Origin of the sequence: Pelagibius sp. Alg239-R121 (assembly GCF_947331435.1) — a bacterium.
Classification (GTDB): Bacteria; Pseudomonadota; Alphaproteobacteria; order Kiloniellales; family Kiloniellaceae; genus Denitrobaculum.
Genome location: NZ_CAMZOF010000002.1, coordinates 230,686 through 285,405, shown reverse-complemented (window position 1 = coordinate 285,405; position 54,720 = coordinate 230,686). Strand labels below are relative to the sequence as shown.

Sequence of the window (54,720 nt, the reverse complement as noted above, 5' to 3'; positions counted from 1 at the left end):
AACGATCAACTGCGGTATTAGAGGCTCACCGGCAACGATAAACTGCGGGAAGGCGGCCATATAACTCAGGATCGCCTTGGGATTGCTCATGGAGATGGTAAAGCCACGCCGGACCAAGCTCGCAGCCGGTTGCACCTCACGTTCCCCCAGGCTTGCCGCCATTACCGGCTTCCGCCACAGCGAAACACCGAGCCAAACCAGATAGGCGATACCCAGCCACTTTAGGACCAGGTATAACTCCGCATAGGCCAGAAGCAGGGTGCCGAAACCCAGGGTCGCGATTGCCATGTGGGTGAGACCGGCTAGGGCGATGCCCAGCACGGTCCAGAGTGCCCGGCGTGTGCCATTGGAGACTGCTGCGGTCATGCAGTTGATGGCATTGGGTCCGAGTGGCAGGGAAAGTACAGTCCATATCGCGACGAAGGTCAGCCATTCCGCCAGGGTCATGACAGCGGTCTCCTCTCTTATGTTGCGAACTCACAGTGCAGCATCTGGTGAGGCTTGTCGATCAACAACACTTCGGCTATCATCGTAGTATGATTGAGGGTCCCTACATTGCAGAAGCGGCGGCGCTGATCGGTGATCCTGCGCGCGCCAACATGCTCTCCGCCTTGATGGACGGCCGAGCGCTGACCGCAACCGAGCTTGCCCATGTAGCGGGGGTGACACCCCAGACCGCCAGCGGTCACCTTGCCAAGCTTAGGGAGGCCAACATGCTGGTGGTCGAACGCCAGGGCCGCCACCGCTACTTCCGTCTCGCCGGACCTGAGATCGCGCAGGCCATCGAAGCGATTTCCGTGGTTGCCCAGCACGGCGCGCCCCGCTATCGCCCGACGGGACCGCGCGACGAGGCAATGCGCTTCGCCCGCACCTGTTACGATCATCTGGCCGGGCAGGTCGCGGTGACCATCGTCGAACGTTTCCTCGACCTGGGGTACTTGACCGAGGCCGAAGAAGACTTCGAAATCAACGATCGGGGCGCTGCCGCGCTCGAGGAATTCGGTATCGAAGTGACGGCCCTGCGCGGCAAGCGCCGCGCTTTTGCCCGCCGCTGTCTGGATTGGAGTGAACGACGTGCTCATCTGGGTGGTGCGCTGGGAGCTGCTTTTCTGTCACGTTGCGAGACGCAGGGTTGGCTGCAGACCAAGAACGGCAGCCGAAGCGTCACGGTGACGACTGCAGGCCGGGCCGGATTGGCCGAAACCTTTGGGATAGACCTGCCGCAGTAAGAACTATTCCGCCACCAGCCTTGGTTTGACGGGGGCCAGTTCGGCGCTGATGTCCGTGGCGTCTTCCAACTGCAGTTCTTCGATCTTTTCGCCGCGCTTGGTAATCTTATCGGCCGATGTCCGGATGTCGCGAATGTCCCGATCGGCCTGCTGGAAATGGCGCTGCAGCTTGTCGACTCTCTCGTCCAGCCGTCCTACGTCCAGCAGCATCTTTTGCACCTCGGTCTGGATTACGCCGGCTTGTTCGCGCATACGCACGTCTTTCAAAACGGCACGTACGGTATTGAGCGTGGCCATGAGCGTGGTCGGAGAAACGATCCAGACACGCGCTTTGTAGGAGTCTTCGACCACGTTTCGGAAATTGGCATGCAGTTCCGCGTAAACCGCTTCGCTGGGCAAGAACATGAGCGCCGACTCGGCGGTTTCGCCGGGAACGATGTAGCGATCTGCAATGTCCTTAATATGCTTGCGCACATCGGCGACGAATGCACGCCTTGCCTGTAACGATGCAGCTTCGTCTTTGGCTTCGCGCAGGGCCTGATAGCTTTCCAGCGGAAATTTCGAATCAATGGCGATGGAACCAGGAGGATTGGGCAGGTGCAGCAGGCAGTCAACCCGCCGGTTTTCGCCGACTGCGGTTTGGAAACTATAGGCCGAAGGGGGCAGAATCGATGTGACGATGTCCGAAAGCTGAACCTCGCCAAAGGCACCGCGTGCCTGCTTGTTGGCCAGGATATCCTGCAATCCGACGACCTGAGACGAAAGCTCGGTTATGTTCTTCTGGGCCTGATCGATAACGGCAAGCCGTTCGCCGAGGGCGCCCAGCGCCGTTTGGCTCCGGGTCGCGTGATCCTGCAGGCGGTCGCCGACCCGTTTTGTCAGATCGCCCAGGCGTTCTTCCAGCAGTTTGCCTATTGCGCGTTCCTGCGCCTGGAAACGGTCGGCGGTTTGGGCCTGTGTGGAGGCGAGGGTCTCGGTTAACTGACTGACCCGCCCGGTAAGCTCGACAGATTCGCGATTGTCCTGTTCAGCCGATTTGCGCATTGAAATCATAGCAAAAATACAGAAGCAAAGGGCCGCGACGGCGAGCGCAGCGATCACCAGAGCAACGATGGTCAGGGTCATGTTTTTCCCAATTTGCGGTGCTAACACCGCCTGTTAGTAGCCAGTTGTGATTCAGTGCCTGGGCCCAGAGCCGGAAGCCAGCGAATCGATCAGGCGTAAGATTAGCATCTCTGCGCTCGGAGTGCAGGCGCCGGTTTGAGCCGGTGATGGGAGCTTTAAAGGGCGAAATCGCCGGTCCAAGGGGGCGTTGTGGCTCTTAAGTGGCTTGACGCCTTTACTTTGCGGCAATACCTAAGGGAATATTCTTTGTACGAACGATTTGATGTGAAGCTGAACCATGGCCCTGTTGCCCATCATTACGGCCCCTGATCCGCGTCTGAAACAGGCCTGCGCCACAGTTGAACAGGTGGACGACGAGATGCGCCAGCTGCTCAATGACATGCTGGAAACCATGTACGAGGCACCTGGGATCGGTCTGGCGGCACCCCAGGTTGGCGCGCTGAAGCGTGCGATCGTCGTCGATGTTTCGAATGAAGACGAGGAAAACGCTCCTCTCAGAATGGTCAATCCGGAACTCACCTGGGTCTCGGATCACGACGCAAGCTATGACGAGGGCTGTCTTTCCCTGCCGGAGCACTATGCCGAAGTCGTACGGCCGGCTGAAATCAAGGTTTCCTACCTCGATGAAATGGGGAAAGCGCAGGAATTGGAGGCCGAAGGCCTGCTGGCGACCTGCATCCAGCATGAGATCGATCATCTCGACGGCATTCTCTTCGTCGATCACATCTCGGCGCTGAAACGCAACATGATCTTGCGCAAGCTGCTCAAGGCCCGGAAAGCCAACCCGCCGTCCGAGCTTGAAAAGGCCGGATAAGCGGCCGAACCGATTTGACCAAATCTGCATGAGCGGCTGCGCTGACCAGCGTTGCCTAATATCGGTACTCCCTGTTAAAGAACCCCCTCCGGCTGTGCTCTTGTACGGCCGGGTGGATGTTTGGTTTGTTCCAGTTTGTTGTACCGGTGCCGGTGGAACAGGCGTTTCGCGTTTCAACGAAGGGTTCAGGGGAAAGCAATGACACGGCTCAGACTCGCCTTTATGGGAACGCCGGACTTTGCAGTCTCCAGCCTGCGCGCTCTGGCCGAGGCGGGGCATGAAATTGCCGCCGTTTATTCACAGCCACCACGCCCTGCCGGGCGAGGCCATAAGGAGCGGCCCTCACCGGTCCATGCCTATGCCGCCGCGCAAGGTTGGGAAGTCCGAACCCCTAAAGACCTGAAAAACGAAACCGAGCAGGCTGCTTTTGCGGCATTGGACCTGGATGTTGCCGTTGTGGCGGCTTATGGCCTGATCCTGCCGAAGGCAATTCTCGAGGCCCCGAGGTTGGGTTGTCTGAACATTCATGCATCTTTGCTGCCGCGCTGGCGCGGGGCTGCGCCGATCCAGCGCGCGATTCTTGCCGGCGACGCCGAGAGCGGTGTGACCATCATGCAGATGGACGAGGGCCTCGATACCGGGGGCATGATTACGTCTGCGAAGCAGCCGATCACCGAGCAGACGACGGCCTCCGATCTGCATGATCAACTTGCTGATCTCGGCGGGCGCCTGATCGTCGAGGGTCTGTGTGGCATCGAAGAAGGCCGCCTCGCGCCAACTCCCCAGCCGACTGAGGGGATCACCTACGCGGCAAAGCTCAGCAAAGCCGAAAGTCTGCTCGACTGGCGGCGTCCCGCGGTTGAGCTGGCGCGGCAGGTGCGGGCCTTTACGCCTTGGCCTGGGGCGGTTTTCCCGCTCGGCAAGGAACGTATCAAGGTGCTGGAGGTTGCCGCAGTCAAAGAGAACGGGCCGCCGGGCAAGGTGCTCGACGATGTTCTTACCGTCGCTTGCGGCGCGGGCGCCCTGCGGCTGCTTCGGCTTCAGCGTCCCGGCAAAGGTCCCATGGCCGCCAAGGATTTTCTAAACGGCTTCGCACTCCCGGCCGGCACGGTACTTCTTGAGGATGCAGGCTCGTGACCCGATACAAACTTGTCGTCGAATATCACGGCGGCGACTTTGTCGGTTGGCAGCGCCAGGACAACGGGCCGAGTGTGCAGGCAGAGATCGAGCGCGCGGTTAAACTCTTTTGTGGCGAGACCGTCACGGCCTCGGCCTCCGGTCGGACCGATGCGGGGGTGCACGCGTTCGGACAGGTGGTCACGCTCGATATCGCCAAAGACACCGACGCAAATACCGTCTGTAAGGCGATCAATGCGCATCTGAAGGAGGTGCGGGTGGCGGTCCTGTCGGCGGAGGCGGTGGACGCGGATTTTCATGCGCGTTTTTCGGCTGTCGGGCGCAGTTACCTTTATCGCATCGTCAATCGCCGCGCTCCGCTTGCGCTGGATCTGGGGCGCGCCTGGTTCGTGCCTGTGCCGCTGGATGCCGATGCCATGAACGAGGCAGCGCAATGTCTGGTCGGGCATCACGACTTTTCTTCCTTCCGCGCGAGCCAGTGCCAGGCCAATTCCCCCATGAAGACTCTGGATGAGATTGCGGTGGCGCGCGATGGCGAGGAGATACATTTAAGAGTGGCGGCCAGGTCGTTCCTGCATCACCAGGTGCGCAACATCGTGGGCACCCTCAAACTGGTGGGCGAGGGCAAGTGGAGTGCCGAAGAATTCAAGGCGGCGTTGGAAGCCTGTGATCGCAGCGCTGCGGGTCCCACGGCTCCGGCCCACGGCCTCTATTTCGTTGGCGTGGCGTTTGAATGAGAAACCCGGAATGATGTGGGACTTCGGTCAATGAACGGTTCGCGGGCGGGTGCGCCCCAATTCGACCGCTTCACGGCGATCATGGTACCGACGGTCCTGATCTCTGCGAGCTTCGCCAGCGTGCTCTCGACGGATATCTATCTGCCGAGTTTGCCTTACCTGCCGGAGTATTTTTCGACCGACGCCAAGAGCGTCCAGTTGACCATGAGCCTCAATCTGGCCGGCTTCGCTCTCGCGCAGCTGATTCATGGGCCTTTGTCCGATCGCTTTGGCCGGCGGCCCATCCTGCTGATCGGCATGATCGGATTTCTGCTGGCCAGCCTTGCCTGTGCAGCCGCGCAGTCGATCGGACAGCTGGTGATTGCGCGGACGCTCCAGGGTGCGGCCGCCAGTGCCGAAGCGGTTTTGATTCTGGCTGTCATCCGTGATCTCTACGACGATACCAAAGCCGCAAAGATGCTCGGGATCTACGGTATGTCGATTTCGGTCGCGCCGGCGATCGGTCCCCTGCTGGGCGGTTATGTCTTTGTCTGGTTTGGCTGGCGGGCGAATTTCCTGCTGGTCTCCGCGGTCGTCGCGGTGATCACGCTTTTGATCTGGCGCTTCTTGTCGGAGACGACAACGCCGGATCGTGAGGCTTTGCGGCCGCGCCGCCTGCTGTTCGGTTATCTGGGGCTGTTGCTGAAACCGGATTACATGATCTACGTCACGATACTTGCGCTTTCGTTGGCGGGCCTCTTTGCTTTCGTTGCCGGCGCGCCGTTCGTGTTGATCGACCGGCTCGGCGTACGGCCGCAGGATTACGGCTACTATCAGGCCATCGTGGTCGGCGCCTACTTCGTCGGCAACCTGATCGCCAGCCGCATCATTGAAAAAGTGCCCAGCGAATGGCTGTTGCGCAGCAGTCTCGTGTTCATGGCCCTGGGCGGTGCGTTACTGCCGCTGTTGCTGGTGATGGACCTGGAAACGCCCCTTGCCCTGGCAGGGGCGATGTCATTTTTCGGGCTTGGCCTGGCACTGATCTTTGTGACGGCGCCGGTACGGGCGCTGGCGGCGGCCGGTACCGGTGGCGGGTTGGCGTCGGCCCTGCTGAGTGCGGTCGAGATGGGGGGCGGCGCGCTGGGAGCCGCATCGATCAATACCTTCTACGACGGCACCGCCTATCCTATGGCCATCACCGTCGCTGCCTGCGGCATTGGCGCATTGGTGATTTACGAAACCTGGAGAGTATTCCGCGCAGCGGCGTGATTACGGTGAATTGACGATCGATTTTAGAAGCAGCGAGATCATGAAATCCACTGCCACCAAACCTGCCGCCGCCAATCCTGAAATCTCGAGGCTACGGCTAAAGACATAACCCTCGTAGACAAGCATAAATAGAAGGGCGCCAAGAAACATGATGGTCCAGAGGCCGGGCGTTCCCTCGAATGACCTGAGAAAGGCAATGGGAAGAATCAAATAGGTTTGCAGGACGTTCGACCAGTTGATGGCGACGATACAGCCAATGAATTTAGCTTGCTGACCAATTGCGTCACAGATGCCATGCACTACCACAGCCAGTACCAGCCACCCGGCCAGATACGCGGAGCAATTGCTGATGATAGCGTGCAGGGAGGCTTCACTGCTACCCGTTGTCAGCATGACAATCGCAATTCCGGGGAGGCAAATTATGGCAGCGTAGAAAGACTTCCAGAAAGCCTCAGCTGTCGAGTCGAAGTAGTTTAGGCCGTTCGGGTCAAACCGCATCAGCCGCCAGGCGCCATAGAGAGCGACGGAAACCTCTCCTAAAGAGGGTCTCATTCCTTAAAGTAGCCTTCCAATATGCCGCCGTAGATTGCTTCCAGTTGTTTGAGGTCGGAAAGCGGTACCCGCTCGTCGATTTTGTGCGCGGTGTCGTTCAACAGCCCCAGTTCCGCCACCGGGCAGAAATCCTTGATGAAACGCGCGTCTGACGTGCCGCCCGTGGTGCCCAGTTCCGGGGATTGACCGGTTACTTCGGTTACAGAGGCCGCGATCAGATCGCTGAAAGGGCCGGGCGTGGAGAGAAAGGATTCCCCCGAGACTTTCAAGTCGAGATCGTAACGCCCACCGACTCTGTCCAGGCGTTCGCGTACCCAGTCGAGAACCCCTTTACTGCTGTAAAGGTCGTTGAAGCGGACGTTGAACATGGCTGTGGCATCGGCCGGAATTACGTTGGTCACCGGATTGCCGACATCGACCGACGTGATCTGCAGACTGGAGGGGGGAAAGTGTTCGCTACCGCTATCGAGCGATTCCGTCGAGAGACCATGCAGCATCCGCACCAGACTGTGGGTCGGGTTGTTCGCCAGTTGCGGATAGGCCGTATGTCCTTGGGTGCCGAAAACCGTCAGGCGGCCGTTCAAACTGCCGCGGCGGCCAATCTTGATCATGTCGCCTAAGCGAGCGTTGCTCGTTGGTTCTCCGACAAGGCAGCAATCCAGAGTCTCTTCCTGCGCTGCGACCCACTGCAACATCTTGCGGGTACCGTTGATACAGATGTCTTCCTCGTCGCCGGTGATCAGCAGGCTGATCGAGCCGCCGAAATCCGAACCATGCTTCTCCAGAAAGCCGGCCAAGGCCGTTACGAAGCAGGCTATCGAGCCCTTCATGTCGACGGCGCCACGGCCGTAAAGCACGTCGTCGATGATCTCACCGCCAAAGGGATCGACCTTCCAGGCGGCCGCGTCGCCGACCGGGACGACGTCAGTATGGCCGGCATAGCAGAAGTTGGGCCCGCTGCTGCCCAGGCGGGCATAGAGGTTCTCGACGTCTGGAATGCCAGCGTCTGAGAAGGTCTCGCGGTGACAGGTGAAACCCAGCCCATTGAGAACCTGCTCGAGAAGGTCGAGCGCGCCGCCTTCGTTCGGTGTGACCGAAGGGCAGCGAATCAATTGCTGGCTGAGTTCAACGACGTTGGGGAGACTGCTCATGTTCTGCGATTTACCCTGCCTCGCCTCTAGTCGCGCAGCAGTTCGTTGATCGACGTCTTGGAACGGGTGCGCTCGTCGACCTGTTTGATGATCACGGCGCAATAGAGACTGGGACCCGGGGTTCCGTCTGGCAGCGGTTTACCGGGAAGCGCCCCGGGCACAACGACGGAATAGGCCGGAACCCGGCCCATGTGAATCTCGCCAGTGATCCGATTGACGATCTTGGTCGAAGCACCGATGTAGACACCCATGGAAAGGACGGAACCTTCTTCGACGACAACGCCTTCGACGACCTCGGAGCGGGCGCCGACAAAGCAGTTGTCTTCGATGATGACCGGCCCGGCCTGCAGCGGCTCAAGAACACCGCCGATACCGGCGCCGCCTGAGAGGTGGACGTTCTTACCGATCTGAGCACAGGAACCTACCGTGGCCCAGGTGTCGACCATGGTGCCGCTGTCGACATAGGCGCCGAGATTGACGAAGCTTGGCATCAGCACTACGCCTGGCGCGATGAAGGCAGAATGGCGCACCGTGCAGTTTGGTACAGCGCGGAAGCCGGCATCCCGAAAACGATTCTCGCCCCAGCCTTCAAATTTCGACGGGACTTTGTCCCACCAACTGGTGGATTGGCCCGGACCGCCGGGAATCGTGGTCATGTCATTCAAACGAAAAGACAGCAGAACCGCTTTCTTCAGCCATTGATTAACCTGCCAACCGGCATCGTTCTTTTCGGCAACTCGATAGGTTCCGGCGTCGAGACCGTTCAGGGCCTCCATCACGGCATCGCGGATCTCACCGCTGGTGGCAGGAGAAACCTGGTCACGGTTTTCCCAGGCGGCGTCGATGGTGCTTTGAAGGGCAGAGGCGTTCATATCAAATCCATAGCGTAAAGATCGTTGGAATTCCTTGGTCCGGACGTCCGTTCGGGCGCCAAGTTTGAGCCGTGGGAAGATGCGCGAGGGGCCGGGCGCTGTCAATGATTCAGAGATTGGTTTCAACGCCGATGTTTTGGGCCGGGCGAGACTGTTTTGGTGGCCAACGGCCGGCCTGGATGATGATGCCGGGGTAAACGCGCTTTACACGTCGCGGCTATCGCGGCGCTGCATCCAGGGAAACGGCTGTGAGCCACGCTGACAGATCGTTGGTTCTGTGATGCACGTAGTCGTTTTCAGCGCCCTGGGCGCTTCCATTGCTGAAGGTTTCAAGCCACACAGTCGTCATGCCCATGGCCGCAGCAGGTTCAAGATTCCGCGCCGTATCCTCAAAGAAGATTGCTCTCGCCGGATCGACGTCCAGTGTCGAGACGAAATCCTCGTAGGTCGCACGCGCCGGTTTGGGCAGGTAATCCGCACGGGCAATATCATAGATATCGCTGAAGTGCGACGCGATGCCGAGGCGTTCCATCACGTTCTGTGCGTGGGGCACCGACGCGTTAGTAAAGATCACCTTGCGTCCTGGAAGTCGCTCTAATGCCCGATCGAGCTCTGCATCGTGTGAAATGCCGGATACGTCGATCTGATGTACGAAATCAAGATAGCTCTGTGGGTCGATCCCGTGCACCGTCATCAAGCCGCGCAGGGTCGTGCCGTGTTCTCGGAACAATTGTTTTTGCAGAGTGCGCGCGCTGACACGGTCCATATCCAGCAACTGCTCGACAAAGAGGCCCATGCGCCGGTCGACCTGATCGAAGAGGCTGCAGGACTCCGGGTAGAGCGTGTTGTCTAGATCGAAGATCCAGGTTTCGATATGTGGCAGCGAAACCGCTTCACCAGAGCTGCGAGCCGGTAAAGGTCCGTTGTTGTTTTCGTTCATCACGCTCGTCACACCGATTAATCAATCGCATCGTGGTCATCCACTGATCATAGATAACGCCCGCGCTCCAGAATCTCCAAGGTATATTCACGGTAGCTCATGCCCAGCTCCTTGGCGCGTTTCATTCGACTGCGCACCACTTCGATAGGTGGGGTCTTCCAGGCTTCTTGTTGAGCCTTTTTCCAGCAGATCTTGGCCCAGCCGTTCGAAATGGTCAGAGGCGGTCCGTTATTGTGCCCGATGGCAGGCAAAGGTGAGCTCGGCGCGCGCAAAGCCTGGAGTTCGGGTTCGCGATAGCCCGACAGGGTGCGCTGCCCATAAGGCCAAAGCTGCGATCTGGAGCCGCGACTCCCTGGCATTGACATATCCTTCTGTACTGGCCGACTCAGCTTTGATTTGCTATATTCCACTATAGAGGAATAATTCTACGAAAGTGAAGCACCTGAATCCATGACGGAATCGCTGGATATCGCCGAGATCGGAGACCGTGTTCGCAATCTACGTCTCAAGCGGGGTTTTTCGCTGCAGGATTTGTCGGAGCGCGCGACCGTCAGCGTCAGTATGCTGTCGGCCGTCGAGCGGGGTGAAAAGGTTGCTTCGATCCAGGTGTTGCATCAGATCGCGACGGCATTGAATAGCTCAATTGCCCGGCTAGTCGAAGACGAATCGTTGCCGCGGGTCGAGGTATTGCGCCGCGATGAGCAGATTGTGATGGACGACAGGTCGGGCTGGCAACGGAGAATTCTCTCGCCGGTTCTGCCGGGAATCGAATTTGAGCTTATGCGGACAACCATTGAGCCAGGCGTGGACGCCGGTGAATTCGGGCCGCATCGGCCGGGTTCTCGGGAGTATCTCGCTGTTGAGCAGGGTGTTTTAACCTTGATTCTCGATGGAATAATTTTCCAGCTTGAGGCTGGGGACAGCATTTACTATGCCGGTGACAGTCGGCATGTATATCGCAACGATGGCGAGAGTCCCTGTAGTTACTATCTCGCCATGGATCTGGGGTCATCATCGATCTAGCGAATTCCACGTATAACTGCCGTCATTCGAACGCAGTGCCGAAGAATTGGTGATTCCGCAGTTTAACTACATGTTTTACCGAATAAAACTGGGTGTGGAACCACAACGGCCCAGCATGGCTTGTTTGATGGGAACGACCGGATTTAAGCGGCTGTTAACGGGATTAAGGCAGTCTTCCCATCGCGGGCTGAAGGTATTGGCCCGGGCACAATCAGTTGCATCATTTGTTCCTCAGGATGAGCGTTCAATTATGGCGAAGACACAGCCGTTACAGGCTTCAGAGCAGCCGAGCCCAGACGCCGTGCCGGAGCAAGCTGTGCCAGGCAGTTTCGCCGACTTGGCTCTTTTTGCACCGGGCGGACCCTTCGAGAGCTATCCTGGCGCAGCCATGGTGGTTGGCCGGAACGGTTTGGTTCTGGGTGCCAATGCTGACGCCGATCCGCTTGCAGACTTGTTGCGCGGAGAGCCGCCAGTTGAATTGCTTGCGGCAATCGATGCGGCGCTGATCGGTAAAGCGGCGCAGGTCAATCCTCTGCTCGTCCGCTCCAAACCTCAGGCCAACGGCCTAGAGGAGCTTGAAGCTGCAGGCGGCGTTACGCCGGATGTCAGCATCAATGCGCAGGCCAGCACAGCAATGGCGGAGAACGCACCCGTCGTTCAGGCTTTCGATGTTGCCGTTCTCCCCTGGGTGGAGGGCGCAGCAGCTTTGTTGCTGGGACGCGACGTCACTCTGGAACGGAGTTTACGCGCGGCATTGGTTGAATCCCGGCAGCGTTACAAGGATTTGGTAGAGATCTCGGCTGATTTTGCCTGGGAAACAGATGCCGACGGTGATTTCACCTTCGTTTCCCCTAGGGGGGCTCTGGGCTATGCGGCTTCCGAGCTCGCTGGAATCTCTGCCAAGTCGTTGCTATCTGATGCAGTTGGAGTGTCTCCTTTTACCGTGACTTCGGCTGTCAGCGAACAGGAATGCTGGGTTCGCGATGCCGAGGGCGAAAGCGTCTGTTTGCTGGTTACCGCCTTGCCTCTTACCACTGCAAACGGCGTTTGGGGCGGTGCTCGCGGCCTCTGTCGTGACGTGACCGACTTGCGAAGTCAGGAAGTTGCCCGCGCTGGCGCACAGAACCGCGAGCGGCTGCTGGGTTACATCCTGCGGATGGTGCGCGATGAAATTGAGCCGGAACGCATGCTTGCCGCCGCCGCCAGTTCGCTTTTACCGGCATTGCCTGCCACTGGGGCTGTCATTCACCGCAAGAGCGAGGATGGCAGCATGGTTGCTGCTGCAGAGGCAGGCGAAGCGATTCCAGAAGCGCTGCTGTCGGCGCAAGTCGACGAGATCCTTAAAGGCGCTGTCGAGGCCGAGACCGGTGACGATGGCGTCGTCGTGCTGTCGCTGGCGACAGAATACGATGGCGAGATTAACGGTATCGCCACAGTCTGGCGGAACGAGGGGATGCGGGCATGGCGCCCCGAAGACCTCTTTGTTTTGCGCGAGGTGGTCATCCAGTTGGGCTTGGCTAATCGACAACTCCTCCGGCAGGAGGAACTGGAACGCCTTTCGGCCACGGATCCCTTAACCGGCTTGCTTAACCGTCGCAGTTTTGGTGAAGCTCTTGAATCTCGCTTCGATTGGGCCAGCAAACGCGGCAGTTCAGCAGCATTATTCTACATCGATCTGGACAACTTCAAGCTGGTCAACGACCGCTTCGGGCATCAGGCTGGTGATGACGTGCTTTTGACGGTCACCGAAATCCTGCGCGGCCAGACGCGGAGTCGCGATGTTGCTGCGCGTCTGGGTGGCGATGAATTTGCTCTCTTCTTCGATGATATGTCTGCCGAGGCGGTCGAGCGAAAGGCCGAGGAGCTGATCCAGGCATCCGCGCAGTTGAGAGCGCAGTCTGGTGCTCCGGACAACCCACTGGGCTTCTCCCTTGGCATCGCCGCCTGGGATCCGGCTTCAAACGAGGATCTGGAGTCGCTTGCGCAACGGGCGGACACTGCGATGTATGCGGCAAAGCGACGTGGAAAAGGTGGGTTCGAAGTTGCCCCACCGGCCGGCGAAGCTGAGGAGTAACGAACAATGGGGGAAACAGCGGCTGTGTCCAATCAGACACCGATATCCTATGAAGAGTCCAAGGAACTTGCCAAGAACTCCGACCTCTCGGTGCGGTTAACTCTGGCCCAGCGGAGTGATCTTCGCCCCGAGATCCTCTATTACATGGCGGACGATCCCTCGGCTGAAGTCCGCCGTCAGATTGCGTCGAACAACCAAACACCGGTTCAGGCTGATTTGATCCTCGCTCGAGACAGCGATGAATCCGTCAGGATCGACCTTGCGTCGAAAATCTCAACCCTGCGTCCGGAGTTGGACAGTGATCAGCGTGAGAAGGCCGAACGTTACATCAACGATGTGCTGGATATTCTCGCGCAGGATCAGACGACGCGAGTCCGTCAGGTGCTTGCCGATACCTTAAAGGACGTAACACACGCACCGCCAGCCGTGATCCGGCGCCTTGCCAAAGACATCGAAGATGTCGTTGCAAACCCAATCCTCCAGTTTTCGCCACTGCTGAGCGACGAGGATCTCCTGGAGATCATCGATGGTGGATGTGCCAGCGGGCGCCTGAGCGCTATTTCCCGGCGCCAGGGCCTGGGTGAGGCGGTAACCGACGCCATTGTGACTACTGAGGATCGCGAGGCGGTGACCGCGTTGCTCGAAAACAAGTCTGCTCAGATACGTGAGGAAATGCTCGATAAACTGGTTGAGCAGGCGCCGCAGGTTGAAGCCTGGCATAAGCCCCTGGTCGAACGGCCTCAGCTTTCGTCGAAGGCCACGCGCCGGCTCGCTACATTTGTTGCCAAGTCTCTGCTCAGAAGCCTGGAACGGCGTGCGGGACTGGATGAAGAGACGGCCCAGATCCTCGAAGCAGAAATGAATCGCCGGCTCGAAGCGGAGGAATCCGGCGAAGCCGAAGACTCTTTCAAACGGGCTGAACAGTTGCACGCATCGGGAAAGTTGGACGACGAGACGTTGTCGGAAGCCCTGATCGCTGGCGATCGCGCATTGGTTCGTTCCGGACTAGCTGTGCGTTCCGAGCTGCCGGCGGACCAGGTTGGCGAAATCCTGACGTCCCGATCCGCCAAGGGCGTCACGGCCCTGGCTTGGAAAGCCAATTGCTCCATGCGCTTCGCGATGCAGATCCAGCAGCAGCTGGGTGGAATTCCGCCGAACCAGCTGCTGCACGCGGTCAATGATGGTGATTACCCGATGGAGGATAAGGAAATGCTCCTGCAACTGAAGCTTTTTCAGACCGCATAAATCAGCCGACACGCGTTTAGCTGCGGCCGATCAAGGTCCCGATGCCCCGGTCGGTAAAGATTTCCAAAAGCATGGAATGCGGCACCCGCCCGTCGATGATCACCGAAGCGTCCACCCCGTTTTCGACAGCGTTTACGCAGGTCTCCAGTTTCGGAATCATGCCGCCGTAGATGGTGCCGTCGTTGCGCAGTTCTCGAACTTTTTCAGTGCTGAGGTCGGTCAGCAGGTTGCCATCTTTGTCGAGCACGCCGGCTACGTCGGTCAGCAAAAGCAGACGGGATGCGCCTACTGCCGCCGCGACTGCACCGGCCACCGTGTCCGCGTTGATGTTGTAGGTCTGGCCATCGACCCCAAGTCCGATGGGGGCGATCACCGGGATCATGCCCGAGCGCTCCAAGGAGGTTAGGATTTGCGGATTTACCCGGTGTGGCTCTCCCACGAATCCAAGATCGAGGATCTTTTCGATGTTCGATTCTTCGTCGCGTTTGGTCCGTCGCAGTTTGGTAGCTTGAATGAGGCCGCCGTCCTTGCCGGAAAGACCGATCGCAGTGCCGCCGGCTGAGTTGATTGAGCTGACGATCTGTTTATTGATCGAGCCTGAAAGCACCATCTCGACGATTTCCACGGTTGCAGCGTCAGTGACGCGCAGTCCGTCGATGAATTCGCTTTGCACCTTAAGGCGCTCCAGCATTTGTCCAATCTGTGGTCCGCCGCCGTGAACCACGATCGGATTGATGCCGATCTGTTTGAGTAGCACGATGTCGCTGGCGAAAATATCGGCCAGCTCCTGGTTGCCCATGGCATGGCCGCCGTATTTGATCACGAAGGTCTTGCCTGTGTAACGGCGCATGAACGGCAAAGCCTCGGTGATCGTCCGGGCGGTTCTAAGCCAGTGCTTGGTGTCGCTGAAACTCTTGCTGGTCATTCGGGAAGTCTAACGTTCCGGCGCGGGCTCTGCCAGGGTCGCGAGCGCAGCGCGCAACTCGGCAATGCCTTTTGTCTTGTGCGACGAGGTGACTGCGACCTCAGGGTGGGCGGCGGGGTGTTTCGCGAGTTCAGTCTCAACGGCTTTAAGAACCGTTGCGAGACCTGTAGGTTTTAGCTTGTCGGTCTTGGTAAGAACCACCTGATAGGACACGGCAGCGACATCGAGTTCCGCCATGATCTCTCGGTCGTTGTCCTTGAGGCCATGGCGCGAATCGATCAAAAGGCAAACTCTGCGGAGCTCCGTCCGGCCCTTGAGATAATTGCGGGTTACGCCGGTCCAGCGCTTGACGTCCGTCTTGGCTGCCCGTGCGTAGCCGTAGCCGGGCAGATCGACCATAACCAGTCTGCCGCCGAGACCGAAGAAGTTGAGCTGCTGCGTGCGACCTGGTGTATGTGAGGTCCGGGCAAGCGTCTTGCGCCCGGTCAGGGCATTCACCAGGCTCGACTTGCCGACATTGGATCGTCCGGCGAAGGCAATTTCCGGCAAACCGAGGTCGGGCAGCTGGCCGTCCTGGGCGGCAGCCGTCAGGAACTGGCATTCCTTGGCAAAAAGGAGACGTCCTGTCTCCAAAGCCTGCTGCCGTGCGGCTTCGTCACCGGTATCTGGACCGGGAGGCGAGCTTGGCTCGAGATTTTTTGCCATGATCGCTGGTTCACGTCTTGGCTGGTTTGTTGCCGATAGGTACACCAGCCCGCTTCATGATCACGGCCTGCTGAATGATCGACAAGGTATTGTTCCAGGCCCAGTAGATCACGAGACCGGCCGGGAAGGTTGCCAGCAGGAAGGTAAACATGATCGGCATGAACAGGAAGATCTTGGCCTGAACTGGGTCGGGCGGTTGAGGATTCAGGCGCTGCTGCAGGAACATGGTGATGCCCATGATCAGCGGCCAGACACCCAGATTGATGACGTTAAGGACGCCGAGTTCCGGCGCGTCCCAGGGGAACAGGCCGAAGCCATTGATAATTGATGTCGGATCGGGGGCCGAGAGATCCTTGATCCAGCCGAAAAACGGCGCCTGCCGCATTTCAATGGTAACGAACATGACCTTGTAGAGGGCAAAGAAGACCGGAATCTGGACAATGATCGGCAGGCAACCTGACATCGGGTTGGCGCCCTCGCGCTTGTACAGCGCCATCATTTCCTGGTTCAAACGCTGTTTGTCGTCGCCGAAGCGCTCGCGCAATTCCAACATCTCCGGCTGCAACTTGCGCATTTTCGCCATGGCCTTGTAGGACTTGTTGGCGAGCGGGAAGAAGATCAGTTTGATGAAAACCGTCAGAACCAGAATGGCTACACCAAAGTTTCCGATTTTTTCGTTGAGCCAATGAAGGGCGTAAAACAACGGCTTGGTGATGTAATAGAACCAGCCGAAGTCGACGATTTTGTCGAAGAATTTGACGCCCAGGCGTTCCTCGTAGCCGTCGATTTGAGAAACAACCTTTGCGCCTGCGAACAGCGAATTGGTGGTTTCGACCGAACTGCCCGGCGCTGCGACCAGCCCGTCCTTGTAGAGATAGTCGGTTTGGTACTTTTCGGTTCCGCCACTCGATTGGCTGTAGAAACGGGTGTTAATGGTGACCGACTGGTCTGGGATTAGCGCTGTGCCCCAATACTTATCGGTGATTCCCAACCAGCCGCCGTTGGAGGTTTCGCTGATGGTACCCTTTTCTGCTTCCAGAACGTCGCTGTAATCGATTTCCTGGAGATTCTCGTTCAGGACGCCCACCAATCCTTCGTGAAGGATATAGAAACCCAGAGTTTCAGGCGTCCCTGTGCGATTGATCAGGCCGTAGGGTGAAGCGCTGAAGGGCTTGTCACTGTTGTTTACGACACGCTGATGGATCGTAAACAGATAGTTTTCGTCGACTTCGAATGTTTTCTCGAACTGCAGACCCTGGCCATTGTCCCAGCGCAAAGTGACGGACTGTTGCGGCGTAAGGCTATTGCGGTCCGCGGTCCAAACGGTCGTCGAGTCAGGCATGGCAACCGTGGTACCGGTGTTTAACCAGCCAAAGTCCGCGAAATAGGGGGTCGGAGTGCCGAACGGGGACAAGAGAACGATGTTGGGACTGCCTTCCTCCAGGGTCTCCCGCAGCTGCGTTAAAACCAAATCGTCCAGTCGTCCGCCCGTGAGCGAGATCGAGCCTTTTAGTTTCGGAGTTTCGATAGCAACCCGTGCGGCAGAAGCCAACACATCGCCACGCGACTGTGCGGCCGTGATGTTGGCTGCGTCGGGAGCGCCGGGTATGGAAGGCGCTGAGGGTGATACGCCGGCGCCTGGTATGGCGCTTGGCGCCGTTCCCGCCTGCCCAGCGGTTTGCTCGCTGGTCTGCGGCACTTCCAACGGTGGTTCTTGCGGCAGGAAGAACTGGAATCCCAGCAAGATAGCAAGCGACAGAACGATCGCGAGAAAGAGGTTTCTTTGGTCCTGTTGTCCCATGGTGCCGTTTGCTCAGTGACGTTCGTGAAAATGATGAGTGTGCAGGCCTTGGCTGCAGCCGGCTGTATGCCGCTCTGGTGCGGGCACCGGGTCGTAACCTTCGCCGCCCCAGGGGTGACACCGCAGCAGCCGGACAAGCGTTAGCCAGCCCCCACGCAGGGGGCCGTGTTCGCGCAATGCCTCACAGGCATAGTGAGAACAGCTTGGATAGAAGCGGCAGTGTGGCGGCATGAGAGGAGAGACGGCGTACTGATAGAGCCTAACAAGACCGATCAGGCCTCCGCTTATCAGTTTCATACTCCGCTCCCTTCGGGCCCCCGGTTGGTCTTTGGACCGCGGGGGGGTCCCTTGCGGCCTTTTGAACCTCGTTTGCTCTCGAAGCCCTTGTTCGTCGATGCGCGTGAGATTGCCACACGCAGATCCGACTTCAGATCTTCGAAATCGCGGGTCAAGGTCGACCCGCGACCAATCACGACATAATCGTGACCAGGACGCCCGAGTTCCGGCATGACCTCGTCCACAGCCGCACGCAACCGACGACGTGCACGATTGCGCTTTACCGCGTTACCAACCTTTCGGCTGACGGTAAAGCCAACGCGCAGATCTTCGCCGCTTGGCGCGGTATGATCGTACGACTCACCGGATGACCCACGCTGCAAAACCTGCAGAATAAGGCCGGGAGCTACCCACTTGCACCGCGCCGCCGCCACCTTGAGGAATTCTGGACGCCTTTTCAAGCGCCCGATGGTCGGCGTCATCGGGTTACGCAGACAGACGTTTACGGCCTTTGGCTCGACGGGATACCAGGACTTTACGTCCGCCGACGGTCGCTTTGCGGGCGCGAAACCCATGGCGGCGCTTGCGGACCAGCACGCTGGGCTGAAATGTGCGCTTCACTGCAATACTCTCCGTAGTACGGATGGTTGGAAAATGACGAGGCTGTATAAGCGCGCCTTCTACGTCTGTCAACGGCACGCTCGAGCATTCTTTCATTAAGTGATGGAAAAGCCCAATCGCCAGCAATTTTTAGGGAAAAACAGGGTAAGCGTTCGTTAACGTATCTTTCGCAAAGCGATGTTAAACCAAATCCCATGCTCAGCTGGGGTGTCCGGGAGTGTTTCTTTTCGGAATTTGGCGGAGTCACGGGCTTTCAAAACTTCGTGGGACCCGGCACCCCGCGCTTGCTATTGAGCGACAGACTCGCAGAGAATGATTTTATGACCGAACCCAAAAAACAAGCCGCTTCAGGCGGTTTTTCCCTCGCACGCATATTGCCCGCAATCATCATCGTAGCCGGTTTGGGCCTTGCCTTGTCTCAAGGATGGCACAAATACTTGAGCTACGAGACCTTGAGAGACAACCGCGAGTGGTTGTTGGGTCAAGTCGAAAGCCAGGCGTTGTTGGCCGCACTCGCCTTTATCGGTGCCTATACCCTGGCAGCTGCCTTTTCCATTCCGGGCGGTCTTTTCCTTACAATAGGCGGCGGATTTCTTTTCGGCACCTTTCTGGGGGGCGGTTATGTCCTGGTCGGAGCGACCTTGGGGGCAACACTCCTGTTTTTGGCTGCCAGGACCGCTCTCGGTGACGTCCTGCGTGCCAAAGCGGGACCGGCAGTGCAAAAGATGGAGGCTGGTTTTCGCGAAAACGAGCTGAATTATCTGCTTGTACTGCGCTTTATCCCTCTGTTCCCCTTTTGGCTGGTCAATCTTGTGCCGGCTTTCCTTGGAGTCTCGCTGCGCAACTATGTGATCGGGACTTTTTTCGGCATCATCCCTGGTACCTTCGTCTATACCAGTGTGGGGAGCGGACTGGGGGCGATCTTCGATGCAGGTGAGACGCCGGACCTTGGTATCATCTTCAAACCCCAGGTGTTGTTGCCGATTGTCGGCTTGATCATCCTGTCGCTGGTGCCGGTCATTTATAAGAAAATGAAAGGCCGTAAGGAGGCTGGTAATTAATCGGCGTTGAGTTGACACGGTGAATCGGGTGATTATTTGTCGAATCCGTTCTGTTCGTGCGGATTGGGCTGCCGATGATCGGGTGTTAAACGCAGATTATGACGGGACACAGACTTAAATTGCCGCCGCTGGTCAGAGGCCTTTCCGCCAGGCTGCTGCTCTTGACGATCGCTTTCGTGATGTTGTCGGAAGTCCTGATCTACGCGCCCTCGATTGGCCGCTTCAGGCTTTCCTTCCTCGAAGGGCGGCTCGCCGCCGGTCACCTGGCGATCCTCGCGCTCGAAGCAACCGACGACAATATGGTGACCGAGGACCTGGAGCAGGAGCTGCTGGCGCACGTCAACGCTTACTCAGTTGCTCTCAGCAAGCCGGACGACGACTTGAAGCTTATGCTGATGGTCGAAAAGCCGGGCGCGATCGATTCGGCATACGATCTTAGAAACGCCACGTTCTTCGGATTGATCGGCGACGCCTTCATGACGCTCTGGCATGGTGAGAACCGGCTTCTGCGTGTTGTCGGCCCGTCTCCAAAGGATCCGGAAATCTTGGTTGATATCGTGCTGGATGAGTCGCCCATGCGGATGGCAATGCTGGATTACTCTCAGCGCATTCTGCAGCTCTCATTCGGGATCGCATTGATCACCGCGGCTCTGGTCTACCTCAGCCTGCATTGGCTGATGGTGCGCCCCATGCGGCGGATTACCAGCAGCATGGTGGCTTTCCGTGCGTCGCCTGAGGACGCAACAACCAGTCTTGCCCACTCGGACCGGGGCGATGAGATCGGGATCGCCCAGCGCGAGCTGACCTCAATGCAGGAAGGCTTGCGGGCTTCCCTGCAACAGAAAACGAGGCTCGCCGCGCTCGGCACGGCGGTCACCAAGATCAATCACGATTTGCGCAATATCCTCGCGACAGCTGTGCTTGTTTCCGACCGCCTTACCGGCAGCGACGACCCGGAGGTTCGCAGAGTGACGCCCACCTTGATGCGGGCGATCGATCGGGCGGTGAATCTCTGTGCTCAAACCTTGAATTTCACTCGTGAAGGGCCGCCTGTATTGGATCTCAGCCACTTCGATCTTTATGACCTCGTGCAGGATGTGGGCGAAGGGCTTCCGCAGCCGGTCACCGGCGAATCTGCCTGGTCGAACCGGCTTGACGTCGGGACTGACGTGGAAGCCGACCGGGATCAGCTTTTCCGTGTGCTGTCCAATCTTGGCCACAATGCGATACAGGCGGGCGCAACGGATGTGTCCATCAGCGCACGCCGGGCCGGGGATCGGTTTGTAATCGTAATATCGGACAACGGTCCGGGCCTACCGCCGCGGGCGCGTGAGAAGCTGTTTCAGCCCTTCGAGGGATCGGCACGTGTTGATGGCACCGGTTTGGGCTTGGCGATTGCACGCGATCTGATGCGCGCCCATGGCGGCGACATAGAACTGGAAGCTTCCGACGCCGAGGGCACCTGCTTCTGCCTGGTATTGCCGATAACCCAGTCCCGACCGAAGCTGACCGCTACGGGACGAGCCGCCGCTTAATCGATTGCCGGTCAATTGAGGGCGAGCAGCATTGCCTTAAGATAAGACGTTTCGGGCAACGCCGGATGGACCGGGTGATCTGGACCTGCGCCGCCGCTGTAGAGGATCCTTCCTTCGCGTCCGGCATCGTTGAGGCCGCGTTTAACCTGTTCGGCGAAACTCACCGGATCGGCATGATGGGAACAGGAGGCGATGAAGAGCGCGCCTTCAGGGGCGACAAGCGATGCCGCCAGCCGTGCCACCTTGCGATAGCCCTTTAGCCCCTGGGCCAGGTTCTTCTTGCTCTTCACGAAGGCCGGCGGATCTGCAATCACGAGGCCGAAGTTTTCTTTCTCTTTCGCCAGATCGGCCATCTGCGTAAGGGCCTCTCTTTTTACGAAGCGGCAGCTATCGGCCACACCGTTGGCTGCGGCCGCCTTGGCGGCGAGATCCAGGGCCGTCTGCGAACGGTCGATGGCGATCACCTCCTGGGCTCCCGCCAACGCTGACTGGACCGTGAATCCGCCCGAAAAAGAGTAGCAGTCGAGCACTCTGTGCCCCTTGGCGAACTTGGCTGCCCAGCTTCGGTTGATCCGCTGGTCATAGAACCACCCGGTCTTCTGTCCACTTTCGAGATCAGCGAAGTAGCGCGCACCGTTCTCCAATACCTCGATCGGGCCTGTTAACTGTCCCACGGGTACTTCGAACAAGGATGCCAGACCTTCCGTTTGACGCGCAGGCGTGTCGTTGCGCAGGACCACGGTTGTGGGGGCTACGGCCTGCGCAAGAGCTTCCAGCAGCTGTGATCCAAATCTGTCGGCGCCTGCGCTGTTGAGTTGGGCCACCAGCACATCCCCGAAACGATCGATGATCACACCGGGCAGGCCATCGGCCTCTGCGTGGATCAGGCGATAGTAGGGAGCGTCAAACAGACGTTCACGGATTTGCAGGGCGCGATTTAGAACTTTCGTCAGGTACGCAACGTCGACACGCACCTTTGGATCCCGTGAAATGATCCTCGCTGCAATGAGGGAGTGACGATTGAACATTGCGACACCCAATGCATGGCCGTCCGCCCCCATAAGCCGGACGATTTCTCCGGGCTCTATCGATCGAGCGGCGCCGTCCATCTCGATTTCGTTCGAATAGATCCAGGGAGAACCGTGGAGAACACGTTTATGTACGTGTGGCTTGAGGCGGAGTTCGGGATAAGCAGGCATAGGGTCATCTTACTTGCGTGATTTGACGGGCATGGCAGATAGGATTTGCATCTCTGATCTCAATGCAAATCCGAGGAAGGACGGCCTTGGCGGGACTAAACTAGTGCAGTTGCACTTACGGGTCTAACCCGCAAACCGGTGCTGGAAAAAGGTGGATTGAGATTTGTTGCATTGCACAAGTCAAGTTGTTGAATTTACTAGAAGTCGCTTCATAACCTCAGTTTTCTTAAGAATATTGTCGGTTCAATTTTATTTGCGATGCAACAAATCTATCAATAAAGTGCTGCGAATGGTGCCGATCCTACACCAAACCCTCCAGGTCGTCTGTTGGAGTGGGTATGAGACATGTGGGCCGAGGAGAACCTGCCATGAGCGCACAGAAGCCTGTGAAAGCCGCGACGATCCAACAGATTCGAGCCAGCAAGAATCAAACTCCCATCGTTGCCTTGACCGCCTATAGCACCCCAATTGCCCGCTTGCTTGATCCCTATGTCGATCTTCTGCTGGTAGGTGATTCCCTTGGAATGGTGATCTATGGGATGGAAACAACCCTCGGTGTGACGCTCGAGATGATGTGCGCGCATGGTAAAGCCGTTAAGCGGGGGGCCAGTTCGGCCTGCGTTGTGGTCGATATGCCATTCGGCAGCTATCAGGAGGCGCCGGAACAGGCTTATCGCAATGCCGCCAAAATCCTCGCCGAAACCGGGTGTGCGGCGGTGAAGCTCGAGGGTGGCCGTGAAATGGCGCCAACCATTGCCTTCCTAGCCCAACGCGGCGTTCCGGTCATGGGACATGTTGGTCTGCTGCCGCAATCGTTCAACAGTCAGGGCGGATTCCGTACGCAGGGCAGAACATCGGAGGAAGCAAAGCGGATCAAGTCTGACGCCCGTGCCGTAGCCGAAGCAGGCGCCTTCTCAATCGTTGTGGAAGGGGTGGTCGAACTCTTGGCGGCGGAGATCACGGAAACCGTAGCCGTGCCGACGATCGGGATCGGTGCGTCCAGCCGCTGCGATGGGCAGATACTGGTCACTGAGGACCTTCTTGGGCTGTTTTCAGAATTCACCCCAAAATTTGTGAAGCGCTATGCCGACTTGGCACCTGATGTGTCGAGTGCGGTCGCGGCCTACGCGCAAGATGTGCGTAGCCGCCGCTTTCCAGGCGCGGAGCATTGTTTTGGGACGCCGCGCGAGCAGCCTTTGAAAAAAGGCTCTGCAGGAGAGAGCGATGTTGCTTGATAAGGAGTCAGGTGCTTCGAACAGGCCTGATGACACGACCCAGCCATTGCCTAAAATCGTCCGAACTGTCGCCGATCTGCGCAAAGATGTTGCGGCATGGCGCGCCGCGGGCGAGACGATTGTCCTGGTGCCGACCATGGGCGCGTTGCACGAAGGCCATCTTTCGCTCATGCGTGAAGGTCAAGGGCTCTGCAACCGGGTTGTGGCAACGATCTTCGTCAACCCCATGCAGTTCAACCGCGCCGAAGACCTTGAAAGTTATCCGCGAGATAACAACCGGGATATCGAGCAGCTTGCGAAGTTAAATGTCGACCTGCTCTATATGCCTGAGGTCGAAGAGATTTATCCGTCCGGTTTTGCAACCACGGTTTCCTTGCCTAGTCTCTCGGATTGTCTCTGCGGCGCGCACCGGCCCGGGCATTTCGATGGTGTCAGCACGGTTGTCAGTAAACTCCTGCTTCAGTGCCTGCCCGACGTTGCCATCTTCGGTGAGAAGGATTTCCAGCAGCTTCAGATCATCAGGCGCATGGTGCGCGACCTGAATATCCCCGTCGCGATCAAGGGAGGGGCGACGGTTCGCGAAACCGATGGTCTCGCGCTTTCATCGCGTAACCGCCTGCTGTCATCTGAAGAGCGCACTCGGGCAGCCTTGCTATATGAGGTTCTTATCTCAGCGGTTGCTGCGATCAAGGCTGGGCGAGATACGTCTGAGGCCCTTCGCGATGGGCGAATGAGACTGGCGGAGAGCGGATTTACCTCGGTCGACTATTTTGAGATCAGGGATGAGCGGGATCTCACCTTGCACACGGGCGAACAGACGAGTGAGGGCTTGCGTATTTTTGCGGCCGTCTGGCTTGGCACAACACGCATCATCGATAACCTACCGGTGGCACTCTCAAAGCGTACCAGGGCGTAACAATCAGGACCGCAACACCCCTTCCGGTAAAGCGCGGTCGTTCCTGAAGGAAACAATCAAGTCGGCGGATCGCCTTCCGACCTCTTGCGGGAATGATTGATTCGCGTCTCACCGATTCAGGAATAACGATCAGACTCTAGTCAGTTGCTTCTCAATCTAAAGTCAGCGGCCCGATTGGACGATCGGCGGAACCGACTGCAGTTCCATGTCCCAGGGAAACAGGATCCATGTGTCCTGGCTGACCTCGGTGATGAAGCTGTCGACCAATGGCCGCCCAGCAGGCTTGGCATAAACTGTTGCAAAGTGGGCCTTGGGCATCATCTCGCGAACCGCCTGGGCTGTCTTGCCGGTATCGACCAGATCGTCGATGATCAGCCAGCCCTCGCCATCACCGGGGACATCCTTGATGACGCGCATCTCACCCTGTGAGCGATCGTCGTAGCTCGCGATGCAGAGCGTATCGATCAGGCGCAGGTCGAGTTCCCGGGCAACGACGGCAGCCGGGACCAAGCCGCCTCGTGTGATTGCGGCGATGCCTTGCCACGGACCTGCGGCAACCAGGCGCCAGGCAAGAGCTTTAGCGTCTCGGTGGAGTTGTTCCCAGGATACGGGAAAGGTTTTCTGGGGTTGCTGCTGGTCGGACGACACGTTGATTTCTCCCTGATCTCTCGGCCTGTCGATCGCAGCCTTTTCGGACTCATGAGCTATCCGTGCTGCGATCGTCTGATTTTGGATCGGCGGATTAAAGCGAAAGCAGTCGCCGACGACAACGCCGTTGCGTCAATTTCGGGAAGAAAAATCTTAATGAGCTGAGTTAAATCGATTGCTCAGGCGCCGGAACCGTGACGACTCCGTCAATCAGCCACTGCCCGCCAGGCGCCTGAACCACGCTGTAAAGGGCGATGACGGGCTTTCCGTCCGGGCCGATGAATCGAATTTCCTGGACGAGGACGGTGCCGTCTCGGTGCAGCTTGCGGAATTCGACTGCGCGTGGCCGGTAGACGGCGGGATAACCGCTGCGCACCATCGACATGAAGCGTTCCGGCGTTCCGAACAACTGCTTGATTGTCGGCGAAGCAAAGGAAAAGGCGGTTTGCCCATCGTCGGCCTTAAAGGCAGCCAGTTGCGACTCGATGACGCTCTTGATTGCTGCCTTTTCACCGGCCGGGATGTCGGCCTCCGCCGCATTTGCACCAGCACCCGGTGCGATCAGGACAAGCGAGAAAATGAGAAACAGTCTTTGCAACATTGATTTAGGCCTCCTCCCCAAGTGTTGAGGATTCCCGCTGAACTGGTCGCGCGGAACCCTCCCTCAAGGTTACCAGATGGTGTCGGCCGATGAACGTGACCAGTCCTGCTGGCCTTTTGCGGGCTATTTTGGTCGTTTCGCTAACCTTCGATGCCGAGCTTCATCCAGTGTGTAACGCCTCCTCAAACCCTCGTCCTAGCATCGACTTCTGGTAAAGGGGCGGTCTCTCCTCAGTCGCCGCTTGTTCCGTCACGCAAATTCCAATAGTCATTCAAAGAGGACAAAAAGCCTTTCATCCTGGAGGAACGCATGACCGGCCTGCTGCCAAACGTCGACCCCGACGGGCTTCTCGAATACTCGGTGGTTTTTACGGACCGCTCGCTCAATCATATGTCCCAGTCTTTCCAGGGTGTGATGAACGACATCTCTGACACTCTGAGGCAGGTTTACAACGCGCATTCGGTCGTCGTCGTCCCCGGCGGAGGGACCTATGGGATGGAGGCTGTCGCCAGGCAGTTCGCGGGCGACAAGAAGTGTCTCGTGATCCGCAACGGCTGGTTCAGTTTCCGCTGGACCCAGATTTTCGAGGCCGGGAACATTCCTTCCGAAGCCATTGTCCTGAAGGCGCGTCAGACCGAAGCTGGGAGTCAGGCTCCCTTTGCGCCGGCGCCAATCGAGGAAGTGGTGGCGAAAATTCAATCTGAAAAACCTGACTTTGTTTTTGCACCTCACGTCGAGACGTCTTCGGGGATGATCCTGCCGGACGATTACCTGCGGTCGGTCGGTGAGGCCGTGCATGCTGTTGGCGGGCTCTTCGTCCTGGACTGCATCGCATCCGGTACCATCTGGGTGGATATGAAGGATGTAGGCGTCGACGTGCTGATCTCCGCTCCCCAGAAGGGTTGGAGTGCGTCACCCTGCAGCGGTTTGGTGATGCTGAGCGAGGAGGCGCGGGAAAGAATCGATTCGACGGCTAGTTCCAGCTTTGCCTGCGACCTGAAGAAGTGGCTGCAGATCATGGAGGCCTATGTGAATGGCGGGCACGCCTATCACGCCACCATGCCCACCGACGCCCTGGCCGCCTTTCGCGATACCATGAAAGAAACGCAGGAATACGGCTTCGACAAGGTGCGCGCGGAACAACAGGAACTCGGTGACCGGGTCCGGGCGCTACTGGCCGGCAAGGGGTTCAAATCTGTAGCCGCGCCGGGATTCGAAGCGCCTGGTGTTGTGGTCAGCTATACCGACGACGCGGACATTCAGAACGGAAAGAAGTTTGCCGCACAGGGTCTGCAGATTGCGGCGGGCGTTCCTCTGCAATGCGACGAGCCGGAAGACTTTCGAACCTTCCGGCTCGGACTTTTCGGATTGGACAAGCTGCACAATGTCGATCGCTCGGTCGCCAGCCTGGATAAGGCTCTGAATCAGGTTCTGGGCGACAGCAATCTGCGTTGACGGTCAAACTCCGATTCTTATCGTGAAGGGGCGGTCAAAAATGTGTTCTGAAAAAAGAGCGTCCGGAGAGACTGTGCACGCCGGACGCCGAGGTGGAGTGTAGGGTTGGGTTAAAGATCTTTGGCGGCTGTGTGTTCGATGTCGGTCCAGTTGCTGACCGCCTTATCGATATTGTCGTCGAGGTCTTCGAGAAAGGTCTCGTATATTTCCTCGTTGAGGTTCACGTAGAGCTTGTCGTTCTCGATCTTCCAGAGTTGGGGGTCGCCGTCGAACTTTTTGCCGACGGAAACACCGTAGGCGCAGAAGCCGCCGAACTGCGGGGTGTAACGAGCTGGATTCTTCTTAAAGCTCTCCAGATGTTCCTGCTTGCTGAAGCGGTAGGCCGCACCCTGATAGACATGCACCAGCTTGTCGGAACCGCGAGCCGGTTTACCTTGCGTGAAGTAGGCGACCGGGTCATAGCCATGCAACGCAAGCGGTGCGCCGGCGATTGAAAGACCCGGCACGACGTTGAGTTCGTCGGCAGCGTGAACCTGAACTGCGCCGCCCAACAGGGCGGTGGAAACCAGGGCGGTCATAATAAATTTCGAGGCGTTCATATCTGTTCTCCTGAGCATTTGATGTCGATCCGGCGGTTTGTCCCGGGCACCAAATTTATCTAGGAGAACGAGCGTTTTTCGCAATGATATGGCGATAAAACAAGAATTATGGTGTTGTTGTTGGGACGATCAGCAAATTGTAGAGTTAAACAGCTTCGCGCCGAATATCGCTCGGGCTGCGGCCGTAACGCCCCGTGAAGGCGCGCGAGAAAGCGGCCGGCGACTGATAACCCACCTTCGTGGCGATGGACTGAACAGGTGCAGAGGTGCTGGACAGCAGATTCATCGCCTTTTGCAGTCGCAGGTCTGACAGATAACTCATGGGCGCACAGCCCATCATCGATTGGAACTGTTCGGCGAAGCGGCTGCGTGACATGCCCACTTCCCGGGCAATGCCATCGAGAGTCCAGCTTTGATCGAAGTCGCGGTGCATGAGATTGAGTGCACGCCCGATCCGCGGATCGCCCATGGCAGAGATAATGCCTGAAAGCGCAGGGTTCTGGTGTGCGCAAGTGCGCACGACCTCGATGAAGAGGGCCTCGGACAGGCGCATGACCGAAGCCGTGACTCCTGGCGACTCTGTGAACATCTGGCGTGTAATCAGCCGCATCAGTTCGTCGAGCCAAGGGGCGCGTGCGCGCAGTTCCGCACTGACCAGAAGGTAAGGAGGGAGCGCCTTCAGGAGGGGGTGCTCCGCATCTTCTGCAAAGTTGAAATGTCCGCAGATCAGCTTGGTATCGGCATCCGGCCTGGAATCGCCGCCATATATCAGGACCCCTTCGCCGGAGTAGCCGGTCTGCTGGACGACGTCTTCCAGTGCCAGGGGTGTCGCTTCAGGGTCGTCGCAGATGACGTGCCCGACACCGTTCGGAATGACGATCAGATCGCCTGGGTTCAAGGTGACGTCCTGATCTTCACCGACGCGGACATGGCAACGCCCCTGTGCTGCAAGATGAAACCGGGCAGCGCCGCCATAGGCGGGAACGGCAACTGACCAGGGTGGCGAAAATGCAGTCCGAAAATACAGCGTGCCACGCAGCTGTAAGACATCGAGAATATCGCTGAGGACGTCCATGTTGCAGATCTTCCTGTTTACCTGGACGATTAGTTAAGTACGATTTCGAGGATTGTCCAGCTTTTCGCCTGGAGCCGGCTGCCCGGAACCAGCGATTTTTAGGGCTGTAATACCACCCGGTGCTGGGGTTCTCGACGTTGAGCTGTCAGGAAACAGGCGGCCCCTTAAGTTCTACCGTGTTGCCGTCCGGATCTCGGATGTAGAATGACGGGCCTTCGCCTTCGGCCCCGTAACGCAAGCCTTCGTCGAGGATTTCAACGCCGTGGGCTGCCAGATGAGCCCGGAGCTGTGGTTCGTCGAAGGGCACGATGCCCAGGCAGATGTGATCGACATTGCGGCCTTCAACTCCGGCTGCTGCGCCGCCGGCCCGACCCAGGACACCATCCAGGGTGATCAGGTCAATGAGTGAGCGGCCGGCCCGTAATTGGGTGAGCCCAATTTCCGCTTGAACCCGTTCCACCACGCATCCGAGGATCTCTTCGTAGAAGGCCTGCGTAACCGCGAGTTGAGGCGTCCGAAGTACGATGTGGTCGATGCCGGTGATCTCAAATCCGCTGCTCATAGTGCAAACACCCTTATTCTACAACGGTTTGCGTTTAGGTTGATTCAAAATTTGCGACCTCTCAATCAGCGTGCTGCTGAATTCGAGCGCAAATTTTGAGATCTCGTGGTTCAAGAAAAACACAAGCCGCTAAAATCGCCAGTCATGGACCCACAAAATGAATTTAGGTATTTTACAGATGGCGTAAAGAGAGCAGGATCTCGATATTGTGCGTTCCGGTCATGCGAAAGATATCACGCGACCTAAAGTTTCTTTGACATGATTTCGAAGGCGGCGCCGCCTTTTTCCAAATCTTCGAAGAATTGCCAGCCCAGTGGCCGGTAATATTCCGGCGTTGTGGTAAAGAGAAAAAGCTCGCTGTCGCCCCGCTGTTGCGCGGCCTGTTCAACCCGGGCGACCAATGCCCGACCTATGCCTTTGTCCCGAAACGCCTGATCGACCAAAAGGCTCGCCAGCCAGGGTTTAAGGTGAGCGTGGGAGTTGAGGTCGCAGTCGATCAGCAGGGCGAAGCCGGCAGGTTTCCCACCGTAGTGTGCGATAAACGCCAGTTCGCCGCTGCCGGGTTCGACGATCTTCTTGAGGCCTGAAACAATCTCTTCGAAGGACCAGCCGGTCGACCCGCCCCATTCGTCGAAGTTCCAGCGGGCGCAGAGCTCAATCAGATGGGGATGGCGCTCAAGCGGTTGTATCTCAATTCGTTCCATCGCTGATTCGATTCGAGATGGAAGCCCAGTGAGGGATTCGCGGTGACAAAACGACTCTTAGGAATCCGTTTTCAGCTCGATGCCTTGATCACTAAGGAGCCTGTTCTAGCGAACGTAGACGTGAACCTCAGAGACCCTGGCGGCTGGGCTGCTGGTTGCCGAGAGGCTGACGCGATCTGCGGAGAGGCCCATATTTGTCAGCGAGCGGAGCACGCCTTCAGCATTACGCCGGGAGGCGTTCGTCGCCAAAGCTACCTGTGCAGGATTGCCGACACCCGGTGCGACAGAAACAAGATCGAAGCCCGAATTCGGCCGACGCTCAAGCGCGCGGCTGACGGCCGTGAAGAGGGCCTGTTCATAGGCCACGTCAGGACGATCGAAGCGGATGATCACCAGAGGCTGACGCTGGCCGACCAGAGCGGCAGCGCCGCCCTGCGGCGGCGGTGCGGGCACGCCGAAGGAGCGGCTTGCGAGGCTGCCGCCGATATATTCGCCGTTGTCGATGGCGACCTGCATCGCGGTCAGATTGGAACGTTCGCCTGAGAAATAGTTCTGCGAGCGGGCCACGTCATCGGTCAGTTCGTTGAGCAGCCGGTCGATGATGACAACGGTCTGGTTGACCTCATCCTCGAGCACGGCGAGCTGTCTGTGATCTTCTTCCAGCGCACCCCGCAGCTCAAATGTCGCGCGGGTGGATTCCAGCATGAACGCGGCCAGCGCCGAGGTCGAGGAGGCTTCGTTCGACAGACTGTTCAGCGTCGCGATCGAATCGCCGACTTTTTCAAGCTCGCGCTGAGCCTGGTTCCACTGATTCACCATGATCGGGTTGCCAGGAGTCGTACCGACCTGCAAACGGGTGTTCATGGCGCCGACAAGGCCGTGGTAGGCGCCCGCGCTGGAGCGCGCCCGGGAGCGCTCGCTCTGCAGCGAATTGTTGTGTGAGGTGACTCGGGTTTGCAGGCGGGAAAGATCGCCGCGCAATTCCTGAATCTTCTGACCGACATGGGTTCCCGTAGGCTCACCCGGCGTGACCCCGGGCGCCTCGAAAACCGTCGTGCCTAAAATGGGTGGTGCGCCAGAAACCGCGTTGTTTGCTGCGCCTACGGATTCACCGGCCTGAGCGGCTGCCGCTTGAGCGTCGCTGGCGGCTTGATCGGCGGCCTGAGTCGCGTTTGCTTCCGAGTCATCGGGCGAGAGGGAAGGCCATAATGTGTCCTCTGAAAAGGAACATCCCCCCAAAACCAAGAATGCACTGAATACGAAAGCGGCTCTGCGCGCGAGAATCGCGTCTCTTACTGCCATTGAGTAATCCGTCAAATATCCTGGGGGCAGCACCAGCCGAATCGAGACCAGAAAAGTGCAGCCCAACCCCCCTTACCATTGGCCGATACTACTTGAAGGGCCAAAAGGGGACAAGTGGCATTTCCCTGGGGTTCCAGCCCCGTGCGACCAGTGATTTGTCCGCTATATTAAGTGTTTGCACGTTAACACATGATTAACGATAACGAGCGGCCGATTGCGTAAAAGTCAATCTTTCGGAGAATTCTAAGATCTTTGATTCCGGCGTCCCGCCAAAATGAACTGAGGGAGGAATCAGCCTGAGTCGTGACCTAGATTGAATCTGGCTCCGGCCAGATGACCAGATCCTTAATCCACGCATGCTGTTCGAACAGGCGATTGAGCTCCTTGTTTCGAAGGATGTTGCGGGATTCGGCGGCGATTAATCGGGGGACGTCGCCAAGGACATTCTTTCGCGCGACCAGTTTCAGGCTACGTGAAAACTGACCCCGTTTAATTGGCTCGACCCGGACGCGGCTCCCCACCTTCGCGTATTCCTGGAGCAGGCAAAGCGGGGTGGTGACGCTCCAGCCGGTACCAGCCGCAACAGCTGCGAGTTGGCCTGATGCGGTGTCGAATTCACCGGTGATTGGCAGGTTCAGCCGCAATCGATTGATCTGCCTTTCCACTTGGCGGCCGATCGCGGAGCGGAGCGAATAGCGGATGAACCTCAAATCGCCATGCGCCTCCAGGCCGGTTACCATCTCTTCAAACGTGGCTGGAAAAACCAAGATGAAGGGCTCTTCCAGGAGGGGATGGATTTCCAGGCCTTCGACCGAATCAAGCTCGTCGCTGGTCGTCACAATGATATCAACCGTGTGGTTCATCAGTGCATCGTGGTTTTCCGGCGAGATGCCCGACCATACGCGCCAGCGGCGGGCGTAGCCGTCCAGACTGTCCGTCAGCAGCGGCCCCACGGTGTTGGCAAAGCTCTCGGGCATACCGAGTGTCAAACTGGCCAGGCGCCGGCCCTGCTGTTCGCGCAGGGCCTGCAAGGTGTCCCCGGCCGCCGAGAGGATGGCGCGGCCGTGATCGTAGAGCGTAACACCGGTGGGGGTAAGGGCGATCGGCCGCACAGTGCGGTCGAACAGCGCCGCGCCCAGAGCCTCCTCGAGATTGCCGATGGTCTGCGAGACACTGGATTGCGTCATTTCCAGTCTTTGAGCAGCCTGAGTCATGCCGCCCAACTCCACCACGAAGGTGAAGGTGCGGATCGACTTTAGATCAAAGCCTGCGGGAAACTCCATTCCTGCCGTCCCGTAGAAAAATGGCGGAGATCGCCAAACCTGCCCGGATTCTCGGATCTCAGCAGCGCCGGCGACTGGTCCGATAACCCCTGTCTTACGTCACCTGAAGCCGCTATTCCAGCATATCATCCCGGCCCGAAGCGAAACGCACTGCGGCCGCTGTGTTCATAACGGCCTTGACCAGGAGTAGCGCGCTCACCGCAATGGCGACTATTGAATAAACTCATGACGTCTTACGTGGGGTCGGAATTCGAGGCTATGACCCTGAGGTTGGGCGATTCAACGGACAAGACGTCTCAAGTGGACAAGGCGAAGACCCAACCGATAACATTCATTCGGTGTCAGACATCATGTGAGAATTATCCTTCATGCCGACCTGGTTTATTGTACTTGCCGTTGCGGGAGTCGTCCTGGGACTGATCTATTGTTTAGCGACCTGGGACGCAAACCGGGAATGCCGTAACTGCAGGGTCGCCCTTTTCTTTGTGGGCGAGGTGACCGGGGCCTGGCTTGTCTTCAATGGCTGGCGCGAGGACGGCGAGCTGCAGATCGCTCTCGGTACCGTCATCCTTTTAACTGTGAACTTTTATTTGGGGATCAGGTATTTGGCGCAGCGGCTTGGACAAAACAACGCGCGACAGGAGCCCCGATCCCAATCTGAAGATACCGCTTTGACCATGGCTGCCACGGGCACTGCAGCGGCAACCATCACCGCTGCAGCCTCCAGTGCCGGCAGGGATGCTGGAACTGACGACGATGCAACACCCACAAGCGAAGGCAGTGATCTGGATTTGGACGTGGATCTTTGAGCGGCTCTCACCGCAGCGCGGATTTTCCTTGATCCTTTCCGGTCTTCATCAGGAAGAAACTGCATCAGGGTGCTTCTCTACAGAGCCTGTACCGAACTCCCTGAGAAGATAAAGAAACACCTCGACTGACGTCCGGTTCTTATGAGTGCCTATTGACCGGCGCCCGCGACCTGATAGCCATACTCCAGCGCCGCGTCCGTCAGGGCCTCCCAGAAGGAGAGCGCGAAGCCGCGGAAGATGAAAAGCTCAAAGGTCGTTTCATCGGTTCGATGCAGGGTCAGGCCGATGTGATGAAACGTTGTTTGCGCTACTGAATGCACAGGAAACTTGCGAATATCCAGATCGATGGCAAAGCCTTTGCGTAAGACATCGGCGGCATTGCGGCCGGTCATCCTGATCCCAGCGCGGGCGTGGCTGAGGTCGGTGACGACCCCCTGATCCGCATCGATCTGACCGCTAAGCTGCTGCGTGATACCGGGTTTGTCGCTGACGAGAAGATAGCGCCCCGGTGCGATGACCAACAAGGATCCTTCGGACGAAACCGAAGCCAGGCCCGGCCGTGACGGTACGCTCAAGTTCAGCGTGGATGCGAGCAGGGCTTCGAACGACGCCTGCGTGTCCGGCCAGGCGCCGAGCTGCAGCATGCTTTCCGGCCGGTGCTCGGAGATCGTCACGCCCGGCCCTTCGGTGCCGGCAGCGCCGTAAACGCCGGGCTGCGCCGCATCCTCAAGCGCATAAACGAGATTAGACATGCATTCGGCTCCCATCCTTGTCGAAGAAGCAGGGGTGGACAACCTGTACAGGATCGTGTCCGCCCCGAAGTGGGTCCGCGGCAAAGAGCTCGCGGTTTTCATTGGGCTCCAACCCGCCCTCCAGCATGGCCAGCGCGACAAACTTATCGATTGCCGGACTGTAAGTGGTGGAGGAAACATGCCCGAGGCTCTTGCCGGGCTGCTCGGCCGTTTGACCGGCAACCAGGTGCGAACCAGCGCGCAGGGGCTTGCCGTTGCTTGAGATCACTCCCACGAGGCCGAGACGATTGTCTTCATTGAGGGCTTCGCGTTCCATCAGTGGCCGGCCGATATAGTGCTTCTTGCGTGACGCCATTCCCCCGAGACCCAGGTCCTTCGCCGTGGTGCGGCCATCCAGTTCCGGTCCTGCCACATGACCCTTTTCGATGCGCAGGGTGCCGAGTGCCTCGGTGCCGTAGGGCACAAGGCCGAAGGCCTCGCCGGCCGCCATGAGTTTGTCCCAGAGTGCGGCACCGTAATTGGCGCCGGTATAGACCTCGAAGGCCATTTCACCGGAGAAGGAGAGGCGGGCGACCAGCACAGGGATACCATCGAGCGTTCCAGGCTGAACGCCCATAAAGGGAACGCCTTCATTGGATAGATCCAGATCCTTGATGACGCTTTCCAGCGTTGCCCGGCTCTTTGGCCCGGCGACCGCGACTCCCGCCCACTGCTCGGTGACTGACGTGACCTGCACGCGCAGTTCCGGCCAGACCGTGGCAAGCAGGAATTCCAGGTGCGCCAATACACCGGCGGCATTGGCCGTCGTCGTGGTCATCAGATACTCGGTTTCGCCGAGACGCCAGGTCGTGCCGTCGTCGTAGACGAATCCGTCCTCACGCAACATCAGACCATAGCGCGCCTTGCCAACGGCGAGGGTCTTGAATCCGTTGCTGTAAACCAGATTGAGAAAATTCTGCGCGTCCGGTCCCTGCACGGCGATCTTGCCGAGGGTGGAAACATCGACCATGCCGACACCCTCGCGTACCGCCTTGGCCTCGCGAACATAGGCAGCGAAGACATCTTCGCCCGCCTTGCGATAGACCTGCGGGCGCATCCACTGACCGGCGGTCAGCATGTCCGCGCCGGCTTTCACATGCCAGTCGTGCATCGGCGTGCGGCGGACCGGCGCAAGATGATGTCCCGTCTCGCGTCCCCCCAGGGCACCCAGGGTGACCGGCGTGTAGGGCGGGCGGAAGCGTGTCGTGCCGACCTCGGGGATCGAGCGCTCCAGGGCGGCGGCCATCAGCGCGAGACCGTTCACATTGGAGGTTTTGCCCTGGTCGGCAGCCATGCCGAGCGTGGTGTAGCGTTTCAGGTGCTCGACGGATTCAAAGCCTTCACGCTGCGCCAGCCGGACGTCTTCCGCCGTCACGTCGTGCTGCAGATCGACGAATTTTTTGCCCTTTGGTCCGCTGGGCCGGCTGATTTCCCAGATCGGATAAAGCGATCCGCCGCTGCCCGCGTGCGCGGGGACGGCGACGTCGGGTGTCGGCGTGGCTTCGGAAGTAAAGCCGGCGTCTTCCACAGCCCCGGCCCCGGCCTTACTGCCTGCCGAGAGGCAATCGGCAAGACCGAAATCTCCGTTGCAGGCCCCGACAGCGCGCCAAGCCTGCAAGGCTTTGCCCGGCACGAAGGAGGCAATCTTATCATCGAAGACCGGCTTGTCCCCTGCTTGGCTTGCCAGGTGAATTGTCGGCGTCCAGCCGCCGGACACAGCGAGCGTATCGGCTGCAATCCACTCCTTCGATTCGCCGACGCTTTGGCTTCCGGCATCGAAAGTTGCGACCTCAACCGTCTTGAGCCTTTTTCCGCCCTTAGCGCCGGTCACGACATGACCGCTCAGCAGCCGGATGCCGCGAGTCTGAACTGCTTCTGTGAGGGCGTCCGGGATGGTGTTGCGTGGATCGACAATTGCGGCGATATCGACCCCGGCATCTTTGAGATCCAAGGCTGCGCGATAGGCCGAGTCGTTGTTGGTGAAGACCACGGCCTGCCGTCCCACGGCAACGCCTTGGCGTTGCGCGAAGCGGCGTGTCGCATCCGCCAGCATGACCCCGGGCGTATCGTTGCCGTCGAAGACAATCGGCCGCTCGATAGCGCCTGTTGCAATGACGACCGAGGCGCAGCGAATGGTCCAGTGCTTCTGGCGTGGCTGGTGATTAACCGGTGTCGCAAGATGATCCGCGACCCGCTCGACGGCACCCAGGATGTTATGATCGTAGTAGCCGTAGACGGTCGTGCGCGGCATGAAGGTGACGTCGGGTAGGGCGGTCAGCTCGGCGAGTGTTTTGGCGACCCAATCCTGTGCAGGCTGACCGTCGATGGTATCCTGGCTCTCCCCGAGCAGGGCGCCGCCCGCCTCGGGGTTTTCGTCGGCCAGCACCACACGTGCGCCTGAACGCGCTGCGGTGAGGGCAGCGGCGAGACCCGATGGCCCGGCACCAACGACCAGCACATCACAGAAGAGATTGGATTTTTCGTAGCGGTCCGGATCGGCTTCCTTCGCGGCCGCTCCCAGGCCCGCGGCCTTGCGGATGAAATGCTCGTAGAACATCCAGGCTTTGCGGGTCGGCCCCATGAATGTTTTGTAGTAGAAGCCGGCGACCAGCATCGGCCCGCCAAGCTGGTTGATGCTCAGCAAGTCGTGTTCAAGGCTGGGCCAACAATTCTGACTTTGAGCTTCCAGGCCCTCATACAACTCGATCACCGTCGCCTTGGTGTTGGGTTCGGCGCGTCCGCCGCTCCTCAGCGTGACCAGGGCGTTGGGTTCTTCGGGACCAGCGGAATAGACGCCGCGCGGACGGTGGTACTTGAAACTGCGCCCGAAGAGGGAGACGCCGTTGGCCAGCAGGGCGGAGGCCAGGGTATCACCTTCGAAACCGCTGTAACTCTTACCGTCGAAAGTGAAATTCAGGCGTTTTGTGCGGTCGACAAGACCGCCGCTGTTAAGACGATAACCGCTCATTCCGCAATCTCCCGCTGGCCGGTCGTTTCGTCGTCCGGCGACGCGGCCGCCCAGGGGCCGACCAGTTCGGATGCACCGACCTCATGAGTCAGGACATTGCGCTGGAGCTTGAACCAGGCACGGCAGCCGCCGGTGTGCTGCCAGTACTCCAGGTGCGGGCCACGCGGATTTTCGCGGTTATAGACGAAGTGATTCCAAAGGTTGAGATCGGTCTCGTCCATGGCCGGGCGGGATATTGTCGCGTCGCCGCCGTAGGTGAATTCACCCAGATCGCGTTCGCCGCAGCAGGGGCAAGGAATACGCATAGAAGAATCCTCAAGATACGATAATTGCTAAAACCATCTGTTGCGGTCAGTGCAGGCGCGGAGTGGGGCCCGCACCGCGTTCATCGATGACCCGGCCGTGGTGGAAGCGCTCCAAAGTGAAGTCCGCATTGAAGGCATGCGGCTCGTCCTTTGCGATGGTCCAGGCGAAGCACCAACCGGACGCCGGGGTCGCCTTAAAGCCGCCGTAACACCAGCCCGCATTGAGATAAAGGCCATCCAAGGGGCCGGTCGTGATGATCGGACTGCCGTCCATGGACATGTCCATGATGCCGCCCCAGTGCCTTAATAGGCGCAGGCGGCTCAGGTTCGGGAACATGGCCAAGGCTTCTGCAGCAACGTGCTCGATGATCGGCAGATTGCCGCGTTGGGCGTAGGAGTTGTAGCCGTCGATATCGCCACCGAAGACCAGGCCACCCTTGTCAGACTGCGAGATATAGAGGTGCCCGGCCCCGAAAGTCACGACCGTGTCGATCAGCGGTTTCAAGGGTTCGGAGACGAAGGCCTGGAGAACGTGGCTTTCGATCGGAAGAGTTTCGACCCCCGCGGTGCGCATGACGGCACCGGTATTGCCGGCCACCGCGACGGCAACCTTCTTGGCGCGGATTTCGCCGCGTGACGTCTGAACACCGGTAACCCGACCGGTATTGTCGAACAGAAAGCCGGTGGTTTCGCACTGCTCGATGATATCGACCCCGCGGTCGCTGGCGCCCCGGGCATAGCCCCAGGCCACCGCGTCGTGCCGGGCGGTACCGCCGCGCGGCTGGCAAAGGCCGCCAAGGATGGGGAAGCGCGCGTTCGCGGATACGTCAAGGCCCGGCACCATGCGCGCCACCTGATCCCGATCAAGCAGTTCAGCGTCGACTCCCTGCAGGCGCATGGAGTTGCCGCGGCGTGAGAAGGCGTCGATCTGGGCCGGTGTATGGGCCAGATTTACGACTCCGCGGGAGGAGAACATGACATTGTAGTTCAGGTCCTGCGACAGGCCTTCCCAGAGTTTCATGCTCCACTCGTAAAAGCGGGTGTTGGACGGCAGCATGTAGTTCGAGCGAACGATAGTAGTGTTGCGCCCGACATTGCCGCCGCCAAGCCAGCCTTTTTCGATGACCGCCACATTGGTGATGCCATGCTCTTTGGCCAGATAATAGGCGGTTGCCAGGCCGTGCCCGCCGCCGCCGACGATAATCACGTCGTACTCGGGCTTGGGTGCCGGCGAGCGCCAGGCGCGCTGCCAGCCCTGGTGGCCGGTCATGGCGTTTTTGACCAGGGAGAAAACCGAATAGTTGCCCATCTTAACGAATTCCCGACTTTCGGCGCTATGATCGCGCCCCTTTGGCAGCAACCTGAAGCCTGGACAGAGATCCGGGCGGCGCCGATGTTTACGGCGTCTGGTTGCTATCTCTCCATATACAATAAAGGCTCCCGCGTCCTGTTCCACGCGAGCGCCGAAGGGACAGAATAACCGGGAAACAGGCCTTGATCGACAGCATTAGAATTTTCGTTCACTAAAATCGCGTTTGCCGATGCGCTCTGACTCGGGGGCTGGATTCCTGCGGGTTGGAAACCTATGGATGAAACCTCAAATAGGGATCCGAATTCTCTAAATTAAAATGCAGCTGCGGACAGGCTGCCAGAGGTTATCAATCGAGGGTCAGATCACCAGAAATGGCTGGTTTTAAGCTTCCGAACAGGCTCCAAAAGGGAGCGTAAATTTTCTGTCATTCTGGGGCTTGCACCGACGCCGGGCTTAAAGTAGTGTCCGCCCCGCTTCACCAAGAAGCTGCAACTTCGGTTGCCCGGCGTGCCCGTAGCTCAACTGGATAGAGCACCTGACTACGAATCAGGAGGTTTGGGGTTCGAATCCCTACGGGCGCGCCATTTCCTTTTCAAGCCATTGATTGTACTGAACTCTTTGTAATTTCAGCGTTTTTCGTTTCGGCGCTGGTACAAAGGATGGTACAAAAATGACTATGTCCAAGCCGTTCGAGCAAAAATTGGGTATCTATTATATTTGCCGGGTTGTCCCTGAGGATTGCTGTGGTGTCGTGGGAAAACGAGAGTGGAAAGTGTCCTTGGACACGGCTTCCCGAACCGAAGCTGAAAAGCCGATCCTGCCCCGTCTCGCAGAGACTAATCAGATCATCGATGACATCCGATCTGGAATTTACCGGCGCTATTCGGATTATGATCTGGAGCAAATCGGCATGTCCTGGGGGATCGATCTTAGCCATCAGCTTGATTCCTATCAGATGTTGCCGCCGACCACTCAGGACTTTACCGATGAGGTCTATGGGGGTCTGTCGCAAGCTTTGAGCCATTGAATGTGTGAAATTGCATGAGTGAGTCTCAAGCGTTTTTTCCATAAAGTGAGACTCAGATTATGATCTCGCGCAAAGGCCACCAACTTCCGAAAGATGTGATCCTCTTTGCGGTCTACTTCTACGTCCGTTACACGGTGCCGTACTGTGATTTTGAGGAGACAATGGCCGAGCGTGGCGTTGTGGTAGATCATGCGACACTGAATAGATGGGTAGTGAAGTGCGCGTCTCCAATTGCGACTGAGGCGCATAGAAGAAAATTCTCCGCAAGCCGGTCTTGGCGCATGGATGAGACTTATGTTCGGGTCCGCGGCGAGTGAGTTTACCTCTATCGTGCCGTCGATAAGTTTTGCAGAACCCTTGATTTCATGTTGACCAAGCGTCGGAATGAAGCAGCGGCCATCAGGCTCTTTACCAAAGCTCTAGAATCAAATGTACTTCCCGAGAAGATTGCGATCGACAAAAGCGGTGCCAACCAAGCAGGTATCCGCGGGGTGAACCGGATCTTAGCACGGTTCGCCTGTCCGATTTCGATCCAAATTTACCGATCAAAATATCTCGACAACGTCGTCGAGCAGAGTCACCGATTCATCAAGCGGCAGGTCCGTCCGATGCTGGGGTTCAAGCCATTTCTGACAGCAGCTGCAACCATCGACGGAATCGAAGTTGCTAACATGATCCGGAAGGGCCAATTCAGGAGTGAGGTCTGTCCGTTTCGTCAGTTTGCCCAGCTGTCAGCGTAGTCAAGGAGTGGCCACTTGGTTTACCGCAATCGTGTGCAAAAATGCGACAAAGCCTTTCCTGCCTCGCGTGATGAAGTCGGAAGAGTTGGAAAATGGAGACCTTCTTGTCATTGTCCGGAAGGGGCCCGGAGAGATCCTTCTCTCAGACCTGCTTGCAAGTGAGGGAAGCATGCCGGACGTCCATGCCGCATGGCTCTGTTCCGGCCTCATGAACATATGCGCTTGGCTGGAGTATGCCGGTTTGGTTCATGGTGCAATCTCGCCGGAGAATATTCTGATTGACCCCGAAACGCACGCAGTCCGTCTGGCTGCGGGATGGGCCTTCGCCACGAAGGTGGGCCAGCACCCGGTTGCTCTGCCTGAACGAACTCTTGGACTTTTGCCGCGACTCTCCCTCACGAACGAGACGGTTGACACCGACTGCGACAGAGAACTGGTTCGCAAGACCCTGCGGGAGGCGCTTGGAGATCCGACGGGAACGAACGGCGCCGTCTTCGCCTTGCCGGCGATAATTTCGACCTGGATCAACTGCCCATCTGCAGGGAGTGCGGTCGACGATTACGCTCAGTGGTGCGCGGCCTTGGAGAAGGGTTGGGGCGGACGCAGATTCGTTCAATACCCAGTCCAAGTGGCGGACGTTTATCGCGTCGCGTAAAGCGTAATCTCGGTTAATGGCGAAATACGCTCTTTTGTCTGTTCCCATTTTCGTAGTGATTACAGGTTCTTACAGGAGTTTTGGTTATCTTATAAATTGTAACTTGCAAATTGCATATTGCTAATTATTATAATCTCACACACACCAAACCAGAGGAGATCAAAATGGGAAACGGAAGATGGGATGCCAGCGCATGGGCCAACTACAGCGCGACCACGATCTCCGGCAGAAGCCGCAGAGCAATCTTCACTTCGAATGCGATGAAGGACGATTACGACCCTGCCAAAATCTCGCTTCGCGAAAGCCGCGACAGCGATGATAATCCACAGTCCACGCCGATCATCCTGGCCGGCGACGTGACCGGATCGATGGGAATGGTCGCCGAGCAGCTGATGCGGGACGGGCTCAACACCCTCGCGACCGAGATCTGCGACCGCAAACCCGTCACCGACCCCCACGTCATGATGATGGCCATAGGAGATGCCTACTGTGATCGGGCGCCGCTCCAGGTGACTCAGTTCGAAGCTGACATACGTGTTGCGCAACAAGCCCGCGAACTGTGGTTGGAAGGCGGCGGCGGCGGCAACCAGGGTGAATCCTACATGCTCGCGCACCTTTTCGCGGCCATGAAGGTCTCGGCAGACGCCTTTGAAAAACGCCGCCGAAAAGGATACCTCTTCACCATCGGCGACGAGCCGGTCCTCGATGGAGCGACAAAGGACCAAATCAAAAGGTTCCTCAACATCCCCGTCGAGCGCGATCTCTCCGCCCGTGAGATCATGACAATGGCGCAGCGGAATTGGGAGGTTTACCACATCGTTCTCGTTAACGAAGGCTACGCAAGCCGTGGACTGGACGATGTCCTCAAGAGCTGGAGGGCTCTGCTCCCCGAACGGACAATTCAGCTGGATAACGTCGATGCTCTTGCTGAAATGGTCGTCTCACTCATCCAGGTGAACGAAGGCGCACGCGCGGCGGACGTGGCGGCCAGCTGGTCGGGTTCGACTGCAATGGTTGTCGCGAACGCACTCAAGGGCGTGCCGGCACCGGCTGGTCAAACCGCTGGACTCCGGTTCCTCGACTGAAATTCGAGCACTATCCAGCGACGTGCCTCCTGACAAAAGGACCAAGCAAATGTCGAAAGAAGCCTATGCCGTCATTGGCGCCAATTGGGGCGATGAAGGAAAGGGACTGACGGTAGACGCTATTGCTTCGCGCCTTGTCGATGGAGGGCGCGAGGTGACCGTGGTCCGCTCCAACGGCGGCGCGCAAGCCGGGCACGGCGTGGAACGCCCGGAAGGCGGACGGCACGTTTTCCATCATATCGGTTCGGGAAGCTTTGTGGCGGCCGCGACGCACCTGTCGCAGTTTTTCATCGCGCACCCCATGGTCATGCAGAAAGAGATCGGCGATCTGGAGAACTTGGATGTGAGGCCCTACAGGATCACTATCGACCCTCGGGCAGCGGTCACGACCCCGTGGGATATGGCGATCAACCAAGCGCTCGAGATCAAGCGTGCCGGGGAGCGCCACGGTTCCTGCGGGCTGGGAATCGGCGAGACAATTGAGCGCCAGGAAAAGGGCTGGCGCCTGTGCGCAGCCGATCTCTGGCACAAGGATCTGCGTGAAAAGCTGGAAAACATTCGGGACGAATGGGTTCCGAGGCGCCTGGAGATCCTTGGCATAAATCCGGAGAAAAGCCCTCTCGCGGAAATTCTGACCGGACGTGCGGAACTGATCAGTGCCTTCCTGGCCGACTGCCGCGGCTTTACTCAAACAGTCGAAATCCTCCCTGATGCAGAGCTTATCTCTCGCGATGTCGTTCTCTTCGAGGGCGCGCAGGGGCTTCAGTTGGATATGGACTTCGGCGTCTTTCCGCATGTCACCAGGGCCCACACCGGGATCCGGAACATGCTGGCCATCGCAAAGGAGGCTGACATTCAGACGATCAAGGCGACCTACGTCACGCGCGCTTATGCAACGCGGCATGGTGCAGGCCCCTTGCCCAACGAGGCGGTGGGCGCCGCTGGACCCGGGAAGATCGACTGGGCGGACATCAATGACCCGACCAATGTCAGCAATGACTGGCAAGGCGGGATCCGGGAAGCGCCTTTGGATTTGGACTTGCTGAAAGAGACACTCAAGAAAGACGTCTCTCTGGCAGACGGAACTGACATCCAGGTCAGAGCCGGTATCGGAGTGACCTGTCTCGATCAGATACCGAAGGCGGCGACGTTCTTTCGGAACGGTCAAGAATACCAAGTCGTAACGAAATCAATAGCGGCTGAGCTGGAAACGCGTACAGGATTGCCGATTGTGCTGACTGCCTCCGGCCCGACGAGGAAAACCACCAATGTTCTCTGGCCCGATTTAGCCTTAAGGCGACAGGTGTAAGACGCCATCCGAGATCAGGAGTACTCCAATGCGGGGCAACGATTAGGGAATCGGTGACTGCTTCAATGTGATGCCTTGGCACTATTCCAACAACGGGCGTTCGAAAGGCTGCATTCATCGGCCACTTTGTCCGCGCTGCCGTTATTGGTTCAAAGTGCAACGAACTTCGGTTCTGAGCACAAACTACAGGTTTCCTGCTAAGCAGCGAATGTTCGCTGTGCGGCATCCACCAATTCAACGAGGTTATGTGAGGTTGCGTTAGGCGTTGCGCCGCTTCCATCGTCGGATCGAACTGATCGCTTGACCCAGATACTGCGCATACCCAGTTTTCTCGCGGGGCGAGCTTCACAGAGACCTTCAGCTACGTGGATGATACTGGCCGGTGATTCGTCCAACCGGCAGATCGCTTGTTCGAATATCGGGGCGTCTGGCTTGTAGCATTGGATCTGTTGAGACGTAATCACCTCGTCAAACACAACGTCAAAGCTCTGTAGTGTCCCAAAAAGAAGGTCATCATCAACATTGGAGATGATTGCCAGTCGAAAGTGTTTCGCCAACTGCTTGAGCGCTTCATTTGCCTCGGCGAAGACTGGCCAGGTGGGCAGCGAATTAGGAAATGCGGCGCTGAGTTCGGGGTCCGCATGCCCCAGTAACCGCTCGGCGATTTGATCAGCCACATTCTTCAAAACGTCGCTGTAGGGAAATATGTTCTTGCGGATTTCGACAGCATCCAAAGCCAGAAACATGTCAACCAGCGCATTTTCTGAAACGAGCTCGGTCGGGTAACCGTAAATATCACGCAGTGCCTTTGCTGCGCCAACTTCCCAGTCCACAAGTGTCCCGTAGCAATCAAAGGTCAGGGTCGTTGGTTTGGCGTAATGGAGTAGTTTTTCCAAATCGTTCATTTCTATGTCCCTGTCCCCTGAAGCCCGATTACCAAGTCCTCAGTTCCTTCGATCTTTTCGGTTGCCCACAATGACGCCGAGCTCCCGGCTAAACCGGGTTAATTCGGCACCAGTGTTAAAGTAATGAGGGGAAGCTCTGATCATGGCCGGCATGCTCCGCCGCACTTTATCCAGCCCCGTGCTCTTGTTTGGTGAGATTGAGATCATGATGTTTCTCTTGGTCAACTGAGCGGCGATCTCGTCTGTTCCCACAGACGCGTGGCTAAAGGTCACGATGCCGCAAGGGCTCGCGCCCATATCATGAACGGAAATACCGTCTAAAGATGAGAGCTGTTGCCGCAACTCGGCTGCCAGCCGGCGCGTTCTGGGTTCAATTCTGTCCAACCCCACAGACAGTGCATAATCGGTCGCGACGCCCAATCCGATCACCGCTGCGTAATTGAATTCCCAGTTTTCGAAGCGTCTGGCATTGCTCACCATCTCAAAACGATCAGGTTCCACCCATTCAGCGCCGCGCATGTCCAGGAAAGGCGGGTCGATCCTGTCGAGCATAGAGCCGCGTACATAGAGGAACCCGGTACCGCGAGGGCCGCGCAGGAATTTGCGGCCAGAGGCGGACAAAAAGTCACAACCGATGTCTTCCACATCGATGTTTAACTGACCGACGGACTGGCAGGCATCGAGCAAGTAAGGGATGCCGGCGGCGCGAGCGACCTTACCTATTTCTTTTGCCGGATTGACCAAGCCACCATTTGAAGGGACATGGGTAACAGCTATCAGCTTCACCCTCTCGTCTATCAACGCGTTGAGTGATTCAACACAGAGCTCACCCGTTTCGATGCTTGGTACGGGGACGATCTCGATTCCAAGCCGATGCCGGAGCTGAAGGAATGATATGTAGTTACTGGCATACTCTGACTGTGCCGTCAGAATTCGGTCGCCGGGCTTTAGTCCTAGCCCGTGGAAAACCATATTCCATGAAACAGTTGCGTTCTCAGTGAGGGCAATCTCGTCACGACCACAGTTCAACAACTGCGCAAGCGCGTCATAGCAATGTTCGATACGTTCCGCTTCCATCTCTGCGGCACGGTACCCACCGACTTTGGCTTCCAACTTCAGAAAGTCGGTTTGTGCCTGCAATACCGGTTCGGGCACGAGGCTTGATCCGGCTGAGCATAGGAACAAAACGTCGGCGCAAGCCGATGTATCTTTGCGAATTTTTTCCAAATCCTTCATGTCCATTGCCCTATTCCCTGAAGTCCGGTTGCGTTGCGTCCAAAAGTCGTTTCATGCCGTCCAGGTAACCCGGCTCTCCATTGCACTCCTCTCCGGCAAGAAGCTCCGCGTACGCTGTATCCATGGGTTCGGTTTTAACGCCGGTTGCCATCGACAAAAGCTGAACCTGACAGGCTCTTTCCAGTTGATAAGCTGAGACTGAAGCGTCAGCCAAAGAAGACGCAGCGATCAGCACCCCGTGGTTCTTCATGAAGAGCACCTTCCGCAGCCCCAGGGCTTCGGCCATCTCTATCCCTTCGTCAGTACTGTTTCTTGGGACCGCATAGCGTTCGAGATAGGCAACTTTCCCATGAAAGTAGGCTGCCGTTTGACTTAGCCTGGTGTCGAAGCAGGTTGCTTTGAGAACCGTCAAAGCCGTCGCATAGGGAGAGTGAAAGTGAAGAATACAGCCAATGTCCGGGCGCCTTTCGTAGATCGGAAGGTGGATTGGCACCGCGTCATGATTTGCCTCGCCGCTTCCAGAAAGTAACTGCCCGTCTTTGCTGTACAAAAGCAGAGAGCTGGCGCTCACCATTGAAAAATGTGTGTTACCGGGCGTGACCAAGTAACGATCGTCTGCTTCAAGCCTGCAACTGAAGTGTGTCCAGGTTCCCTCGCTAAGACCCTCTATCGCGAAAACTCGATGGGTCGCCGCAAGATCCTCTCTCAATGCCGTCTCGTTCAATTCATTATCCCCGGTCCCGCACACGTAAAGTCGGTAATTCCGAGCAGGGTGTTCGGTCACCGCACTCACTTGCAGAGAAGCACTATCGCTCTTTTCGTTATTCTTAAAACGAATTATACTTTTCATATTAATTAACAATGGAAATAACGAGTGATGACGCGTGATCTGGAGATTGATTTACTGAGGTCGTTTGTGGCTGTTGCAGCCCACTTGAACTTTACGAAAGCGGCTCAGTCGGTTTCGCGGACGCAATCCGCTGTAAGCTTACAGATCAAACGCCTGGAAGAGATTGTCGGCCGGCCACTGTTTGACAGAAACCGACAATCCGTTTCGATCACTCCGACAGGTGAGGCTTTGCAGGTTTATGCGAACCGTATTCTTTTGGCGAACGATGCCGCGCTCTCTCAAATTCGACGCCCTGAAGCCAAGGGGCGCGTTCGCATTGGGGCTCCGGACGACTACGCGACCTTGGTGTTACCAAGGATATTGTCCACAATCGAGGCGGAACACCCACAGCTTCACATCCAGGTTGTCTGTGAAAATACGCCTGATCTGCTGCGGATGCTTGACAGTGGAGATTTAGATATCGCCATTGCTGTTCACACACCCAACGCGGTTTCAGGACAGGTAATGTGTTACGAACCGCTTCACTGGGTTGCATCGCCGGGCTACATCAATGACCCTGATGCGGTGCTGTCACTGGCTTTGTGGCCCCCGAATTGTGTAAGTCGGGAAATCGCACTGGATGCCTTGAAGCAGATAGACAGAGAATGGCGTGTGGCCTATTCGACCCGGAGTGTCGGGTTGATTGAAAATGCGCTAATCAGCAGCCCCATGTTGGGTGTGATGGAAGCATCGTGCATCCCCGACACTCTGCGAATAGTAGACGGGCGGGTTGGGTTACCGGCTTTGTCGGATGTCGCAATCTCTTTGCACCGTTCAAATGAAGACGCACCCAACATTGCACACGTAACCGCAATCATACTCAGTATGTTCGCGAGCAACTTACGCGGAGTAACAAAAATTGCACGTTCAACCTGACGCAGGGCTTGAGAACTGAAGTCATAGCTTCGTGCCTACAGTTGCCATTGGAGTAAAGCCGCCAAATGGCAACTTTGTCCGCACAGCCGTCATTGGTTCAAGGTGCAACGAACTTCGACCCTGAGCCCTTTTCAGACGTTTTTAAAAAGGCTACCTAGTGTCGATTGTCAGCCATAAGCGGACAAAGTACCACACTCGTTGCAGCTATCCGTCTAATGTCGTGGCGGTAAGCTCCTCTGATAAGATATCGAAGATAGCGCGTATCCTGGCACTGGTTTTGAGCTCCCCATGAGTGACAAGCCAGACCGGAACATCGGCAAAGACTTCGTTTTGCAGAACAGCCTCGACCTCAGGTGTGATTTCCGCGAGATCTTCGAACATAACGGCGAGACCTTGCCCTCGTTTGACCAACTCCCACAATGCCACCCCACTGTTACTAATGATGCTGAATTGCTTTGACGTTATGGCACCGTTCATCGCGCTCAACATCTGAAAGACACGCCCAGTGGCATCTCCAATAAAGGTCGTTCGGTCGCTAATATCCTCAAGTGTTGCCGGACGGCCTATTACGTCGAGATAGGAGCTTGCTCCGTAGAGATAGGCTTTTGTGGTCCGTACACGCTTGGCATAGAGGTCAGGGTGTTTGGGCTGGACGTTGCGAATTGCTATATCCGCCTCGCGCCGCCTCAAGTCTTGCACGTCGTTGGATGACACGATCTCCACTTGTATCTCGGGATAGGCAAGCCGTATGCGCTCGATGATTGGTGGTAACAGGTAGGCACAAAAAGCATCACTTGCGGTGACGCTGACAGGACCTGCAACTCTCTGATCCTGCCCCAATGCCGATAGACTAACCAGGTCCGCCGCTTCCTTCATCGCTTTCACATGCGTTAGCAGAGCAAGACCCTTGTCATTTATCGTGAGGGATTTCCCGACTCGATCGAATAGCAACAGACCGAGATCGCTCTCGAGGGCAGCGACATGCCGTCCCACGGTCGGTTGAGACAATCCCAGACGTTCTGCGGCGCCGGAAAACGATCCCGTCTCAGCGGTGGCAAGAAAGGCTTGCGCTTGCGACCAATCGAATGCGGAGTTTCGGCTTCTCATTCAAAAATGAATATCAGATATGTGAATTTAGGCAATTACTTATTTGGTTTTGAATATATAAAAACTCTCATCTCCTCAGCGAATGCCGCCGAATACGCGCTAACCATTTGATATTAGGGGGTCAACAGGCGCCAATCGAGTAGGTCAGCCCGATGATGACATGCCGCTACCAACGAAGATTGATTTCGAACTAGGGTCAAGTTAGAGGGCGCAAAATGAGTGTTTTGACAGCACGCGAATGGACCACACTCTGTCTGATTGTTCTGTTCTCGTCAGTCCCCGCATTCGGGGGCTTGCTTCGGTTTGCTGAACTTGTGGGCGGCCCTTCTGTGCTGCCCGGAAATCCACGCGCCCTCTCTGATCCCTGGTCAATTATTATCCATGTCTCAGGCAGTTTCCTGTTCTGCATCGCAGGCGCGTTACAGTTTCTGCCAAGTATGCGCCGCCGCCGACCGATACTGCATCGCGTAATTGGTCGCATTACGGTAGTTGGCGGATTGTTGTCGGCAAGCAGTGGATTGTGGATGACAATGAGTTTTGCCTTCCCCGAGGCCCTGCAGGGCAGCCTCCTGTTTTCTACGCGCATTGTTCTTAGTATCGCAATGTTGGGACTGCTGGGATGGGCCGTTATTGCTGTCAGGACGGGTCGTTATAGAACTCACGCTGTTTCGATGATTAGGGCCTATGCCATCGGTCAGGGCGCCTCAACGCAAGCGTTACTTGGGGTGACGTGGATCGCCATATTTGGTTTCGAGCCCGCGGGATTTTTAAGAGACTGCTTTATGGTTTTTTGTTGGGTTCTCAACCTATTGGCGGCGGAAGCGTTGATCCGTCTGTTTTTCGCGAAACCACACGCCTCAAACCGATCTCTTTCCGAAACCAGATCGCAGATATCGATGATCCGGCATCGAACAGAAGCCTAGAAGAGACACCGACGCATTAGCAGATTTCTTTAAGTGGTCGACATAGATGGCGCCGGGCTCGGCGCGGCAGGACATCCCTCCGTCGATACCCAAACTTTCAATCCCCGTACGCCTATTAGGGCTCTCTTCTGTAGAAAGGAAAACCTTTCATGATATGGAAAATTGCAGCCGTTCTGCCCTTGTCTCTTGTGACTGGCTGCGGTCTGGGACAAGCGCTTACCAAGGCAGGCGCTGAAAACGAACAATACAAAGTCTGTGTCCACAATCAGGTAGAAATCTTATCAGCGAACGGCCGTGGCGACGAGATTGAGGTCGAGAATGCGACTGAGATCATCGTTACAGCCTGCAAGCCACAGGAGGATGTTTACGTTGTTTCGATGACTGACTTAGCGATAACGATGACGGGCAACATGGTCTCAAAGGAAAAGTTCTTAGAAGACGAGGAAGCTAATCTGCGCCGTGACCTTCAGGACCTGGCGGCAAATATTGTTGCACAGAATCTATAGCGACCCACTTCCGCTTAGGGTCATTAGCGGACAGGGATCAGGTTGATCCAGTTCTCTGCTTAGTCCGCACTGCCGTCATTGGTTCAAGGTGCAACGAACTTACGCTCTGAGCTCATTCTGCTCATTCGTCAGGGTGCAGCGAACGTCCGGTGATTCTGCTCGTCTTTAAATGCGGAATGTGGACTTCTGCCGGTTCCAATGCGTAACGTGAGGACAAATTGTTTGATCTAGCATTTCGAAAGCTGTCCCTGAGATAGCTTTCGACTTGCCGTGGACCCAAACACATTCAGAAAGAGATCAAATGGATGAGAATGACCATTTTTCTGACGACGTGCCTTTGGCCCTGATCGAACCCGAAGACCGGCTCGTGGTGCTTGCCCGGACGATACAGGCACCTGCCTCCGCTGCGGAATCCCTGTTGAAAGACAGCGCCGCCAATTTCGCAAACTTCGGCGAAACATGCCTTGGACGTGCGCTGTACCGGCACCGCACGGTCTTTCAAAGCACGTCGGACGCGCAGGTGTGGAGTCATCTTGAACTGAGCTACTTTCGCGACATAGTACCAACCAACGCGATTTTCGAACTTGTCGTTGGTCCGCAATCAGAGGGGATAGACCTGTTGCGCGCTGAGCTTCTTCTTACCACTCCCTCGTCATTCATTCTGCCGTGCGACTGGCAGGGCTCAGGCGGACGACCTGACCGTCGGGCATCACTGGAATTTCTCCAGGTACAGCCGGAATATCTCGGTGAATACAGAGATGCCATGCGAGAGTATTGTGGACCTGCCGCCACAAAACTTGTGCGGGAAAACAGGTTCGGGACGTTCAGAGCGATGGAGACGGCAGCAGTCCTCTATCATGCGCCAGAGCTGAAGATTGAATGGAACCAGATTCACCTGTGCGAGCTAGATCCCAACGGATTTGAAGGGTTTGGAAAGGAGTTCGAGGGCGCACTTCGGAAAGAACTCCCAGAGGATGCTGAATTTTCAGATGCCTTTGCCGACCTCGGCCGTCTACGCACCGTTCCACGTTGGACCTTCAATGATCCGGTGGTGGAAGCGGATACTGCTATCGCTCGGGAGGGCAGATAGAGGCCATCGGCGCAATCTGTCTCGGACCGGGCGGGACGGGCAGCTGATTTCCGCAAAGTTGCCAATGAACTAACGGCAGGAACGTCCGCACAGCCGTAGACACTCAACATGAAACCGCTAATCCCTTATACCGTACCGCTGTGTGGTGCACAGGATGGAAGCTTTACAATGGCAGTCCCTTGAGCAGATTATAAACAAGGAACTGGATCAAGTTTTCAGACACAGGCCGGCGTTACCGAAGCCCTTTCCTATTGCAGAATGCCTTGATCGGAGAAGGTGGGGCACAGGTTCGAGAAGCTTGCGGCTCGCAATTTGGACCTTGTTCGATGGGATGTTGTACCCGACGGCATGCAACTTCGTGCTGTTGAAACACCACAAATTTTTTGGCGCCCACCTAACCAAGACTTTTCGAAGTTTCTTCGTGATGATCCGAAATAAGACAACAGCGTTTTTGATCTACTTTGCGCTAACAGCCATCGTGGCGAGTGAAGCTTCGGCTACTGGCGATGGAGAAGGCGCGTGGCGCATGTACTCCCAGGAATTGAATGGCGATGTCTATTTTTTTGATACTTCACGCGTGAAAAGGATCGAAAATTTACATAGAGCTTGGAGTAGGGTCCGTTACAAAACGTCCGTCATGGGGGCCTCGAGTTATCAAAGCCTATTGGAAATCGACTGCTCTGAGCGTACGGAGAGAATATTGCAGAATACTTTTTTCTCAGATAAGCACTGGAAAAGTCCTGCGATGAACACTGACATGACGGAAAAGCCAAAGCGTCAAATACCGACGGACTCCGCGACGGAGCGCCTTTCAGAAATCTTGTGCGATCAATAAAATGTTTTATAGCGAAATGCGGTTTTATTGAATCGTATCATCTCAAAATTTGTGTTCGAGATCAGCAGGTTGCTGATCGAGAGGCAATGAATTTCGAGGCCGATTAGACGCATTTTGCTCTAGCAGCTGAGCCTTCAACACCGAGGTTTCGCACGAAACTTGCTCGAAAAAACACCCGCGCCACTTCTGTGACGCGGGTGCTCATTTTGCAGAATTACTTCATGCTTTCCGCTGTCACTCTGTAGATTTCGCCTGCATCAACAGAAACGTAAAGCGCGTTATCCGGCCCCATGACCAGACCACGAAATCTCTTCGAGAAGCCGAGAGGCATCCGCGTGATGCCATTGATGCCCAAGCCATCAGGAGTCATGCTGATCATGTCAATTCTCGAGCCTGGTGGTGTGCCACCAAAACCGATACCCATGATGCCGACCGCCAAGCGGCCCTCGTAGATACCCCAGTTGCCGCCTTTGAGGAAAGCGGCAGAGCCGGTTCCTTGGGAGAAGCCATTATTGTTCCATGAAGCCGGCATCAAGTCTTTGAAGCGTGTGTCGCTCATCGGGGTGTACGCAGCACGCACCGCGGGATCCATTCCCTCTTTCTGATTTGGCTCGTAGCCGCAGTATTCGTCCGGGCACTCACCTCTGCCGCCTCTGTTCTGCGCGGGGTCCCAACCGGCATTGCCGCCATTAACAAGAGCAGTGATTTCATCGTTATGCCACGGGCCATGTTCAGCCGTGAAGGCTTTGCCGTCGCTTGGGCGGAAATCTATGCCCTGAACGTTTCTGTGACCATAGGTGTAAATGCGCTTGTCAAAGCCTTCGGGAGGATTGTTGTCCGGGTGAGCATTCCCGTCCATATCGATCCGCAGAACCTTACCACACAGTAGCTGTCCATCCTGAGGACAAACTCCTCTGTGACGGTCGCCACCAGCTACCCAAAGATAGCCTCCAGGCCCAACGCGGAGTCTGCCGCCATTGTGAGCGCCCGGATCACCAAAAGGCTGATTGGACTTGAAGGGTTTATACTGAATATCAGTTACGATATCCGTCCGGTCAGAGACGCTCTTGAGGTCATCGCTGACCTTGAACCTCATGACAATGTTGCCGTCGCATTTTTCAAAGTTGGTTTTGCAGCCATCGCCGCGATACTTCATCGAAGATGAGTAGAGGTAAAGGATGCGGTTCTTCGCGAAATGCCTGTCCGGAACCACGCCAAGCACACCTGCTTGTGCTTCACAAAAAAGGTCATCGCCGACATCGGCGTAGCCCGTGGAACCCTTCACTCCATACAATGCATTTACGGTTCCATCAGTGGTTCTTACCGAGAGACCTTTGCATTTTTCAGTGAAGAACATGGTGCCGTCCGGCAAGAAAGCCATGTCCCAAGGATTCTCCAGTCCTTTCAACACAACCTCAGCTTTGATCTTGGGTACGTCCATGGCGCCTTCGTGACCGTCGGCCTGAGCAGCCAAAGGCACGCCGAAAATCAAAGCAGACGCCATGACTCCCGATAAAAAACTACTAGATATTTTTTTCATTTTTCGCTCCCTATTCAACAACGTACTTCGCATCTTTCAAATACGCCGCCAAATTTGCAATTTCCTCATCAGTCAATGGCTTGGCCATCGGAATCATGAGGAACGAGTTTGAGCCTTGTTCTATGCCTTTTCTGTAGGCCTCTAATTTGGCAGTCGTATATGAAATCTCTTTGCCAGAAACTTTTGGATAACTGGCTACGCCTTTTCCGGCTGGTCCGTGGCAGTTAATACAAGATTCCTTATATCTGGTTTCCCCCAATGCCTTGTCAGCACTGTACGCAGTTTGAGGAGAGATTAACGCTGTTAAAACCAATAGTGTGCCGGAAAATCTCAACAAGAGGCGCTCCTAAAAATTAGTAACTGTTGTAAGAGTTTGAAATAGAGGAAGAAAAACTCAGCGCATTTCCCACCGAAGCGGACCAGCAAGCCTTACAGGGTGAAAGAATCAGGCAATTGAGTCAAGGCGCCTCACGTTTGTACTTTGGTCCCAAATAGTTTCACTCAGTCGTTGGTGTTAATTGATGCGAGCGTCGAAGTTATATGAATTCTTCTACTCTTGGCTCCTCCCCGAAGTCCTGCCTTCCCAACATTTGTCTGTTCTGCATTCAGAAACGGACATGGGCGTCGGCGCCCCATAATGTCCGGAAGTTAGCGCATAGCCGAAGTCGGGCCGCTGCAACCGCATGACCGCTTGGGGGCAAAAGCGGACATTAGAGCCCTCGAGGTCGATGCCCGCTTCGTCCGCACTGCCGACTTTTGATGCCCCAGAAGCGAAAGTCTGCTTTAGGCCATTCGCCGAAGTTGCCTCTTGCCGCAATGAACAGTTATCTCCGGACGGCCTTGGTATCGGAATCACCGAGATGCTACAATCTGTACTTGTAGATGTGCGGATAGCGAAGCGCGAACGGTGAACAGAGGGCCGATTCATGAGCAAACGACGTAAGCACTACTTCTGGCGGGACACGGTGTTTACAGCCCTGGTGATCCTAAGCATGGGCATGTTGCTGGCGATCGCCTTCGATGTGCAGATGCCTTGGACGGTTATGTGATCCGGGATGGTTGATGGTCAAGGACGAACGCGAGCAGCTGGCATCTAGTTCATCGCGGAGAACGGCGGTGATGCTGACGTGCGGTTTAAGGAGAGGTTGTGAAGTTGAGCATC

The 54,720-nt window shown here is 57.0% G+C and carries 56 protein-coding genes, 1 tRNA gene and 1 pseudogene (1 of these 58 only partly in view); 26 read left to right on the top strand and 32 right to left on the bottom strand.

Annotated elements, in window-relative coordinates; all coding sequences use genetic code 11:
* Window positions 1-447: the 5' portion of a LysE family translocator gene (locus QMZ18_RS08570; protein ID WP_282605863.1), read on the bottom strand. The gene continues 180 nt to the left of window position 1, outside the view; the window shows 447 of its 627 coding nt (coding positions 1-447); the start codon lies at window positions 445-447; the stop codon falls past the left edge of the window.
* A 35-nt stretch (window positions 448-482) separates the two neighbouring features.
* Here QMZ18_RS08570 and QMZ18_RS08565 point away from each other — a divergent pair, with 35 nt between their 5' ends.
* Window positions 483-1,229: a winged helix-turn-helix domain-containing protein gene (locus QMZ18_RS08565; RefSeq protein WP_322097174.1), complete on the top strand. Its 747-nt coding sequence runs from the start codon at window positions 483-485 to the stop codon at window positions 1,227-1,229.
* Window positions 1,230-1,232: 3 nt separating this feature from the next.
* On the opposite strand, the gene QMZ18_RS08560 is transcribed toward QMZ18_RS08565, so the two are convergent.
* Entirely contained in the window at window positions 1,233-2,354 is a 1,122-nt protein-coding gene (locus tag QMZ18_RS08560; RefSeq protein ID WP_282605862.1) for a DNA recombination protein RmuC, read from the bottom strand.
* A 277-nt stretch (window positions 2,355-2,631) separates the two neighbouring features.
* Between QMZ18_RS08560 and def the strand changes: the two genes are divergently transcribed.
* The 4 genes from def to QMZ18_RS08540 all read left to right on the top strand — a co-directional run bounded on the left by def (window position 2,632) and on the right by QMZ18_RS08540 (window position 6,290).
* A complete protein-coding gene (gene def, locus QMZ18_RS08555) occupies window positions 2,632-3,168 on the top strand; it encodes a peptide deformylase (RefSeq protein ID WP_282605861.1) in 537 nt (178 codons plus the stop codon).
* Between the two features lie 198 nt (window positions 3,169-3,366).
* Window positions 3,367-4,305, top strand: coding sequence for a methionyl-tRNA formyltransferase (gene fmt / locus QMZ18_RS08550; RefSeq protein WP_282605860.1), 939 nt, complete (start codon window positions 3,367-3,369; stop codon window positions 4,303-4,305).
* Window positions 4,302-5,042: a tRNA pseudouridine(38-40) synthase TruA gene (gene truA, locus QMZ18_RS08545; protein ID WP_282605859.1), complete on the top strand. Its 741-nt coding sequence runs from the start codon at window positions 4,302-4,304 to the stop codon at window positions 5,040-5,042. Before fmt ends, truA begins: the two co-directional genes overlap by 4 nt.
* A 30-nt stretch (window positions 5,043-5,072) precedes the next feature.
* On the top strand, window positions 5,073-6,290 hold the full coding sequence (locus QMZ18_RS08540) for a multidrug effflux MFS transporter (RefSeq protein WP_282605858.1): 1,218 nt from the start codon (window positions 5,073-5,075) through the stop codon (window positions 6,288-6,290).
* Here the strand turns inward: QMZ18_RS08540 and QMZ18_RS08535 are convergent, their stop codons facing one another.
* The 5 genes from QMZ18_RS08535 to QMZ18_RS08515 all read right to left on the bottom strand — a co-directional run bounded on the left by QMZ18_RS08535 (window position 6,291) and on the right by QMZ18_RS08515 (window position 10,164).
* The gene (locus QMZ18_RS08535) at window positions 6,291-6,842 is read right to left on the bottom strand and encodes a hypothetical protein (protein WP_282605857.1); all 552 of its coding nucleotides are present in this window, start codon (window positions 6,840-6,842) and stop codon (window positions 6,291-6,293) included.
* Window positions 6,839-7,993 carry a succinyl-diaminopimelate desuccinylase gene (gene dapE, locus QMZ18_RS08530; protein ID WP_282605856.1) on the bottom strand — a complete coding sequence of 385 codons (1,155 nt, stop codon included), beginning with the start codon at window positions 7,991-7,993 and terminating at the stop codon, window positions 6,839-6,841. Before dapE ends, QMZ18_RS08535 begins: the two co-directional genes overlap by 4 nt.
* A gap of 26 nt (window positions 7,994-8,019) precedes the next feature.
* Complete coding sequence (dapD, locus tag QMZ18_RS08525) at window positions 8,020-8,865, bottom strand: 2,3,4,5-tetrahydropyridine-2,6-dicarboxylate N-succinyltransferase (RefSeq protein ID WP_282605855.1); 846 nt, start codon at window positions 8,863-8,865, stop codon at window positions 8,020-8,022.
* A gap of 217 nt (window positions 8,866-9,082) precedes the next feature.
* Entirely contained in the window at window positions 9,083-9,805 is a 723-nt protein-coding gene (locus QMZ18_RS08520; protein WP_282605854.1) for a pyrimidine 5'-nucleotidase, read from the bottom strand.
* 47 nt (window positions 9,806-9,852) lie between these two features.
* Entirely contained in the window at window positions 9,853-10,164 is a 312-nt protein-coding gene (locus QMZ18_RS08515) for a hypothetical protein (protein ID WP_282605853.1), read from the bottom strand.
* 91 nt (window positions 10,165-10,255) lie between these two features.
* Here QMZ18_RS08515 and QMZ18_RS08510 point away from each other — a divergent pair, with 91 nt between their 5' ends.
* The 3 genes from QMZ18_RS08510 (at window position 10,256) to QMZ18_RS08500 (ending at window position 14,147) form a co-directional block, all read left to right on the top strand.
* On the top strand, window positions 10,256-10,828 hold the full coding sequence (locus tag QMZ18_RS08510) for a helix-turn-helix domain-containing protein (protein ID WP_282605852.1): 573 nt from the start codon (window positions 10,256-10,258) through the stop codon (window positions 10,826-10,828).
* Between the two features lie 250 nt (window positions 10,829-11,078).
* Window positions 11,079-12,902 carry a sensor domain-containing diguanylate cyclase gene (locus QMZ18_RS08505; RefSeq protein WP_282605851.1) on the top strand — a complete coding sequence of 608 codons (1,824 nt, stop codon included), beginning with the start codon at window positions 11,079-11,081 and terminating at the stop codon, window positions 12,900-12,902.
* A gap of 6 nt (window positions 12,903-12,908) precedes the next feature.
* Window positions 12,909-14,147 carry a DUF2336 domain-containing protein gene (locus QMZ18_RS08500; RefSeq protein ID WP_282605850.1) on the top strand — a complete coding sequence of 413 codons (1,239 nt, stop codon included), beginning with the start codon at window positions 12,909-12,911 and terminating at the stop codon, window positions 14,145-14,147.
* Between the two features lie 16 nt (window positions 14,148-14,163).
* Here QMZ18_RS08500 and argB read toward each other — a convergent pair whose 3' ends face one another.
* From argB to rpmH, 6 genes are read right to left on the bottom strand one after another with little or no spacing between them, the layout of a single operon-like run.
* Entirely contained in the window at window positions 14,164-15,072 is a 909-nt protein-coding gene (argB, locus tag QMZ18_RS08495) for an acetylglutamate kinase (RefSeq protein ID WP_282605849.1), read from the bottom strand.
* Between the two features lie 9 nt (window positions 15,073-15,081).
* The gene (gene yihA, locus QMZ18_RS08490) at window positions 15,082-15,777 is read right to left on the bottom strand and encodes a ribosome biogenesis GTP-binding protein YihA/YsxC (protein ID WP_282605848.1); all 696 of its coding nucleotides are present in this window, start codon (window positions 15,775-15,777) and stop codon (window positions 15,082-15,084) included.
* A 10-nt stretch (window positions 15,778-15,787) separates the two neighbouring features.
* The gene (gene yidC / locus QMZ18_RS08485; RefSeq protein WP_282605847.1) at window positions 15,788-17,578 is read right to left on the bottom strand and encodes a membrane protein insertase YidC; all 1,791 of its coding nucleotides are present in this window, start codon (window positions 17,576-17,578) and stop codon (window positions 15,788-15,790) included.
* Window positions 17,579-17,590: 12 nt separating this feature from the next.
* Entirely contained in the window at window positions 17,591-17,875 is a 285-nt protein-coding gene (gene yidD / locus QMZ18_RS08480; protein WP_282605846.1) for a membrane protein insertion efficiency factor YidD, read from the bottom strand.
* Window positions 17,872-18,336 carry a ribonuclease P protein component gene (gene rnpA, locus QMZ18_RS08475; RefSeq protein ID WP_282605845.1) on the bottom strand — a complete coding sequence of 155 codons (465 nt, stop codon included), beginning with the start codon at window positions 18,334-18,336 and terminating at the stop codon, window positions 17,872-17,874. The genes yidD and rnpA overlap by 4 nt, the downstream gene beginning before the upstream one ends.
* Window positions 18,337-18,340: 4 nt before the next feature.
* The gene (gene rpmH, locus QMZ18_RS08470) at window positions 18,341-18,475 is read right to left on the bottom strand and encodes a 50S ribosomal protein L34 (RefSeq protein WP_282605844.1); all 135 of its coding nucleotides are present in this window, start codon (window positions 18,473-18,475) and stop codon (window positions 18,341-18,343) included.
* A gap of 320 nt (window positions 18,476-18,795) precedes the next feature.
* Here rpmH and QMZ18_RS08465 point away from each other — a divergent pair, with 320 nt between their 5' ends.
* Complete coding sequence (locus QMZ18_RS08465) at window positions 18,796-19,536, top strand: TVP38/TMEM64 family protein (protein ID WP_282605843.1); 741 nt, start codon at window positions 18,796-18,798, stop codon at window positions 19,534-19,536.
* 98 nt (window positions 19,537-19,634) lie between these two features.
* Window positions 19,635-21,071: a HAMP domain-containing sensor histidine kinase gene (locus QMZ18_RS08460; RefSeq protein WP_282605842.1), complete on the top strand. Its 1,437-nt coding sequence runs from the start codon at window positions 19,635-19,637 to the stop codon at window positions 21,069-21,071.
* A gap of 11 nt (window positions 21,072-21,082) precedes the next feature.
* Here QMZ18_RS08460 and QMZ18_RS08455 read toward each other — a convergent pair whose 3' ends face one another.
* The gene (locus QMZ18_RS08455; protein ID WP_282605841.1) at window positions 21,083-22,270 is read right to left on the bottom strand and encodes a class I SAM-dependent rRNA methyltransferase; all 1,188 of its coding nucleotides are present in this window, start codon (window positions 22,268-22,270) and stop codon (window positions 21,083-21,085) included.
* Window positions 22,271-22,638: 368 nt separating this feature from the next.
* Between QMZ18_RS08455 and panB the strand changes: the two genes are divergently transcribed.
* Both panB and panC read left to right on the top strand, forming a co-directional pair.
* Window positions 22,639-23,505, top strand: coding sequence for a 3-methyl-2-oxobutanoate hydroxymethyltransferase (panB, locus tag QMZ18_RS08450; protein WP_282605840.1), 867 nt, complete (start codon window positions 22,639-22,641; stop codon window positions 23,503-23,505).
* Window positions 23,495-24,421 (top strand): pantoate--beta-alanine ligase, encoded by a 927-nt coding sequence (gene panC, locus QMZ18_RS08445; RefSeq protein WP_282605839.1) that lies wholly within the window; start codon window positions 23,495-23,497, stop codon window positions 24,419-24,421. Before panB ends, panC begins: the two co-directional genes overlap by 11 nt.
* Window positions 24,422-24,583: 162 nt before the next feature.
* Here panC and gpt read toward each other — a convergent pair whose 3' ends face one another.
* Both gpt and QMZ18_RS08435 read right to left on the bottom strand, forming a co-directional pair.
* Window positions 24,584-25,069 (bottom strand): xanthine phosphoribosyltransferase, encoded by a 486-nt coding sequence (gpt, locus tag QMZ18_RS08440; protein ID WP_282605838.1) that lies wholly within the window; start codon window positions 25,067-25,069, stop codon window positions 24,584-24,586.
* Between the two features lie 166 nt (window positions 25,070-25,235).
* Window positions 25,236-25,670, bottom strand: coding sequence for a DUF4864 domain-containing protein (locus QMZ18_RS08435; protein WP_282605837.1), 435 nt, complete (start codon window positions 25,668-25,670; stop codon window positions 25,236-25,238).
* A 309-nt stretch (window positions 25,671-25,979) separates the two neighbouring features.
* On the opposite strand from QMZ18_RS08435, the gene QMZ18_RS08430 reads away from it, so the two are divergent.
* Window positions 25,980-27,125 (top strand): aminotransferase class V-fold PLP-dependent enzyme, encoded by a 1,146-nt coding sequence (locus QMZ18_RS08430; protein WP_282605836.1) that lies wholly within the window; start codon window positions 25,980-25,982, stop codon window positions 27,123-27,125.
* A 110-nt stretch (window positions 27,126-27,235) separates the two neighbouring features.
* Here QMZ18_RS08430 and QMZ18_RS08425 read toward each other — a convergent pair whose 3' ends face one another.
* The 6 genes from QMZ18_RS08425 to QMZ18_RS08400 all read right to left on the bottom strand — a co-directional run bounded on the left by QMZ18_RS08425 (window position 27,236) and on the right by QMZ18_RS08400 (window position 32,650).
* Window positions 27,236-27,724, bottom strand: coding sequence for a YHS domain-containing (seleno)protein (locus QMZ18_RS08425; RefSeq protein ID WP_282605835.1), 489 nt, complete (start codon window positions 27,722-27,724; stop codon window positions 27,236-27,238).
* 145 nt (window positions 27,725-27,869) lie between these two features.
* Window positions 27,870-28,799, bottom strand: a complete 930-nt coding sequence (locus QMZ18_RS08420) for an AraC family transcriptional regulator (RefSeq protein WP_282605834.1) — start codon at window positions 28,797-28,799, stop codon at window positions 27,870-27,872.
* A gap of 145 nt (window positions 28,800-28,944) precedes the next feature.
* Window positions 28,945-29,361 (bottom strand): VOC family protein, encoded by a 417-nt coding sequence (locus QMZ18_RS08415; protein ID WP_282605833.1) that lies wholly within the window; start codon window positions 29,359-29,361, stop codon window positions 28,945-28,947.
* 242 nt (window positions 29,362-29,603) lie between these two features.
* Window positions 29,604-30,065: a GNAT family N-acetyltransferase gene (locus QMZ18_RS08410; protein WP_282605832.1), complete on the bottom strand. Its 462-nt coding sequence runs from the start codon at window positions 30,063-30,065 to the stop codon at window positions 29,604-29,606.
* A gap of 105 nt (window positions 30,066-30,170) precedes the next feature.
* Window positions 30,171-31,367: a hypothetical protein gene (locus QMZ18_RS08405; RefSeq protein ID WP_282605831.1), complete on the bottom strand. Its 1,197-nt coding sequence runs from the start codon at window positions 31,365-31,367 to the stop codon at window positions 30,171-30,173.
* Between the two features lie 308 nt (window positions 31,368-31,675).
* On the bottom strand, window positions 31,676-32,650 hold the full coding sequence (locus tag QMZ18_RS08400; RefSeq protein WP_282605830.1) for a LysR family transcriptional regulator: 975 nt from the start codon (window positions 32,648-32,650) through the stop codon (window positions 31,676-31,678).
* Window positions 32,651-33,018: 368 nt separating this feature from the next.
* Between QMZ18_RS08400 and QMZ18_RS08395 the strand changes: the two genes are divergently transcribed.
* Window positions 33,019-33,459: a hypothetical protein gene (locus QMZ18_RS08395; RefSeq protein ID WP_282605829.1), complete on the top strand. Its 441-nt coding sequence runs from the start codon at window positions 33,019-33,021 to the stop codon at window positions 33,457-33,459.
* Window positions 33,460-33,608: 149 nt separating this feature from the next.
* On the opposite strand, the gene QMZ18_RS08390 is transcribed toward QMZ18_RS08395, so the two are convergent.
* The 4 genes from QMZ18_RS08390 to QMZ18_RS08375 are packed head-to-tail and all read right to left on the bottom strand — an operon-like array spanning window position 33,609 to window position 38,832.
* Window positions 33,609-34,211 (bottom strand): sarcosine oxidase subunit gamma, encoded by a 603-nt coding sequence (locus QMZ18_RS08390; RefSeq protein ID WP_282605828.1) that lies wholly within the window; start codon window positions 34,209-34,211, stop codon window positions 33,609-33,611.
* Complete coding sequence (locus tag QMZ18_RS08385) at window positions 34,204-37,218, bottom strand: sarcosine oxidase subunit alpha family protein (protein WP_282605827.1); 3,015 nt, start codon at window positions 37,216-37,218, stop codon at window positions 34,204-34,206. The genes QMZ18_RS08390 and QMZ18_RS08385 overlap by 8 nt, the downstream gene beginning before the upstream one ends.
* Window positions 37,215-37,523 (bottom strand): sarcosine oxidase subunit delta, encoded by a 309-nt coding sequence (locus tag QMZ18_RS08380; protein WP_282605826.1) that lies wholly within the window; start codon window positions 37,521-37,523, stop codon window positions 37,215-37,217. The genes QMZ18_RS08385 and QMZ18_RS08380 overlap by 4 nt, the downstream gene beginning before the upstream one ends.
* A 46-nt stretch (window positions 37,524-37,569) precedes the next feature.
* Window positions 37,570-38,832 carry a sarcosine oxidase subunit beta family protein gene (locus QMZ18_RS08375; RefSeq protein ID WP_282605825.1) on the bottom strand — a complete coding sequence of 421 codons (1,263 nt, stop codon included), beginning with the start codon at window positions 38,830-38,832 and terminating at the stop codon, window positions 37,570-37,572.
* A gap of 510 nt (window positions 38,833-39,342) precedes the next feature.
* Between QMZ18_RS08375 and QMZ18_RS08370 the strand changes: the two genes are divergently transcribed.
* From QMZ18_RS08370 to QMZ18_RS08345, 6 genes and pseudogenes are all read left to right on the top strand, one after another.
* Window positions 39,343-39,419 (top strand) — tRNA-Arg (locus QMZ18_RS08370).
* 86 nt (window positions 39,420-39,505) lie between these two features.
* Window positions 39,506-39,862, top strand: a complete 357-nt coding sequence (locus QMZ18_RS08365; protein WP_322097173.1) for a DUF6538 domain-containing protein — start codon at window positions 39,506-39,508, stop codon at window positions 39,860-39,862.
* A gap of 56 nt (window positions 39,863-39,918) precedes the next feature.
* Window positions 39,919-40,602, top strand: a pseudogene (locus QMZ18_RS08360) (IS6 family transposase).
* A 169-nt stretch (window positions 40,603-40,771) separates the two neighbouring features.
* Window positions 40,772-41,257 carry a hypothetical protein gene (locus QMZ18_RS08355; protein WP_282605823.1) on the top strand — a complete coding sequence of 162 codons (486 nt, stop codon included), beginning with the start codon at window positions 40,772-40,774 and terminating at the stop codon, window positions 41,255-41,257.
* Between the two features lie 164 nt (window positions 41,258-41,421).
* Entirely contained in the window at window positions 41,422-42,342 is a 921-nt protein-coding gene (locus QMZ18_RS08350) for a hypothetical protein (RefSeq protein ID WP_282605822.1), read from the top strand.
* Between the two features lie 49 nt (window positions 42,343-42,391).
* Complete coding sequence (locus QMZ18_RS08345) at window positions 42,392-43,651, top strand: adenylosuccinate synthetase (protein WP_282605821.1); 1,260 nt, start codon at window positions 42,392-42,394, stop codon at window positions 43,649-43,651.
* 197 nt (window positions 43,652-43,848) lie between these two features.
* Here QMZ18_RS08345 and QMZ18_RS08340 read toward each other — a convergent pair whose 3' ends face one another.
* From QMZ18_RS08340 to QMZ18_RS08330, 3 genes are read right to left on the bottom strand one after another with little or no spacing between them, the layout of a single operon-like run.
* Complete coding sequence (locus QMZ18_RS08340) at window positions 43,849-44,556, bottom strand: HAD family hydrolase (protein ID WP_282605820.1); 708 nt, start codon at window positions 44,554-44,556, stop codon at window positions 43,849-43,851.
* A gap of 39 nt (window positions 44,557-44,595) precedes the next feature.
* Window positions 44,596-45,798, bottom strand: coding sequence for an aminotransferase class V-fold PLP-dependent enzyme (locus QMZ18_RS08335; RefSeq protein ID WP_322097172.1), 1,203 nt, complete (start codon window positions 45,796-45,798; stop codon window positions 44,596-44,598).
* A gap of 4 nt (window positions 45,799-45,802) precedes the next feature.
* On the bottom strand, window positions 45,803-46,516 hold the full coding sequence (locus QMZ18_RS08330) for a class II aldolase/adducin family protein (RefSeq protein WP_282605819.1): 714 nt from the start codon (window positions 46,514-46,516) through the stop codon (window positions 45,803-45,805).
* 153 nt (window positions 46,517-46,669) lie between these two features.
* On the opposite strand from QMZ18_RS08330, the gene QMZ18_RS08325 reads away from it, so the two are divergent.
* A complete protein-coding gene (locus tag QMZ18_RS08325; RefSeq protein WP_282605818.1) occupies window positions 46,670-47,557 on the top strand; it encodes a LysR substrate-binding domain-containing protein in 888 nt (295 codons plus the stop codon).
* Window positions 47,558-47,761: 204 nt separating this feature from the next.
* Here QMZ18_RS08325 and QMZ18_RS08320 read toward each other — a convergent pair whose 3' ends face one another.
* Window positions 47,762-48,664: a LysR family transcriptional regulator gene (locus tag QMZ18_RS08320; RefSeq protein ID WP_282605817.1), complete on the bottom strand. Its 903-nt coding sequence runs from the start codon at window positions 48,662-48,664 to the stop codon at window positions 47,762-47,764.
* A gap of 215 nt (window positions 48,665-48,879) precedes the next feature.
* Between QMZ18_RS08320 and QMZ18_RS08315 the strand changes: the two genes are divergently transcribed.
* The 4 genes from QMZ18_RS08315 (at window position 48,880) to QMZ18_RS08300 (ending at window position 52,018) form a co-directional block, all read left to right on the top strand.
* Window positions 48,880-49,587, top strand: coding sequence for a DUF2306 domain-containing protein (locus QMZ18_RS08315; RefSeq protein ID WP_282605816.1), 708 nt, complete (start codon window positions 48,880-48,882; stop codon window positions 49,585-49,587).
* A gap of 149 nt (window positions 49,588-49,736) precedes the next feature.
* The gene (locus tag QMZ18_RS08310) at window positions 49,737-50,093 is read left to right on the top strand and encodes a hypothetical protein (protein ID WP_282605815.1); all 357 of its coding nucleotides are present in this window, start codon (window positions 49,737-49,739) and stop codon (window positions 50,091-50,093) included.
* 301 nt (window positions 50,094-50,394) lie between these two features.
* Window positions 50,395-51,183, top strand: coding sequence for a hypothetical protein (locus QMZ18_RS08305; protein ID WP_282605814.1), 789 nt, complete (start codon window positions 50,395-50,397; stop codon window positions 51,181-51,183).
* A gap of 154 nt (window positions 51,184-51,337) precedes the next feature.
* Window positions 51,338-52,018 carry a surface-adhesin E family protein gene (locus tag QMZ18_RS08300; protein ID WP_282605813.1) on the top strand — a complete coding sequence of 227 codons (681 nt, stop codon included), beginning with the start codon at window positions 51,338-51,340 and terminating at the stop codon, window positions 52,016-52,018.
* Between the two features lie 214 nt (window positions 52,019-52,232).
* Here QMZ18_RS08300 and QMZ18_RS08295 read toward each other — a convergent pair whose 3' ends face one another.
* Window positions 52,233-53,558, bottom strand: a complete 1,326-nt coding sequence (locus QMZ18_RS08295) for a sorbosone dehydrogenase family protein (RefSeq protein ID WP_282605812.1) — start codon at window positions 53,556-53,558, stop codon at window positions 52,233-52,235.
* A 10-nt stretch (window positions 53,559-53,568) separates the two neighbouring features.
* Window positions 53,569-53,895: a c-type cytochrome gene (locus QMZ18_RS08290; protein WP_282605811.1), complete on the bottom strand. Its 327-nt coding sequence runs from the start codon at window positions 53,893-53,895 to the stop codon at window positions 53,569-53,571.
* 589 nt (window positions 53,896-54,484) lie between these two features.
* On the opposite strand from QMZ18_RS08290, the gene QMZ18_RS08285 reads away from it, so the two are divergent.
* A complete protein-coding gene (locus tag QMZ18_RS08285) occupies window positions 54,485-54,607 on the top strand; it encodes a hypothetical protein (protein ID WP_282605810.1) in 123 nt (40 codons plus the stop codon).
* The last annotated feature ends 113 nt before the right edge of the window (window positions 54,608-54,720 follow it).

Excerpts from the sequence above, each read along its gene's own strand:
- QMZ18_RS08560 (WP_282605862.1), bottom strand. The coding sequence starts at position 2,354 with ATGACCCTGACCATCGTTGCTCTGGTGATCGCTGCGCTCGCCGTCGCG.
- def (WP_282605861.1), top strand. The coding sequence starts at position 2,632 with ATGGCCCTGTTGCCCATCATTACGGCCCCTGATCCGCGTCTGAAACAG.
- fmt (WP_282605860.1), top strand. The coding sequence starts at position 3,367 with ATGACACGGCTCAGACTCGCCTTTATGGGAACGCCGGACTTTGCAGTC.
- QMZ18_RS08540 (WP_282605858.1), top strand. The coding sequence starts at position 5,073 with ATGAACGGTTCGCGGGCGGGTGCGCCCCAATTCGACCGCTTCACGGCG.
- QMZ18_RS08535 (WP_282605857.1), bottom strand. The coding sequence starts at position 6,842 with ATGAGACCCTCTTTAGGAGAGGTTTCCGTCGCTCTCTATGGCGCCTGG.
- dapE (WP_282605856.1), bottom strand. The coding sequence starts at position 7,993 with ATGAGCAGTCTCCCCAACGTCGTTGAACTCAGCCAGCAATTGATTCGC.
- dapD (WP_282605855.1), bottom strand. The coding sequence starts at position 8,865 with ATGAACGCCTCTGCCCTTCAAAGCACCATCGACGCCGCCTGGGAAAAC.
- QMZ18_RS08520 (WP_282605854.1), bottom strand. The coding sequence starts at position 9,805 with ATGAACGAAAACAACAACGGACCTTTACCGGCTCGCAGCTCTGGTGAA.
- QMZ18_RS08515 (WP_282605853.1), bottom strand. The coding sequence starts at position 10,164 with ATGCCAGGGAGTCGCGGCTCCAGATCGCAGCTTTGGCCTTATGGGCAG.
- QMZ18_RS08510 (WP_282605852.1), top strand. The coding sequence starts at position 10,256 with ATGACGGAATCGCTGGATATCGCCGAGATCGGAGACCGTGTTCGCAAT.
- QMZ18_RS08505 (WP_282605851.1), top strand. The coding sequence starts at position 11,079 with ATGGCGAAGACACAGCCGTTACAGGCTTCAGAGCAGCCGAGCCCAGAC.
- QMZ18_RS08500 (WP_282605850.1), top strand. The coding sequence starts at position 12,909 with ATGGGGGAAACAGCGGCTGTGTCCAATCAGACACCGATATCCTATGAA.
- argB (WP_282605849.1), bottom strand. The coding sequence starts at position 15,072 with ATGACCAGCAAGAGTTTCAGCGACACCAAGCACTGGCTTAGAACCGCC.
- yihA (WP_282605848.1), bottom strand. The coding sequence starts at position 15,777 with ATGGCAAAAAATCTCGAGCCAAGCTCGCCTCCCGGTCCAGATACCGGT.
- yidC (WP_282605847.1), bottom strand. The coding sequence starts at position 17,578 with ATGGGACAACAGGACCAAAGAAACCTCTTTCTCGCGATCGTTCTGTCG.
- yidD (WP_282605846.1), bottom strand. The coding sequence starts at position 17,875 with ATGAAACTGATAAGCGGAGGCCTGATCGGTCTTGTTAGGCTCTATCAG.
- rnpA (WP_282605845.1), bottom strand. The coding sequence starts at position 18,336 with ATGACGCCGACCATCGGGCGCTTGAAAAGGCGTCCAGAATTCCTCAAG.
- QMZ18_RS08465 (WP_282605843.1), top strand. The coding sequence starts at position 18,796 with ATGACCGAACCCAAAAAACAAGCCGCTTCAGGCGGTTTTTCCCTCGCA.
- QMZ18_RS08460 (WP_282605842.1), top strand. The coding sequence starts at position 19,635 with ATGACGGGACACAGACTTAAATTGCCGCCGCTGGTCAGAGGCCTTTCC.
- QMZ18_RS08455 (WP_282605841.1), bottom strand. The coding sequence starts at position 22,270 with ATGCCTGCTTATCCCGAACTCCGCCTCAAGCCACACGTACATAAACGT.
- panB (WP_282605840.1), top strand. The coding sequence starts at position 22,639 with ATGAGCGCACAGAAGCCTGTGAAAGCCGCGACGATCCAACAGATTCGA.
- panC (WP_282605839.1), top strand. The coding sequence starts at position 23,495 with ATGTTGCTTGATAAGGAGTCAGGTGCTTCGAACAGGCCTGATGACACG.
- QMZ18_RS08435 (WP_282605837.1), bottom strand. The coding sequence starts at position 25,670 with ATGTTGCAAAGACTGTTTCTCATTTTCTCGCTTGTCCTGATCGCACCG.
- QMZ18_RS08430 (WP_282605836.1), top strand. The coding sequence starts at position 25,980 with ATGACCGGCCTGCTGCCAAACGTCGACCCCGACGGGCTTCTCGAATAC.
- QMZ18_RS08425 (WP_282605835.1), bottom strand. The coding sequence starts at position 27,724 with ATGAACGCCTCGAAATTTATTATGACCGCCCTGGTTTCCACCGCCCTG.
- QMZ18_RS08420 (WP_282605834.1), bottom strand. The coding sequence starts at position 28,799 with ATGGACGTCCTCAGCGATATTCTCGATGTCTTACAGCTGCGTGGCACG.
- QMZ18_RS08415 (WP_282605833.1), bottom strand. The coding sequence starts at position 29,361 with ATGAGCAGCGGATTTGAGATCACCGGCATCGACCACATCGTACTTCGG.
- QMZ18_RS08410 (WP_282605832.1), bottom strand. The coding sequence starts at position 30,065 with ATGGAACGAATTGAGATACAACCGCTTGAGCGCCATCCCCATCTGATT.
- QMZ18_RS08405 (WP_282605831.1), bottom strand. The coding sequence starts at position 31,367 with ATGGCAGTAAGAGACGCGATTCTCGCGCGCAGAGCCGCTTTCGTATTC.
- QMZ18_RS08400 (WP_282605830.1), bottom strand. The coding sequence starts at position 32,650 with ATGGAGTTTCCCGCAGGCTTTGATCTAAAGTCGATCCGCACCTTCACC.
- QMZ18_RS08395 (WP_282605829.1), top strand. The coding sequence starts at position 33,019 with ATGCCGACCTGGTTTATTGTACTTGCCGTTGCGGGAGTCGTCCTGGGA.
- QMZ18_RS08390 (WP_282605828.1), bottom strand. The coding sequence starts at position 34,211 with ATGTCTAATCTCGTTTATGCGCTTGAGGATGCGGCGCAGCCCGGCGTT.
- QMZ18_RS08385 (WP_282605827.1), bottom strand. The coding sequence starts at position 37,218 with ATGAGCGGTTATCGTCTTAACAGCGGCGGTCTTGTCGACCGCACAAAA.
- QMZ18_RS08380 (WP_282605826.1), bottom strand. The coding sequence starts at position 37,523 with ATGCGTATTCCTTGCCCCTGCTGCGGCGAACGCGATCTGGGTGAATTC.
- QMZ18_RS08375 (WP_282605825.1), bottom strand. The coding sequence starts at position 38,832 with ATGGGCAACTATTCGGTTTTCTCCCTGGTCAAAAACGCCATGACCGGC.
- QMZ18_RS08365 (WP_322097173.1), top strand. The coding sequence starts at position 39,506 with ATGACTATGTCCAAGCCGTTCGAGCAAAAATTGGGTATCTATTATATT.
- QMZ18_RS08355 (WP_282605823.1), top strand. The coding sequence starts at position 40,772 with ATGCCGGACGTCCATGCCGCATGGCTCTGTTCCGGCCTCATGAACATA.
- QMZ18_RS08350 (WP_282605822.1), top strand. The coding sequence starts at position 41,422 with ATGGGAAACGGAAGATGGGATGCCAGCGCATGGGCCAACTACAGCGCG.
- QMZ18_RS08345 (WP_282605821.1), top strand. The coding sequence starts at position 42,392 with ATGTCGAAAGAAGCCTATGCCGTCATTGGCGCCAATTGGGGCGATGAA.
- QMZ18_RS08340 (WP_282605820.1), bottom strand. The coding sequence starts at position 44,556 with ATGAACGATTTGGAAAAACTACTCCATTACGCCAAACCAACGACCCTG.
- QMZ18_RS08335 (WP_322097172.1), bottom strand. The coding sequence starts at position 45,798 with ATGGACATGAAGGATTTGGAAAAAATTCGCAAAGATACATCGGCTTGC.
- QMZ18_RS08325 (WP_282605818.1), top strand. The coding sequence starts at position 46,670 with ATGACGCGTGATCTGGAGATTGATTTACTGAGGTCGTTTGTGGCTGTT.
- QMZ18_RS08320 (WP_282605817.1), bottom strand. The coding sequence starts at position 48,664 with ATGAGAAGCCGAAACTCCGCATTCGATTGGTCGCAAGCGCAAGCCTTT.
- QMZ18_RS08315 (WP_282605816.1), top strand. The coding sequence starts at position 48,880 with ATGAGTGTTTTGACAGCACGCGAATGGACCACACTCTGTCTGATTGTT.
- QMZ18_RS08310 (WP_282605815.1), top strand. The coding sequence starts at position 49,737 with ATGATATGGAAAATTGCAGCCGTTCTGCCCTTGTCTCTTGTGACTGGC.
- QMZ18_RS08305 (WP_282605814.1), top strand. The coding sequence starts at position 50,395 with ATGGATGAGAATGACCATTTTTCTGACGACGTGCCTTTGGCCCTGATC.
- QMZ18_RS08300 (WP_282605813.1), top strand. The coding sequence starts at position 51,338 with ATGGAAGCTTTACAATGGCAGTCCCTTGAGCAGATTATAAACAAGGAA.
- QMZ18_RS08295 (WP_282605812.1), bottom strand. The coding sequence starts at position 53,558 with ATGAAAAAAATATCTAGTAGTTTTTTATCGGGAGTCATGGCGTCTGCT.
- QMZ18_RS08285 (WP_282605810.1), top strand. The coding sequence starts at position 54,485 with ATGAGCAAACGACGTAAGCACTACTTCTGGCGGGACACGGTGTTTACA.